This is a genomic window from Bacillus sp. HU-1818, assembly GCF_022695965.1.
GTDB lineage: Bacteria > Bacillota > Bacilli > Bacillales > Bacillaceae > Bacillus > Bacillus atrophaeus.
In genome coordinates this window covers 1-57671 of sequence record NZ_JAAPBE010000008.1, presented here as the reverse complement: position 1 = coordinate 57671, position 57671 = coordinate 1, and the positions used below count along the sequence as shown (strand labels likewise).

At 43.0% G+C, this 57671-nt stretch carries 56 protein-coding genes and 1 riboswitch (1 of these 57 running past the window's edge); of the genes, 36 read left to right on the top strand and 20 right to left on the bottom strand.

Annotated elements, in window-relative coordinates; all coding sequences use genetic code 11:
* The 5 genes in view from glgB to glgP are tightly spaced (at most 23 nt apart) and all read left to right on the top strand, a layout consistent with a single transcriptional unit that may run on beyond the window.
* Positions 1–1210: the 3' portion of a 1,4-alpha-glucan branching enzyme gene (glgB, locus tag GXP75_RS20605; protein ID WP_242557751.1), read on the top strand. The gene continues 671 nt to the left of window position 1, outside the view; the window shows 1210 of its 1881 coding nt (coding positions 672–1881); the start codon falls outside the window, past its left edge; the stop codon is at positions 1208–1210.
* Positions 1210–2349, top strand: a complete 1140-nt coding sequence (locus tag GXP75_RS20600; protein WP_242557750.1) for a glucose-1-phosphate adenylyltransferase — start codon at positions 1210–1212, stop codon at positions 2347–2349. The genes glgB and GXP75_RS20600 overlap by 1 nt, the downstream gene beginning before the upstream one ends.
* 23 nt (positions 2350–2372) lie before the next feature.
* Positions 2373–3404, top strand: a complete 1032-nt coding sequence (gene glgD, locus GXP75_RS20595; protein WP_214914123.1) for a glucose-1-phosphate adenylyltransferase subunit GlgD — start codon at positions 2373–2375, stop codon at positions 3402–3404.
* The gene (glgA, locus tag GXP75_RS20590; RefSeq protein WP_242557749.1) at positions 3401–4855 is read left to right on the top strand and encodes a glycogen synthase GlgA; all 1455 of its coding nucleotides are present in this window, start codon (positions 3401–3403) and stop codon (positions 4853–4855) included. Before glgD ends, glgA begins: the two co-directional genes overlap by 4 nt.
* The gene (gene glgP, locus GXP75_RS20585; protein ID WP_214914119.1) at positions 4842–7238 is read left to right on the top strand and encodes a glycogen phosphorylase GlgP; all 2397 of its coding nucleotides are present in this window, start codon (positions 4842–4844) and stop codon (positions 7236–7238) included. Before glgA ends, glgP begins: the two co-directional genes overlap by 14 nt.
* A gap of 31 nt (positions 7239–7269) precedes the next feature.
* Here the strand turns inward: glgP and GXP75_RS20580 are convergent, their stop codons facing one another.
* Positions 7270–7740, bottom strand: a complete 471-nt coding sequence (locus tag GXP75_RS20580) for a TspO/MBR family protein (protein ID WP_106046130.1) — start codon at positions 7738–7740, stop codon at positions 7270–7272.
* A gap of 92 nt (positions 7741–7832) precedes the next feature.
* Positions 7833–8894 (bottom strand): spore coat kinase CotI, encoded by a 1062-nt coding sequence (locus tag GXP75_RS20575; RefSeq protein WP_061571934.1) that lies wholly within the window; start codon positions 8892–8894, stop codon positions 7833–7835.
* A 197-nt stretch (positions 8895–9091) separates the two neighbouring features.
* Between GXP75_RS20575 and cotSA the strand changes: the two genes are divergently transcribed.
* The 3 genes from cotSA to GXP75_RS20560 are packed head-to-tail and all read left to right on the top strand — an operon-like array spanning position 9092 to position 11686.
* The gene (gene cotSA / locus GXP75_RS20570) at positions 9092–10225 is read left to right on the top strand and encodes a spore coat protein CotSA (RefSeq protein ID WP_242557748.1); all 1134 of its coding nucleotides are present in this window, start codon (positions 9092–9094) and stop codon (positions 10223–10225) included.
* A gap of 14 nt (positions 10226–10239) precedes the next feature.
* Positions 10240–11295 carry a spore coat putative kinase CotS gene (cotS, locus tag GXP75_RS20565; protein WP_242557747.1) on the top strand — a complete coding sequence of 352 codons (1056 nt, stop codon included), beginning with the start codon at positions 10240–10242 and terminating at the stop codon, positions 11293–11295.
* 1 nt (position 11296) lies between these two features.
* Positions 11297–11686, top strand: a complete 390-nt coding sequence (locus GXP75_RS20560; RefSeq protein ID WP_242557746.1) for a hypothetical protein — start codon at positions 11297–11299, stop codon at positions 11684–11686.
* Positions 11687–11766: 80 nt separating this feature from the next.
* Here the strand turns inward: GXP75_RS20560 and GXP75_RS20555 are convergent, their stop codons facing one another.
* The 4 genes from GXP75_RS20555 to GXP75_RS20540 all read right to left on the bottom strand — a co-directional run bounded on the left by GXP75_RS20555 (position 11767) and on the right by GXP75_RS20540 (position 16103).
* Positions 11767–12993: a glycosyltransferase family 4 protein gene (locus GXP75_RS20555; RefSeq protein ID WP_242557745.1), complete on the bottom strand. Its 1227-nt coding sequence runs from the start codon at positions 12991–12993 to the stop codon at positions 11767–11769.
* 6 nt (positions 12994–12999) lie between these two features.
* Positions 13000–13947, bottom strand: coding sequence for an NAD-dependent epimerase/dehydratase family protein (locus tag GXP75_RS20550; RefSeq protein ID WP_239814141.1), 948 nt, complete (start codon positions 13945–13947; stop codon positions 13000–13002).
* Positions 13944–15230: a UDP-glucose dehydrogenase family protein gene (locus GXP75_RS20545; protein WP_242557744.1), complete on the bottom strand. Its 1287-nt coding sequence runs from the start codon at positions 15228–15230 to the stop codon at positions 13944–13946. The genes GXP75_RS20550 and GXP75_RS20545 overlap by 4 nt, the downstream gene beginning before the upstream one ends.
* Before the next feature lie 153 nt (positions 15231–15383).
* A complete protein-coding gene (locus tag GXP75_RS20540; protein ID WP_003324912.1) occupies positions 15384–16103 on the bottom strand; it encodes a yteA family sporulation protein in 720 nt (239 codons plus the stop codon).
* A gap of 290 nt (positions 16104–16393) precedes the next feature.
* Between GXP75_RS20540 and GXP75_RS20535 the strand changes: the two genes are divergently transcribed.
* From GXP75_RS20535 to GXP75_RS20490, 10 genes are all read left to right on the top strand, one after another.
* Positions 16394–17809 (top strand): isochorismate synthase, encoded by a 1416-nt coding sequence (locus tag GXP75_RS20535; RefSeq protein ID WP_242557743.1) that lies wholly within the window; start codon positions 16394–16396, stop codon positions 17807–17809.
* Positions 17806–19545: a 2-succinyl-5-enolpyruvyl-6-hydroxy-3-cyclohexene-1-carboxylic-acid synthase gene (gene menD / locus GXP75_RS20530; protein ID WP_242557742.1), complete on the top strand. Its 1740-nt coding sequence runs from the start codon at positions 17806–17808 to the stop codon at positions 19543–19545. The genes GXP75_RS20535 and menD overlap by 4 nt, the downstream gene beginning before the upstream one ends.
* Complete coding sequence (gene menH, locus GXP75_RS20525; protein WP_242557741.1) at positions 19533–20363, top strand: 2-succinyl-6-hydroxy-2,4-cyclohexadiene-1-carboxylate synthase; 831 nt, start codon at positions 19533–19535, stop codon at positions 20361–20363. Before menD ends, menH begins: the two co-directional genes overlap by 13 nt.
* Positions 20364–20440: 77 nt before the next feature.
* Entirely contained in the window at positions 20441–21259 is an 819-nt protein-coding gene (gene menB / locus GXP75_RS20520; RefSeq protein WP_003324916.1) for a 1,4-dihydroxy-2-naphthoyl-CoA synthase, read from the top strand.
* An 85-nt stretch (positions 21260–21344) separates the two neighbouring features.
* Entirely contained in the window at positions 21345–22805 is a 1461-nt protein-coding gene (locus GXP75_RS20515) for an o-succinylbenzoate--CoA ligase (RefSeq protein WP_242557740.1), read from the top strand.
* Complete coding sequence (gene menC, locus GXP75_RS20510) at positions 22802–23917, top strand: o-succinylbenzoate synthase (protein ID WP_242557739.1); 1116 nt, start codon at positions 22802–22804, stop codon at positions 23915–23917. The genes GXP75_RS20515 and menC overlap by 4 nt, the downstream gene beginning before the upstream one ends.
* Positions 23918–24206: 289 nt before the next feature.
* Entirely contained in the window at positions 24207–25133 is a 927-nt protein-coding gene (locus GXP75_RS20505) for a metal ABC transporter solute-binding protein, Zn/Mn family (protein WP_242557738.1), read from the top strand.
* An 18-nt stretch (positions 25134–25151) separates the two neighbouring features.
* Entirely contained in the window at positions 25152–25904 is a 753-nt protein-coding gene (locus GXP75_RS20500) for a metal ABC transporter ATP-binding protein (RefSeq protein ID WP_003324923.1), read from the top strand.
* On the top strand, positions 25901–27223 hold the full coding sequence (locus GXP75_RS20495; protein ID WP_313897128.1) for a metal ABC transporter permease: 1323 nt from the start codon (positions 25901–25903) through the stop codon (positions 27221–27223). The genes GXP75_RS20500 and GXP75_RS20495 overlap by 4 nt, the downstream gene beginning before the upstream one ends.
* On the top strand, positions 27213–28091 hold the full coding sequence (locus tag GXP75_RS20490; RefSeq protein ID WP_003324926.1) for a metal ABC transporter permease: 879 nt from the start codon (positions 27213–27215) through the stop codon (positions 28089–28091). Before GXP75_RS20495 ends, GXP75_RS20490 begins: the two co-directional genes overlap by 11 nt.
* Before the next feature lie 329 nt (positions 28092–28420).
* On the opposite strand, the gene GXP75_RS20485 is transcribed toward GXP75_RS20490, so the two are convergent.
* The 3 genes from GXP75_RS20485 to GXP75_RS20475 are packed head-to-tail and all read right to left on the bottom strand — an operon-like array spanning position 28421 to position 31037.
* Positions 28421–28579 (bottom strand): DUF1540 domain-containing protein, encoded by a 159-nt coding sequence (locus GXP75_RS20485; RefSeq protein ID WP_003324931.1) that lies wholly within the window; start codon positions 28577–28579, stop codon positions 28421–28423.
* Between the two features lie 54 nt (positions 28580–28633).
* A complete protein-coding gene (locus tag GXP75_RS20480; RefSeq protein ID WP_214914144.1) occupies positions 28634–29674 on the bottom strand; it encodes a cytochrome d ubiquinol oxidase subunit II in 1041 nt (346 codons plus the stop codon).
* Between the two features lie 31 nt (positions 29675–29705).
* Positions 29706–31037: a cytochrome ubiquinol oxidase subunit I gene (locus tag GXP75_RS20475; RefSeq protein ID WP_061571917.1), complete on the bottom strand. Its 1332-nt coding sequence runs from the start codon at positions 31035–31037 to the stop codon at positions 29706–29708.
* Between the two features lie 217 nt (positions 31038–31254).
* On the opposite strand from GXP75_RS20475, the gene GXP75_RS20470 reads away from it, so the two are divergent.
* Entirely contained in the window at positions 31255–31503 is a 249-nt protein-coding gene (locus tag GXP75_RS20470; protein WP_003324934.1) for a type B 50S ribosomal protein L31, read from the top strand.
* Positions 31504–31573: 70 nt separating this feature from the next.
* On the opposite strand, the gene GXP75_RS20465 is transcribed toward GXP75_RS20470, so the two are convergent.
* Positions 31574–32761 carry a GTP-binding protein gene (locus GXP75_RS20465; protein WP_242557737.1) on the bottom strand — a complete coding sequence of 396 codons (1188 nt, stop codon included), beginning with the start codon at positions 32759–32761 and terminating at the stop codon, positions 31574–31576.
* Positions 32762–32887: 126 nt separating this feature from the next.
* Here GXP75_RS20465 and GXP75_RS20460 point away from each other — a divergent pair, with 126 nt between their 5' ends.
* Positions 32888–33457, top strand: a complete 570-nt coding sequence (locus GXP75_RS20460; RefSeq protein WP_150224896.1) for a beta-class carbonic anhydrase — start codon at positions 32888–32890, stop codon at positions 33455–33457.
* Here GXP75_RS20460 and yidD read toward each other — a convergent pair.
* The gene (gene yidD / locus GXP75_RS20455; protein ID WP_242557736.1) at positions 33454–33681 is read right to left on the bottom strand and encodes a membrane protein insertion efficiency factor YidD; all 228 of its coding nucleotides are present in this window, start codon (positions 33679–33681) and stop codon (positions 33454–33456) included. The two genes, GXP75_RS20460 and yidD, sit on opposite strands and share 4 nt — an antisense overlap.
* A 125-nt stretch (positions 33682–33806) precedes the next feature.
* Here yidD and GXP75_RS20450 point away from each other — a divergent pair, with 125 nt between their 5' ends.
* Positions 33807–34280 (top strand): S-ribosylhomocysteine lyase, encoded by a 474-nt coding sequence (locus tag GXP75_RS20450; protein WP_003324940.1) that lies wholly within the window; start codon positions 33807–33809, stop codon positions 34278–34280.
* Between the two features lie 127 nt (positions 34281–34407).
* Positions 34408–34860 carry a FixH family protein gene (locus GXP75_RS20445; RefSeq protein WP_214914063.1) on the top strand — a complete coding sequence of 151 codons (453 nt, stop codon included), beginning with the start codon at positions 34408–34410 and terminating at the stop codon, positions 34858–34860.
* On the opposite strand, the gene ytzI is transcribed toward GXP75_RS20445, so the two are convergent.
* On the bottom strand, positions 34854–35006 hold the full coding sequence (ytzI, locus tag GXP75_RS20440; RefSeq protein ID WP_150224894.1) for a YtzI protein: 153 nt from the start codon (positions 35004–35006) through the stop codon (positions 34854–34856). The genes GXP75_RS20445 and ytzI overlap by 7 nt on opposite strands.
* Before the next feature lie 125 nt (positions 35007–35131).
* Here ytzI and GXP75_RS20435 point away from each other — a divergent pair, with 125 nt between their 5' ends.
* The 4 genes from GXP75_RS20435 (at position 35132) to ytkD (ending at position 37093) form a co-directional block, all read left to right on the top strand.
* The gene (locus tag GXP75_RS20435; RefSeq protein ID WP_242557735.1) at positions 35132–35569 is read left to right on the top strand and encodes a Dps family protein; all 438 of its coding nucleotides are present in this window, start codon (positions 35132–35134) and stop codon (positions 35567–35569) included.
* 159 nt (positions 35570–35728) lie between these two features.
* Entirely contained in the window at positions 35729–36133 is a 405-nt protein-coding gene (locus GXP75_RS20430; RefSeq protein WP_214914060.1) for a phage holin family protein, read from the top strand.
* 54 nt (positions 36134–36187) lie between these two features.
* Complete coding sequence (locus GXP75_RS20425; RefSeq protein ID WP_003324945.1) at positions 36188–36493, top strand: hypothetical protein; 306 nt, start codon at positions 36188–36190, stop codon at positions 36491–36493.
* Between the two features lie 123 nt (positions 36494–36616).
* Entirely contained in the window at positions 36617–37093 is a 477-nt protein-coding gene (gene ytkD, locus GXP75_RS20420; RefSeq protein WP_214914054.1) for an RNA deprotection pyrophosphohydrolase, read from the top strand.
* A gap of 35 nt (positions 37094–37128) precedes the next feature.
* On the opposite strand, the gene GXP75_RS20415 is transcribed toward ytkD, so the two are convergent.
* Genes GXP75_RS20415 through GXP75_RS20405 form a run of 3 tightly spaced genes read right to left on the bottom strand, consistent with a single transcriptional unit; the run spans position 37129 to position 39724 of the window.
* Positions 37129–37950, bottom strand: coding sequence for an ABC transporter permease (locus GXP75_RS20415; protein WP_063637128.1), 822 nt, complete (start codon positions 37948–37950; stop codon positions 37129–37131).
* Positions 37925–38707, bottom strand: a complete 783-nt coding sequence (locus GXP75_RS20410; protein WP_214914049.1) for an ABC transporter ATP-binding protein — start codon at positions 38705–38707, stop codon at positions 37925–37927. Before GXP75_RS20410 ends, GXP75_RS20415 begins: the two co-directional genes overlap by 26 nt.
* A 12-nt stretch (positions 38708–38719) precedes the next feature.
* A complete protein-coding gene (locus GXP75_RS20405) occupies positions 38720–39724 on the bottom strand; it encodes an ABC transporter substrate-binding protein (protein ID WP_214914046.1) in 1005 nt (334 codons plus the stop codon).
* Positions 39725–39899: 175 nt separating this feature from the next.
* Between GXP75_RS20405 and GXP75_RS20400 the strand changes: the two genes are divergently transcribed.
* Entirely contained in the window at positions 39900–40673 is a 774-nt protein-coding gene (locus tag GXP75_RS20400) for an alpha/beta hydrolase family protein (protein ID WP_242557734.1), read from the top strand.
* Positions 40674–40728: 55 nt separating this feature from the next.
* Positions 40729–40971, top strand: coding sequence for a DUF2584 domain-containing protein (locus GXP75_RS20395; protein ID WP_003324952.1), 243 nt, complete (start codon positions 40729–40731; stop codon positions 40969–40971).
* Positions 40972–41020: 49 nt separating this feature from the next.
* Here the strand turns inward: GXP75_RS20395 and pckA are convergent, their stop codons facing one another.
* Positions 41021–42604 carry a phosphoenolpyruvate carboxykinase (ATP) gene (gene pckA / locus GXP75_RS20390; protein WP_061571906.1) on the bottom strand — a complete coding sequence of 528 codons (1584 nt, stop codon included), beginning with the start codon at positions 42602–42604 and terminating at the stop codon, positions 41021–41023.
* 194 nt (positions 42605–42798) lie between these two features.
* Positions 42799–42937: riboswitch (SAM riboswitch) on the top strand.
* Positions 42938–43108: 171 nt separating this feature from the next.
* Between pckA and metK the strand changes: the two genes are divergently transcribed.
* The 3 genes from metK (at position 43109) to alaP (ending at position 48046) form a co-directional block, all read left to right on the top strand.
* Positions 43109–44311, top strand: coding sequence for a methionine adenosyltransferase (metK, locus tag GXP75_RS20385; RefSeq protein ID WP_242557733.1), 1203 nt, complete (start codon positions 43109–43111; stop codon positions 44309–44311).
* 147 nt (positions 44312–44458) lie between these two features.
* Complete coding sequence (gene asnB, locus GXP75_RS20380; protein WP_242557732.1) at positions 44459–46360, top strand: asparagine synthase (glutamine-hydrolyzing); 1902 nt, start codon at positions 44459–44461, stop codon at positions 46358–46360.
* 279 nt (positions 46361–46639) lie between these two features.
* Positions 46640–48046, top strand: a complete 1407-nt coding sequence (gene alaP, locus GXP75_RS20375; RefSeq protein ID WP_003324956.1) for an alanine permease AlaP — start codon at positions 46640–46642, stop codon at positions 48044–48046.
* A gap of 419 nt (positions 48047–48465) precedes the next feature.
* Here alaP and GXP75_RS20370 read toward each other — a convergent pair whose 3' ends face one another.
* On the bottom strand, positions 48466–48981 hold the full coding sequence (locus tag GXP75_RS20370; protein WP_003324958.1) for a gamma carbonic anhydrase: 516 nt from the start codon (positions 48979–48981) through the stop codon (positions 48466–48468).
* 48 nt (positions 48982–49029) lie between these two features.
* Here GXP75_RS20370 and GXP75_RS20365 point away from each other — a divergent pair, with 48 nt between their 5' ends.
* Both GXP75_RS20365 and GXP75_RS20360 read left to right on the top strand, forming a co-directional pair.
* A complete protein-coding gene (locus GXP75_RS20365; protein ID WP_003324959.1) occupies positions 49030–49809 on the top strand; it encodes an alpha/beta hydrolase in 780 nt (259 codons plus the stop codon).
* 21 nt (positions 49810–49830) lie between these two features.
* Positions 49831–50910 (top strand): tetraprenyl-beta-curcumene synthase family protein, encoded by a 1080-nt coding sequence (locus GXP75_RS20360; RefSeq protein WP_242557731.1) that lies wholly within the window; start codon positions 49831–49833, stop codon positions 50908–50910.
* Positions 50911–50927: 17 nt separating this feature from the next.
* Here the strand turns inward: GXP75_RS20360 and mnmM are convergent, their stop codons facing one another.
* From mnmM to GXP75_RS20345, 3 genes are all read right to left on the bottom strand, one after another.
* Entirely contained in the window at positions 50928–51512 is a 585-nt protein-coding gene (gene mnmM, locus GXP75_RS20355; RefSeq protein WP_242557730.1) for a tRNA 5-(aminomethyl)-2-thiouridylate-methyltransferase MnmM, read from the bottom strand.
* Complete coding sequence (gene mnmL / locus GXP75_RS20350) at positions 51509–52477, bottom strand: tRNA modification radical SAM protein MnmL/YtqA (protein ID WP_242557729.1); 969 nt, start codon at positions 52475–52477, stop codon at positions 51509–51511. Before mnmL ends, mnmM begins: the two co-directional genes overlap by 4 nt.
* A gap of 87 nt (positions 52478–52564) precedes the next feature.
* On the bottom strand, positions 52565–54220 hold the full coding sequence (locus GXP75_RS20345) for an MFS transporter (RefSeq protein WP_242557728.1): 1656 nt from the start codon (positions 54218–54220) through the stop codon (positions 52565–52567).
* Between the two features lie 242 nt (positions 54221–54462).
* On the opposite strand from GXP75_RS20345, the gene GXP75_RS20340 reads away from it, so the two are divergent.
* The 3 genes from GXP75_RS20340 to GXP75_RS20330 all read left to right on the top strand — a co-directional run.
* The gene (locus GXP75_RS20340) at positions 54463–54987 is read left to right on the top strand and encodes a thioesterase II family protein (protein WP_242557727.1); all 525 of its coding nucleotides are present in this window, start codon (positions 54463–54465) and stop codon (positions 54985–54987) included.
* A 195-nt stretch (positions 54988–55182) separates the two neighbouring features.
* On the top strand, positions 55183–56151 hold the full coding sequence (locus GXP75_RS21530) for a SagB/ThcOx family dehydrogenase (protein ID WP_242557726.1): 969 nt from the start codon (positions 55183–55185) through the stop codon (positions 56149–56151).
* Positions 56152–56165: 14 nt separating this feature from the next.
* Positions 56166–57671 (top strand): condensation domain-containing protein (locus GXP75_RS20330; protein ID WP_242557725.1); only part of this gene is annotated, 1506 nt, incomplete at its 3' end.

Genomic DNA, 57671 nt, shown 5'->3' with positions numbered 1-57671 from the left:
TTTTATAGACCAATGCCACCAGCAACATATAGGCGTGATTCTGGATTGGGTGCCAGGCCACTTTTGTAAGGATTCACATGGACTCTATATGTTTGACGGAAAACCGGTTTATGAATATCAAGAAGCGCATGACAGAGAGAACTGGATTTGGGGCACCGCTAATTTTGATTTAGGGAAATCTGAAGTTCATAGTTTTTTAATATCTAATGCGTTGTACTGGGCGGAAATCTATCATATAGATGGATTCAGGGTCGATGCTGTGGCGAACCTGCTGTATTGGCCAAATCAGGAGGAGCGTCATGAAAACCCATATGCCATAGGATTTTTAAAAAAGCTGAATCAAAAGATGAATGAGGCTTATCCGCATGTGTTGATGATTGCGGAGGATTCTACAGATTGGCCTGATGTGACACGTCCTGTGCAGGAGGGGGGACTTGGCTTTCATTTTAAATGGAACATGGGATGGATGAACGATATATTGAAATATATGGAGGCGCCGCCTGGCCAAAGAAAAAGCCTGCATCAGCATGTTTCGTTTTCTTTGCTTTACGCCTTCAGTGAGCATTATATTTTACCGTTTTCTCATGATGAAGTGGTTTACGGAAAGAAATCTCTTCTAAACAAAATGCCCGGTGATTATTGGCAAAAATTTGCCCAATATCGGCTGCTTCTCGGTTATTTCACAGCCCATCCCGGAAAAAAGCTATTATTTATGGGCGGTGAATTTGCCCAATTCGATGAATGGAAAGATACAGAGCAGCTAGATTGGTTTTTAGACACCTTCCCCATGCATCAAAAAGCCAGAGTATTTACCCAAGATCTTCTTCGTTTTTATCAAAAAAGTAAAATCCTTTACGAAAATGACCATCGCGGCTCATCTTTTGAATGGATTGATGTTCATAATGATGAACAATCAATCTTTTCTTTTATTCGGTACGGCAAACGGAGTGGCGAGGCACTTATAATTGTTTGTAATTTTACCCCTGAGGCCTATCATCAGTTTGATGTGGGCGTTCCTTTTTATACCGATTACGTCGAAGTATTGAACAGTGACAATAAGAGGTACGGAGGTTCCGGCCAAATCAATGCAAAGTCCTTACAGTCGAGGAAAGGAACCCTGCATCAGAAGCCTTGTTATGTAACAATGACCGTCCCCCCTTACGGTATTTCTATCATGCGGGCCGTAAAAAGAAGAGGAGAGATCAAGTGATGAAAAAACAATGTGTGGCTATGCTCCTCGCCGGCGGGAAAGGCAGCCGTCTGCATTCTTTGACAAAAAGTATGGCAAAGCCGGCTGTTTCATTTGGCGGAAAATACAGGATTATTGATTTCACATTAAGCAATTGCTCTAATTCAGGAATTGATACGGTCGGCATTTTAACACAATATCAGCCGCTTGAGCTGAATTCATATATAGGCATCGGCAGCGCCTGGGACCTTGACAGGCATAATGGAGGGGTAACAGTTTTGCCGCCTTACGCTGAATCATCTGAAGTCAAATGGTACAAAGGGACGGCAAGCGCGATTTATGAAAATCTAAATTATCTCAATCAGTATGATCCGGAGTATGTGCTGATTTTATCAGGTGATCACATTTATAAGATGGATTACGGGAAAATGCTCGATTTTCATATTAAAAAGAACGCGGATGCCACGATTTCTGTTATTGAGGTGGGGTGGGATGAAGCCAGCCGCTTTGGCATTATGAAGACAAATGGGGCAGGGGACATTACCCACTTTGATGAAAAGCCGAAGATTCCTAAAAGCAATCTTGCTTCGATGGGAATCTATATTTTTAATTGGCAGCTATTGAAAAGTTATTTGGAAATTGATGACTGCAACAAGTATTCAAGCCATGATTTTGGAAAGGATATCATACCTCTTTTACTTGAAGACGAAAGAAAGCTCTCCGCCTATCCGTTTAAAGGGTACTGGAAGGATGTCGGGACTGTTCAGAGTCTGTGGGAGGCCAATATGGATTTATTAACTGGAGAATCAGATTTAAAGCTGTTTGATCGAGATTGGAAAATCTATTCTGTTAATCCTAATCAGCCTCCTCAATATATCTCGTCAGAAGCGTGTGTACATGAGTCGCTGGTTAATGAAGGGTGCGCCGTTTATGGAGATGTTTCTCATTCCGTCCTTTTTCAAGGCGTAACGGTCGGGAGGCATTCACAAATTAAAAGGTCGGTCATTATGCCGGATGTGACGATCGGCGAGCATGTCATTATCGAGAATGCCATTGTGCCTAGAGGCTTTAGTCTGCCGGATGGGGCAGTGATTAGATCAGATAATAATGGGGAGGCGCTGCTCGTTACAGAACAATTTGTTGAAAGGGAATTGATTTAAAGCTGAAGAGGGGGCAACGGCAGTTGATAAATAACCAAATGTTGGGTGTTATAGATGAAACCACATATAAGCATTCTCTTCAGGATTTAGCCGCGCAAAGATCGCTGGGCGCCATTCCTTTTGCGGGGAGGTACCGATTGATTGATTTTATGCTGTCTAATATGGTGAATGCGGACATTAGGAGTGTAGCGATATTTCCAAAGTATCGCTATCGTTCTCTGATGGATCACCTTGGAGCCGGCAAAGAATGGGATTTGCACCGAAAAAAAGACGGTTTGTTCTTTTTTCCGTCGCCTCATCTGCATCATGAGTACGATGAATTCGGCTCATTTCGGCAGTTTTCCGATCATCTTGATTATTTTCATCGGAGCTCGCAGCAGTATGCCGTCATTACAAACAGCCATACCGTTTGTAACATCCAATTTAAATATGTGCTGAAAAGGCATCAGGAGGCGGGCTGTGATATTACAGAGGTATATCAGGACGGACAATCGCTGCAGATCTATCTCATGTCTTCTAAGCTCTTGAAAGACCTTATTTACGGGCATGCCGAAAAAGGTTATAAAACGATTCAGGAAGCTGTGGAAAAAGAGTCTTCAACATTGACGGTCTGCCCTTATGAATATTCCGGGTACGCCGCGGTTATTGATTCGGTGGAAAAGTATTATCTTCATAGCATGCAGCTCATTCAGCCGAGTTTTTGGCAGCAGGTCTTTTTGCCGCAGCTGCCGATCTATACGAAGGTGAAGGATGAGCCTCCGACCAAGTACGGAAAACACAGCGCTGTCAGAAACTCTCTCGTTGCCAACGGCTGCGTTCTTGAAGGCGAGGTCGAGAATTGTATTCTGTTTCGGGCGGTTCATGTCCGTAAAGGAACGAAGCTGAAAAACTGCATTATTATGCAAAAAACACAAATAGGTGAAGATTGTGTATTGGAGCAGGTTATTTCTGATAAAGACGTGAGAATCGGAAACGCGACTGAAGCTGCTGGAACAATTGAACAGCCACTCGTCTTAAAAAAAGGTCTTGTGCAAGGAGAGCTGATGAATTCTTGAAGGTGCTATTTGCTGTTTCAGAATGTACACCATTTGTAAAATCAGGAGGTCTTGCTGATGTGGCCGGAGCGCTGCCGAAAGAGCTGACGCGTCTCGGAAACGATATAGCTGTCATGCTGCCCAAATACAGCCAAATTCCAAGCAAGTGGAAAAACAATATGAAAAAAATAGCCGAATGCACGGTGGCCGTGGGCTGGCGGCAGCAATATTGCGGCATTGAACATCTCATTGAAGATGATGTGAATTATTACTTTATTGACAATGAATATTACTTTAAAAGAGACGGCTTGTACGGCCATTTTGACGATGGCGAACGATTTGCTTTTTTCTCAAGGGCCGTTCTGGAGGCAGCCTTCGTTTTGAAATTTCAGGCAGATATTGTCCACACACATGATTGGCATACTGCCATGGTCAACTATCTGCTGAAGGAGGAATATCGAAGTGATCGTTTTTATGAACAGATGAAAAGTGTGTTCACAATCCATAATCTTCAATTTCAAGGCATGTTTCCGCCAGAGGCCACACATGATTTGCTCGGCCTTGATATGGAGCATTTTCATTATGAGAGATTAGAATGCAATGGATTTGTTAATTTTATGAAAGCGGGGATTATCGCAGCTGACCATATCACAACAGTCAGCCCGACATACAGAAATGAAATCCTGACGCCTTATTACGGTGAGCGGCTTGAGCGTGTTTTGCAATATAGAGAAGCTGATTTGACCGGGATTCTCAATGGAATTGATGAGGTATTTTATCAGCCGAAGCATGACCCGTATATTGAAGTGCATTACGACTCAGAGCGTATATCAGGAAAGGGAATAAATAAAACAAAGCTTAGGCAGAGAATGGGGCTTCCTGAAACGGAGAACGTTCCTTTAATCAGCATGGTGACGAGGCTTACGAAGCAAAAGGGGCTTGACCTTGTTCGCCGGATTTTGCATGAAGTGCTTGAAGAACACGATGTTCAGTTCATAGTGCTTGGGACTGGAGAACGGGAATTTGAGGATTATTTCCGGTATGCAGAGTTTGCTTTTCATGACAAATGCCGGGCGTATATCGGATTTGATGAGGCGCTCGCCCATCATATTTATGCAGGCTCAGATATGTTCCTCATGCCGTCTAAGTTTGAGCCGTGCGGTTTAGGGCAGTTGATCGCGCTGCAGTATGGGACTATTCCGATTGTCAGAGAAACAGGAGGGCTGCATGACACCGTCAGTTCATACCGTGAGGAAGAGAATAAGGGAAACGGCTTTACTTTCTCAGCCTTTAATGCCCATGATTTGAAATTTACGATAAGCAGAGCGATTTCTTTTTATCATCAAAAGGATGAATGGAAGAGCATCATGAAAAACGCAATGAATGCAGATTACAGCTGGAGCAGGTCAGCGAAACAATACCAGCGCATTTTCGAGCTTTTGACAAGGAGTGGACGGGATGTTCTCGAGTAAAGAACGCTTTGCGGCCTTATTTTTGCAGCGTCTTGAAATGACGTGCGGAAAAAGTTTTAAAGATTCGACCAAGCTGGATCAATATAAGACACTGGGCATTATGGTCAGAGAATATATCAGTTCTAACTGGATACAGACAAATGAAAAGAGCAGGTCAAACTCCGGGAAACAAACGTATTATCTTTCGATTGAATTTCTTCTCGGCCAGCTTCTTGACCAAAACTTAATTAATCTTGGCGTGCGGGATGTGACGGAGGCGGGGCTGAAAGAGATCGGCATCAGCTTGCAGGAGGTGCTCGATATAGAGACGGACGCCGGGCTGGGAAATGGCGGGCTGGGAAGGCTTGCTGCCTGTTTTTTGGATTCACTTGCGTCATTAAATTTGCCGGGGCACGGAATGGGAATCCGTTATAAGCATGGTTTGTTTGAACAAAAGATCGTTGACGGGCATCAGGTGGAGCTGCCAGAGCAATGGCTGAAAAACGGAAATGTGTGGGAAGTGAGAAATGCTGATCAATCAGTTGATGTGCCGTTTTGGGGGCACGTGAATGTATCTGAGCAGAATGGGCGTCTGACTTTTCGCCATGAGCATGCCACGCTGATTACCGCTGTGCCGTACGATATTCCGGTTATCGGCTATGACACCGGCACCGTTAACACCTTAAGGCTTTGGAATGCCGAGCCTTACATCCATCATCATGAAACGGATATTTTGTCATATAAGCGGGAAACGGAAGCTGTCTCTGAGTTTTTATATCCTGATGACACACATGATGAAGGGAAAATATTACGGCTTAAACAGCAATATTTTTTAGTGTGCGCGAGCGTCAAAAGCATTGTGAACAGCTACCGGAAAACGCATAAATCACTATACGGCCTTCATAAAAAGGTGAGCATTCATATTAATGATACACATCCCGCTCTGGCCGTTCCCGAGCTGATGCGCATTTTGCTTGATGAGGAAAAAATGAGCTGGGAAGAAGCCTGGCACATTACGGTACATACGATTTCTTATACGAATCATACAACGCTATCGGAAGCGCTTGAAAAATGGCCGATTCATTTGTTTAAGCCTCTTCTTCCGCGTATGTATATGATTATAGAAGAGATCAATGAGCGATTTTGCCATTCTGTATGGGAGCAGTATCCGGGGGATTGGAAAAGGATAGAGAATGCTGCGATTATCGCCCACGGCGTTGTGAAAATGGCCCACCTGGCAATTGTGGGCAGTTACAGCGTAAATGGCGTTGCGAAGATTCACTCGGATATTTTGAAGGAAAGAGAAATGAAAGGCTTCCACATTCTGTTTCCGAAAAAGTTTAATAACAAAACAAATGGGATTACACACAGAAGGTGGCTGTTAAAAGCAAATCCGGATTTATCGGCAATGATTTCGGATTCTATCGGAGAAAGATGGATTAAGCAGCCGGAAGCTTTAATCGATTTGAAATCATTTGCCTATGATGCGGCCTTTATTGAGCAATTTCAATTGATTAAAGAAAAGAAAAAACAAGAGCTTGCCGATATCATTTTTGGCACGTCAGGGGTGGTTGTGAATCCCGAAAGCATTTTTGATGTCCAGGTGAAACGGCTCCACGCGTATAAACGGCAGCTATTAAATGTTCTTCATATTATGTATCTGTATAACAGGCTGAAAGAGGATTCAGGCTTTTCAATCCATCCTCAAACCTTTATATTCGGCGCGAAGGCTTCACCAAGCTACTATTATGCAAAGAAAATCATTAAGCTGATTCATTCTGTCGCGGATAAAGTCAATTATGATCCGGCAATCCGCGGCCTAATCAAGGTCGTTTTTTTAGAAAATTACAGAGTGTCTCTGGCTGAACGGATATTTCCGGCGTCAGATGTAAGTGAACAAATTTCCACGGCAAGCAAGGAAGCCTCCGGCACTGGAAATATGAAATTTATGATGAATGGCGCGCTGACGATCGGGACGCATGACGGCGCAAATATTGAAATACTCGAAAGGGTGGGGCCGGATTGTATTTACACGTTCGGCCTTAAGGCGGACGAAGTGCTGTCTTATTATGAAAATGGCGGATACAGATCGAGAGAATACTATCAGCACGACCGAAGGATCAGGCAGGTAGCCGATCAGCTGATTAATGGTTTTTTTGAAGGAGAAGCTGATGAATTTGAATCTATTTATGATTCGCTTTTGCCTCATAATGATGAGTATTTTGTGTTAAAAGACTTTTCTTCTTACTTAGATGCACAGGAAAGGATTCAATCTGATTATCGCGATCGTGGCAAGTGGTATGAACGGTCTATTGTAAATATAGCCCATTCCGGATATTTTTCTAGCGATCGGACCATCCGGGAGTATGCGGATGATATTTGGGGAATTAAACCGATGGAATAAAGCCGCTTGATAAAGCGGCTTTTTTTAGTGGTTACAGATTCATTGAGTAAATGGTAAAAGATAAATATGTCGCAAAGGCGCTCCATAAAAAATAAGGGAGAAGAAGGTATGATGCGGCCTTGTTGAGCTTATTTGCGATAACGATCACTATCAGCGCGGTTACCGCCACAAGCAGACAATCAATGGATGCGGCAAGCATACTTTTTTGGGAAAACTGAAAATAACTGAATGCTTGATTCAATATGTAATTGATGAATAGTACAATCCAAAAGCCTTTCGCCTGTCTGAATGAATATACGGCAAAAATAATAGCTGCGGCAAGAGAAATCAAGGCAAACAGAACCGCCCAAATGATTCCGATGGCAGATCCGCTTGGCGTCCATTCAGGCTTATGAAGCGCATCGTACCAATCCCGGTCAACGGGAAATAAAAAGCCCGCTGCCGAAAACAGGGCGTATGTAAGAATGAAAACGAGAACTGCACCTATTGTTGTTTTTTTCACTTTGTCTCCTCCATTTGTATTTTTTTACATAATCTATCATTCCTCAAATGTAGAAGGACCAAACCCCCGATGAGCGGGGGACTGTGAACATTTTAGATCAATGGATGTAAAGCCGCCGCTTTTACCCGTTCATATTCAAACGCTGACTCTAATTCTTCTCGCGGTAACGCCGATTTTCTTACATATTTTTCGCGGATTACATCATAAAGTTCATAAGGAAACAGCATATCAATAAACATAACTTTTTTCTGTTCGTCTGTTAAAGGCGCTGCGGTTTCATATGCATTGAGCATGACGTAAAAGGTTTTTTCATCCCAAACTCCGGTCGTGTCCAAAAGCGGAATGATCATTTTTCTGAGATCACGGATGGGCAGGTCGAAGGAGACGGTATCTAAGTCAATGACCCAGATTTGATCATTTTCTCCAAGAAGCGTATTTCCTGTTCCATAATCCTGATGACATAAGTTAGGCTGATGTTTCAATTGTTCGGTCCAAGATACGTAAGAAGACTGTAAAAGACGGTCTAACACACCCTTCCCATCTTGGATAAAGTGATCAATTTCCTGTAGATATAATTGGGAAAACGGATCGTCCTTTTCAGCCTGAGCCATCAGTTTCCATGTTTCCATTTGTTTGCATCTTTTAATATAGTGGTTCGGCCAGCGTCCAAGCTTTGTGAAAACAGGCACGCCGTTGGGAGGCTGATAGCCGACAGAAGCAGTGTGGAATTCTGCGAGCCCTTTCATAATAAATTCTAAATCTTTCTCAACGGTCAGTTCAAAAGGCCTTCCCTCAATCCAGTCATAAACCACAAATAAAAAAGCCCCGTGCTTTGTATATAGGTTTCCGTTTTTAGCCGTCAGGATAGCGGGAACCTTCATGCCTTTCTTTGCTAAATAATCTTGGGCGAAAATGGAGAACAGCGCCTTCTTTTCTGGTCTGTGGATTCTTTTTAAGCATACGGCGCCCGAGTTTGTATGGATTTTCCAAACAAGAGCCATTTGATTTCCTTGAATGACTTCGATTTTTTCCGCTTGCAGGTCCCACCCCTGAAGAACGTTTTCAGCAAGTGAGGTCAGTTTTTTCTCGTCTTCAATAGATAGAGGAAGTTCTGTTGATTTCCCCTCCTCAGTGACTTCATGGTTTTCTGCCATTTAAGGACACATCCTTACCTGTTTTACTTCTATAGTATGAATAACCAGAAAAAATGATTTAGTTATATGACTATATTTTTTAAAACCCATAGTTGTTTACCCCTTTTTTTATTTGGGGCAGTCCATTCCGCACAAGTTGGTCATTAAGCCGTATCATGTTTCTAACTAAATAAAACATGTAAGAATGGAGGCTACGTATGAAAATAGCACTGATCGCCACAGAGAAGCTTCCTGTTCCTTCGGTAAGAGGCGGCGCCATACAGATCTACCTGGAAGCGGTTGCTCCGCTTATCGCAAAAAAACATTCAGTTACGGTTTTTTCGATTAAAGATCCCAGCCTGCCGGAAACAGAGACTGCCGATGGGGTTCATTATGTACATTTAGATGAAGATCATTATGCAGAATCAGTAGGAAAAAAACTTAGAAAAGGGAATTTCGATCTTGTTCATGTTTGTAATCGCCCAAGCTGGGTGACTTATTTAAAGAAGCAGGCTCCGGATGCAGTCTTTGTGCTGAGCGTTCATAATGAAATGTTTGCCTATGAAAAAATCAGCGAGCGGGAAGGGAATGAATGCATTGATGCGGTCGCCCAAATTGTAACAGTGAGTGATTATATCGGCCAAACGATTACAAGCCGTTTCCCGTCAGCCCGCTCTAAAACAAAAACGCTATATTCCGGTGTTGATTTAAAGACATATCATCCCCGTTGGACAAAAAAGGGACAGCAGGCGAGAGAAGATATGCGGAACGAATTGGGGCTTCAAGGAAAGAAAATTGTGTTATTTGTGGGCAGGCTCAGCAAAGTGAAAGGCCCCCATATTTTATTGCATGCTTTGCCGCAGATCATTGAGCAGCATCCGGATGTCATGATGGTGTTTATCGGTTCAAAATGGTTTGGGGACAATGATTTGAATAACTATGTTAAACACCTTCATACATTAGGCGCGATGCAAAAGGATCATGTGACATTTATTCAATTTGTAAAGCCTAAGGACATTCCCCGTTTGTATACAATGTCTGACGTATTTGTCTGCTCTTCGCAGTGGCAGGAGCCTTTAGCCAGGGTGCATTATGAAGCAATGGCCGCAGGGCTGCCTATCATTACGAGTAATAGAGGCGGCAACCCTGAGGTCATTGAAGAAGGGAAAAACGGCTACGTCATCCGGGAGTTTGACAAACCCGGTCACTATGCTGATTTGATTAATTCTCTCCTCAGCAGTTCATCAAAAAGAGAGAAGCTCGGCACATACAGCCGGACGGTTGCAGAAAACAAATTCGGATGGAGCAGAGTAGCGGAGAATCTCCTCAGTGTCTATGAAAAAAACAGATAGAAGGGGTGAACAATTTGTACCAAAAAGAGCATGAAGAAAAGCTGATACACGATGTCCTGGCCTATTATCCGTTTCAGGTTGAGCAAGTCGCGCTGAAATCAAACAAAAGCGGACGCAAAATTTGGGAAATCGAAACCGACAAAGGCCCGAAACTGTTAAAGGAAGCGCAAATAAAGCCTGAACGTATGCTGTTTATTACTCAGGCACACGCTCACTTACAGGAGAAGGGGCTGCCGATCGCTCCCCTTCATAAAACAATAAACGGGGGAAGCTGTTTAGGAGTGGACCACATTTCTTACAGCCTTTATGATAAAGTACCGGGAAAAGAAATGATCTATTACAATACAGAGCAAATGAAAAAAATCATGGCGTTCGCAGGCCGCTTCCATCATGCGGCCAAGGGATATGTTTGCGCGGATGAAAGCAAGAAAAGAAGCAGGCTTGGCAAATGGAATAAATTATACCGGTGGAAGCTGCAGGAGTTAGAAGGAAATATGCAGATTGCATCCTCTTATCCAGATGATACGTTTTCTCAAACCTTTTTATTGCATGCCGATAAAATGCTGGCGAGAGGTAAAGAAGCTCTCCGCATGTTAGACGCCTCTGACTACGAGGAATGGACAAAAGAAACGCTCAAAAACGGCGGATTCTGTTTTCAGGATTTTACCTTGGCGCGTTTAACGGAAGTCGACGGCGAACCTTTTCTGAAGGAGCTGCACTCCATCACATACGATTTGCCTTCAAGAGATTTACGGATACTGCTCAATAAATTGATGGTGAAGCTATCGGTTTGGGATACCGAACTCATGGTATCGCTTCTTCGATCCTATGACGCGGTTTATCCTCTCACAGAAAAACAATATGAGATCCTATGGATTGACTTAGCGTTTCCTCATTTATTTTGTGCGATTGCCCATAAATACTATTTAAAGCAGAAGAAATCATGGTCTGATGAAAAATACAATTGGGCATTGCAGAATATGATTTCTGTCGAGCATTCAAAGGAAGATTTTTTACAGCAGCTTCCGGCACTCTTTAAAGACATCAAATCACAGCAGGGAGTGAGCTGATATGAGAAATAAACGAGATGCTGCCTCCATTTCCAAGCTGGATTTAGACTCATTTGTATTTACACCGCCGGGGTCTATGGGATGGCAGTCACATGAATCGGAAACTGGTTCAGAAGATGATGCTTCAGAGGAACGTTTTTCTATGGCCGGCAGATTAAAAGAGTTTCCAAGCGCGGGTGCTCCGCCCCATTCAGGCAAGAAAAAGTCTTCAAAAAAATCGGGAAACCAAGCTTCAGAGCCTCATCAGAAAGGTTCAGCTCCGCCCCGCAAAGAGAAGAAGAGAAAGGCTCCTAAAAACAAATCCCGAGATAAAAGAACAGTTGTCACTCACCTTCCGGGTAAGGGCATTGTGTCTCCATGGATTTCCAGCATCGTCAAAGGGGAAAGATAATCAAGTAAGCGGTGAGGCATAAACGGCATTTATGCCTTTTTTTAATGTGAAGAGCCCGCATCTGAAGATACGGGCACCTCCTATTTTGATTTTGACGCAGTGAAAACCTGTTTTGAAAAGTTTACATCTAGGTTTTGATTCAGCAGGGGAGGCAGATACTGTTCATTTAATGGTTGCAGGACGGATTGATAAACAGCATCGAGCCTTTTAGCGGCGTGGAGAAAGGTGAACGAGGCTTCAACCCGGTTTCGGCCGTTTCTAGCTATTTTTTTCGATAAATTCATATCCGTGAAAACCTTGTCAACCGCTTTTGCGAACGATGAAGGTTTATCATAGTTTTCAATCACAAGCCCGTTCACTTCATGTTTAACCACTTCACCGTTTCCGCCGCGATTGGTCGTGATTAAAGGCGTCCCGGCGGCCATCGATTCGTAATTCACCCTCGCGAGCGGTTCATTCCATTGGGAACTGCATACAAATACATCCGCCATTAAAAAGAGGTTTGGAATTTCATTAGCGGGAATAAAATTGGTGAAGAGGACGTGTTCTTTATAAGGTTTCGCGAGTTTTCGCAAAAACGCCACGTATTGATTCACTCCGTCGTCACTAAACCATTTCCCCCCAGCTATGACCAAAACGGCGTTTTTATGCTTCTGCAAGATGCGTTTCATGCTATGGATTAAAAGATGAGGTCCTTTAGTCGGACTTAACCTGCCTGCGAATAATATGACCTTTTTATCTTCTAATTCGTATTTTTTGCGGTATTCCTCCCTGATTCTTGCCCCTTTTATCGTCCACACCGGCGGATAGGAAGGGAGATCAACACCGGAGTATACGACTTTTATTTTTTCCTTGGCTTCCGGAAACCGTTCGATGACAGTTTGCTTAATAAATGTACTGACGGTTGTGATCATGGACACATGTTTGACCACCTCTTTGCCCTGAGCGAAAGTCAGTTTTTTTTCGGAGAACATCTCATTATGCAAGCTGAGCACGATTCGGCTGTTCGGTGCGGCCTTTTTGTATAAAGGAACATTTAAAGGCCGGTTGAACACATGAATCAGATCAAATGATGACTTTCTCAGCTCATTTGCGACGGCCTCGCGATAATGGTTTTTTGGAAGATGAATATAGCGTACGCCATTTTTCGTTTCTTGTTGCGGGAGATCGGGATCTTCTATGGAGAAAATGGTCAGTTCATATCTGCTGCTGAAATAAGGTGCCACCCCGTCGATCATCATTTGGATCGCTCCTCCGCGTATAGCCGGGGCCGGCAGTTTTTCTGTGCAAATAAAAGCAAGTTTCAAAACAATTCACCTCGCATAAACGGACTGGAGGTATGCGAATTCTTTCGCCAATCCGTCTTTCAATGATATGGCGGGAGCGTAATTCAAGGCTTGTTTTGCTTTTGAGATATCAGCCCATGTTTGGCTCGGCTCACCGGATACTCTGTCTGAAAATGTCAAGCGGATTTTTGTTCCGGAAATCTCTTCAAGCAGGGATATAACTTCCAGCACTGATGCCCGTTCGGTTCCGCCGATATTGAGCGTTTCTCCAATGAGGTTCTGCCGCTGAAGAACGGCCGCCGTGCCTTTTACACAGTCTTCGATAAATGTGAAATCCCTGATCTGCCGACCGTCTCCGTAGATCGTGAGCGGTTTTTGGTCAAGGTGCTGTTTGATGAAGCGGTGAAACGCCATGTCAGGCCGTTGTCTCGGACCATATACTGTGAAAAAACGGAGTGTGATTACAGGCAGGTTAAAGCTTTTTTGATAGACGCGGCAAAGTTTTTCCCCGGTCAGTTTTGTCACGCCATATGGAGATAAGGGGTGCAGCTCGGCATCCTCGCTTACTTTGCCAAGTTTTTCGCCGTAAACTGAAGAGGTGGAGGCGAAAATAAATGCTTTTAAAGGTTGTTGTTTACAGGCTTCCAGCAGTCTTTGCAAAGCCAGGATATTGTGATGCACATAAGGGTGGAATTGATCGCCCCAGCTTGTGCGAACGCCGGGTATCGCGGCTAAGTGATAGACTGCATCAATGTCTGCCAGCAGGTGAGAAAGATCTGCTGTTAACAGATTTTCCTTAACAAATGTAAAGCGTTTTTCTTTTAATACTGTTTCAATGTTTTTCAGTTTTAACCAAAAAGGAGTCGGGCCGATCATATCATCGACACCTTTAACCGTATTGTCTTCATCCTTTAGCAGCTCTTCACAAAGGTGGGAGCCGATAAAGCCGGCCGCTCCTGTCACTAGAATTTTCATCGAAGGCCAACTCCCGCACAGATTAATCCACAAGCACTCAGCAGCTCTTTATTTAACACATTCCGCCCATCTATAATCAGACGGCCCTTCATTTTTTCAGCCGCTTCGGTCCAATTAAGTGTCAAAAACTCGGGCCAATCTGTCGCCAAAAATAAAAAATCGCTCTCTGATATCGCGTCCATGGCTTGGCTATGCTGGGTCACCTTGTTTTGCAGCGAGGGGGGGATTTCTGCTTCCGGGTCATATGCATGAACGTCACATCCAAGCTGTGTCAGTCTTTCCATCAGCCGGACGGCTTGGGAGTTTCTGATGTCATCGGTGTTCGGTTTGAAGGAGATCCCCAGCACCGCGGCTTTTTTATGATGAAGCGTTTCAAAATGCTCCTTGATTTTTTCTACATAAAGATCTAATTGCGTATCGTTAACGAGCTGGACGGCGCGCAGCAAGTCTGTATCAACCCTTTTTTCAGCCGCTGCAAATTGAAGGGCCCGTAAATCCTTTGGAAAGCATGATCCTCCGTAGCCGATGCCTGCCTGTAAAAAGTCTTTGCCGATTCTGGGGTCCAATCCGATGGCTCGGGAAATGTCTGACACATCAGTCTCATATGCCTCACAAATTCGCGCCATTTCATTAATAAAAGAAATTTTAGCAGCCAAAAAGTAGTTGCTGGCATACTTTATCAGCTCTGCTCCGGTTAAGCTTGTAATGATATATGGCGTGTCTATGTGTTTGTAAATCGATTGCACGATGCCGACAGACACTTCATCTCCTTTTTTTACGCCGATGACGGTTTTATCCGGGTGCAGCATGTCGTACAGCGCGTTTCCTTCTCTCAAGAATTCAGGATTGGAGACAACGGCAAACATGGATTGAGAAACACCGGCGGCAATCAGGTCTTCTTCTATTTGTTCATTTGTCCCTGGGGGAACGGTGCTTTTTGTGATGATGGTTTTATACGATCGGATGGATTGGCTGATATCTGTCAGGACGGAGTCAAGAGCCGTGACATCCACTGCACCGTTTGAAAGAGAAGGTGTTCCGACAGCAATAAAAATAACCGGACATTCGGCTATGCTTTCTTTTACGCGGGAGGTAAACGTTAGATTTTTGGAACTTTTCACTGCATCGGAGAGCCCAGGTTCGTAGAAGGGAATGTCCCCGTTATTCAGCCGTTCAATTTTATAAGTATCTTTGTCTGTGCAAATGATTTGATGTCCGATTGAGGCTAATGCCGCTGATAAGGTTAAGCCGACATATCCGGCGCCAACCACGCAAATTTTCATCGCCTGAGCTCCTTTACAAGATGACTGGTCATATATAGTATCCTATTAAAAAAGAGCTGTTTCGTGATTCGGTTTTCCGCCTATATAAGGATTGGAGAAAATAATGGCTGGTTAGAGAGGAGGAAAAATATAAAACCCCCGGCGCAGCGGGGGTTAATCAGCGTGCAGATCACCAAATGTTGTCATGATACCCTCTTCATCAAGTTCTTCTTCATAGCGTTCATGAGCTCTGCTTGGATACACTGTTATTTCTTTACCTGTTATATCTGTCGCGATAAAGTTTTCATATGATTCTGTATTGCCGATATTTTCCTCAGCGTTCATCGTCATATCATCATAGCTGAGTGGCGGATTTTCCATGTCTTGCGGGGTTTGTGAGTTCCCGTATTTTTCGACGTCTTGATATGCATCCTCACTGTCGTAGGGCGCTCTTATTTCTTCATCGCTGTCAAACTCGAATTGCCCGAATGGTGTTTCTTCTTCGATGGGCCGGTCTTTAGAAACTGTATCTTGTGAAGAATATTCAGCAAGTGTTGTGGCGGTCGGAAGCGCCTCAAGACGTTCAAACGGAATTTCCTTTCCGCTGGCTTCACAGATTCCGTAGGTGCCGTTTTCTATTGCTTGTAAAGAATGTTCAATGTCCCGAAGATGCTCTCTTTCATGTAAATCAAGGGCAATGTCTTTTTCCCGTTCGTAAAGCTCTGTCGCTTGATCGCCGGGGTGGTTGTCATATGCTGAGAGCTCGCCCCATGAATCATACGGAAATGCAGAATTCAATTGAAAATGGTCATTGTCTTTGAATCGGTTTAAAATATCCTGTTTTGTCTGTTCGAGTTCTTTTTTCAGGTGCTGCAGCTGTTCATTTGTAAGCAAATTGATCGCCTCGTTTCTCTATGGTGCTACCTTTAGTATGAACGATTTTTGCGAGAACTTTCACGGGAAAGAGGAGGAGAAATATGGTGGATTTTCCTTTCGAAAGAAGCCGATATAATTATTGCTAAGCAAGGGTGAAGAAATTTCAGGTTTGTTTCTTTTTCATTTGAGCAATTAGGTTTATAATAAGTAAGGCAGGTATTTTGGACTGCGCGATCTGTGTTGTTGACACAATGAAATCACAGGTGTATTGTATTAAAAGCATTTTACGGATTTTGGAGGAATGTCTCATGGTGACAACAGTGCAGCGTACTTTCCGAGAGGAAGTTCCTTTTGCATTACATAAAGCCAAACAAGTCAACCATGCTGTCTTATTAAGCTATTCGAGACGAATTGAGTCTCTGGACCCTCTATCATTTTTCAATTACGGAGCAAAAAAATATAAGGGTAAACGATTTTTTTGGTCAGAACCAGATAGTGAACTGACAATAGTCGGTCTTGGCAAAGAAGCTGTTTTCCGGACGGATGAAAAAGACGATGAGCGGTATCACGTGGTTTTTGAAGAATGGGAGCGCTTTAAAAAGACGGCTTTTCATATTCATGATGAAGAAAATCTGCAGCAGGCAGCGGTAGGGCCTGTTTTATTCGGAGGTTTTTCCTTCGATCCTCTGGAAACAAGAGGGGATGAGTGGGATCATTTTTCTGAAGGCAATTTCTTTGTTCCGTCGCTTATGCTGACGAAAACGGATGACGGCCAATTTTTGACGGTAAATCAATGGGTCAGCCAAAACGAGCAGGCGGAAGATGTATTGGCAAGCTTAGAATCGTTTGCGGACAATATCGAGGTTTCTTCTTTAGATGAAGAGGCGCAGGCAAATATTACGCAGACTGAGGAACTTGACCGTGAAGATTGGATCAAAGCGGTTAAAACCGCAACAGACGAAATTAAAGAGGGCCAGTATGACAAGGTAGTGCTTGCCCGCGAAGTGAAGCTGACGTTCGACGGGTCTGTCCGAGTTCACAGCGTGCTTCGCAAATTGCTGAAGGATCAAAAAACGAGTTATATTTTCGCTGTAGAAGAAGGAAACAAAAGCTTTGTCGGAGCGTCACCTGAAAGGCTGATTAAGAAAGAAGGAACACGTGTGATGTCTTCTTGTCTGGCAGGCTCAATCAAACGCGGAGCTGATCCGGAAGAGGACCGCGAAATGGAGCTTGAATTGTTAAACGATGAGAAGAACTTATTAGAGCATGATATCGTGGTCAATATGATTCATGATGCTTTTTTATCAAGCTGTGAAACCGTAGAAAAACCAGATGGTCCTGAATTGTATAAGACGAAAAACGTTCAGCATTTATATACGCCGATTGTCGGACAGCTTAATCATTCGGATTCCATGTTTGACTTAATTAAAAAACTTCATCCTACTCCGGCTTTGGGCGGAGCGCCTCGGGAAAAAGCCGTGGAAGTCATAAGAGAACTCGAGCCGATGTCCCGAGGCTGGTATGCGTCCCCGGTGGGCTGGATTGACAGCCAGGATAACGGCGAATTTGCAGTTGCCATCCGGTCGGGCCTTATTGCAGACAGCCAAGCCCGTTTATTTGCGGGATGCGGCATTGTCGCTGACTCAGATCCGCAAGCAGAGTATGAAGAAACACAAATCAAATTAAAGCCGATGATCTCTGCTTTAGGAGGTGACAGGCATTGACAGTGAATCCGATCACACATTATATTGGAAGTTTTATTGATGAATTTGCCTTGTCAGGGGTAACGGACGCTGTCATTTGTCCTGGTTCAAGATCAACTCCTTTGGCGATTCTGGCTGCTGCCCATCCGGATATTCATGTTCATGTCCAGATTGACGAAAGATCCGCCGCATTTTTCGCCCTGGGGCTGGCAAAAGCGCAGCAGCGGCCCGTGATGCTTATTTGTACATCAGGCACTGCAGCTGCTAATTTTTATCCTGCTGTGATTGAAGCCCATTATTCGAGGGTTCCGATTATTGTGTTGACTGCTGATCGGCCGCACGAACTGCGCGAGGTGGGAGCACCGCAGGCGATTGATCAGCACTTCTTATTCGGTAACTTTGTTAAGTTTTTCACAGACTCGGCTCTGCCAGAAAATGATCCCCATATGCTCCGTTATATTCGGACGCTGGCAAGCCGAGCAGCAGGGGAAGCCGGCAAGCGGCCGATGGGTCCGGTTCATGTGAATGTGCCGCTGCGAGAGCCGCTTATGCCAGATCTCTCTGATCATCCGTTTGAGAGAAAACGAACGGGAAGCCATGTGTCTGTTAAAACGGGGACACACTCAGTTGACAGTGATTCTTTGTCTGATATCAAGGCCATTCTGGCTGATGCTGAAAAAGGGATGATCGTCTGCGGGGAAATACACGGAGAAACTGAAAAAGGGCATATTCTTGCCCTTTCTGATGCGTTGCAGTATCCGATTTTAGCCGATCCGCTGTCTAACCTGCGAACAGGCGCTCATGACAAGTCCATGGTGATCGACGCCTATGATTCGTTCTTAAAGGACGACGAGCTGAAAGCCGTTTTGCGGCCGGACGTTGTGATCCGTTTTGGGCCGATGCCCGTTTCAAAGCCGCTATTTTTATGGCTGAAGGAAGATTCGGATATTCAGCAGATTATAATAGATGAGGACGGCGGCTGGAGAGACCCGACGCATACGAGTGCTTACATGATTCACAGCAATGCTGCCGCGTTTGCCGACGCCTTATTGTCGGACGGGTTTGAAAACAGACCGGCTGAATGGCTGGAGAAATGGCAATTTGTCAATCAACGGTTCCGATATCATCTTCAGTCCGTAAGCAGTGAGGAAATCTCATTTGAAGGAAATCTGTACAGACAGCTTCAGCATCTCATTCCGGAAAACAGCTCGCTGTTTGTCGGAAACAGTATGCCGATTCGTGACGTGGATACGTTTTTTGAAAAACAAGACCGCCAGTTCCGAATTTACGCGAATCGCGGCGCTAATGGGATAGATGGTGTCGTGTCTTCAGCTATGGGCGTTTGTGAAGGAACAAAGGCGCCGGTAACGCTTGTGATTGGAGATTTGTCTTTTTATCATGATTTAAACGGTCTTTTAGCCGGGAAGAAACTTGGAATCCCGCTTACCGTCATTCTTGTTAACAATGACGGCGGAGGAATTTTCTCTTTTCTGCCGCAGTCATCTGAACAAACGCATTTTGAAGATTTGTTCGGCACACCGACGGGCCTTGACTTTAAGCATGCCGCCGCTCTCTATGGAGGGACGTATTCATGTCCGGAGTCATGGGAAGAATTCCGCCAATCATACGCGCCTCAAGCAGATGAGCCCGGGCTTCATATTATAGAAATCAAAACGGATCGCCAGTCAAGGGTGCAGCTCCATCGTGATTTGCTGAATTCGGTTGTGCAGGAAGTGAAAAAAGAATGGGAACTCTAAAGATTACGGTCTCAGACGGCGTTTGTTACGCTGTGAGCGATCACAATCCAAATGCTTCTGAGGCTGTCGTTTGTCTGCACGGATTCACCGGCAGTAAAGATTCCTGGACGTTTCTGGATGCAATGTTTACTGAATCACGTTTGGTGAAGATTGATTGTTTAGGGCATGGGGAAACAGACGCGCCTATCGATGGGCGCAGATATAGCACGAGCCGGCAAGTTTCTGATCTTGCCGAGATTTTTAACCAATTAAAACTTCACAAAGTGAAACTTATTGGTTACTCTATGGGAGGCAGGCTTGCTTATTCTTTTGCCATAACATTCCCTGAACGTGTGACGGCGCTTGTACTGGAAAGCACCACGCCTGGTTTGAGAACACTTGAGGAACGGAAAGCCAGAATCATAAAGGATCGAAAACTTGCTGATTCTATATTAAGAGATGGTATTGTGTCTTTCGTTGATTATTGGGAAAGCATTCCTCTTTTTTCCTCCCAGCGTTTGCTTGATGAAAACAAACGGGAGGTTATACGAAGAGGACGTCTGCAAAATTGTCCCATTGGTCTTGCCAACAGTTTAACGGGAATGGGAACCGGTTCCCAGCCCTCGTGGTGGGACAAATTAGGGCAAATAACCGCTCCGGTTCTTCTCATTTGCGGAGAATGGGACGAAAAATTTTGCAGCATCAATAAAAAGGTGCATGAACGGCTTTCTTCCAGTAAAATTAAGATTGTCAAACAGGCCGGGCATACGGTTCATGTGGAACAGCCGCGTTTTTTTGGTAAAATAGTAAGTGAATTTTTATTGTCTGAGAAAGCATAATATATTGTGCTTTCTTAACGTAAAAAAGTGAGCCTGATATTGCCGGGCTCATATGTAAAATAGAGGAGGTCATTATAATGGCTGCAGAATGGAAAAGCGAACGGAAATATGATGAAATTTTGTATGAAACGTATAACGGCATTGCCAAAATAACAATTAATCGACCAGAGGTACATAATGCGTTTACCCCTAAAACGGTGTCCGAAATGATCGACGCGTTTGCTTACGCGAGAGATGACTCAAATATCGGTGTCATTGTCCTTGCAGGTGCGGGAGACAAAGCATTTTGTTCAGGCGGAGATCAGAAAGTGCGCGGCCATGGAGGCTACGTCGGTGACGACCAAATCCCGCGACTTAACGTTCTGGACCTACAGCGTTTAATCCGGGTAATCCCTAAACCTGTCGTAGCCATGGTTTCTGGCTATGCAATCGGCGGAGGCCATGTGCTCCATATTGTCTGTGATTTAACAATCGCCGCTGATAACGCGATCTTCGGACAAACAGGCCCTAAAGTGGGAAGCTTTGATGCAGGTTATGGGTCAGGCTACTTGGCGCGTATCGTCGGACACAAAAAAGCGCGTGAAATTTGGTACCTATGCCGTCAATACAACGCACAGGACGCTTTGGAAATGGGGCTTGTCAACACGGTTGTTCCTTTGGAAAAGCTTGAAGAAGAAACGATTAAATGGTGTGAAGAAATGCTTGAGAAAAGCCCGACCGCTCTCCGTTTTCTCAAGGCTGCGTTTAACGCGGATACAGACGGACTTGCCGGAATCCAGCAGTTTGCAGGGGACGCCACTCTTCTTTACTACACAACAGATGAAGCAAAAGAAGGCCGTGACTCCTTTAAGGAAAAACGCGATCCTGATTTCGGACAGTTCCCTCGTTTTCCGTGATCAAACGTACTTGAAACAGCTTGAGCCATTGCGGTCCAAGCTGTTTTCTTTTAGAATACAGTAATTTTACCTCGGAGATGATGATATGCTGACAGAACAGCCCAACTGGCTCATTCAAAGGGCGCAGCTAACACCTGAGAGAATCGCTCTCATCTATGGAGGCAAAAGCCTCACATTTGCAGAACTATATGCCGCCTCGAAAAAAATGGCCGCGCAGCTTTCCTCGTGTTCTTTACATAAAGGAGACACAGCTGCCATTTTGCTGGGGAACAGAGCCGAAATGGTGTACGCCGTTCACGCCTGCTTTCTGCTAGGCGTCAAAGTTGTACTCTTAAATACAAAACTATCCAAACATGAAAGGCTGTTTCAGGTAAAGGATTCCGCGGCCCAGCTTTTACTGACGGATTCAAACTTCCGGAAACAGGATTATGAGCATATAATCAAGACGGTTGACGTCGATGAGCTGGCTGCAGTGGAAACAGAAGACATTGAGGTTGAATTTTATATGCAAATGGACGATACGGCAACGCTCATGTATACCTCGGGAACGACGGGCAGGCCGAAGGGAGTGCAGCAAACATTCGGAAACCATTATTCCAGTGCGGTGTCCTCAGCTCTTAATTTAGGTGTAACCGAACGGGATCGCTGGCTTATCGCATTGCCGCTGTTTCATATCAGCGGGCTGTCGGCTTTGTTTAAATCTGTGATATACGGGATGGCCGTTGTCCTTCATGAAAGGTTTTCTGTGAGTGATGTGCTGGATTCGATCAGCCGGCATCAGGTGACAATCATATCGGCAGTGCAGACAATGGTATCGAGCCTTTTGACGGAAACGGATCGCTGTCCTGATTCGATCAGATGTATTCTGCTTGGAGGAGGCCCCGCTCCGCTGTCTTTGCTTGAAGAATGCCGTCAGAAGGGATTTCCGGTTTTTCAATCGTATGGCTTAACGGAAACGTGTTCGCAGATTGTCACCCTTTCACCTGAATTCAGTATGGATAAGCTCGGATCAGCCGGTAAGCCGTTGTTTTCATGTGAAATCAGAATTGAAAAAGACGGTGAAACGTGTGAGCCGCTTGAACATGGAGAAATTATGGTTAAAGGGCCGAATGTCATGAAAAGTTATTTTAACCGAGAAAGTGCAAATGAAGCTTCTTTTCATAATGGGTGGTTTAAAACCGGCGATCTCGGTTATTTGGATGATGAAGGTTTTTTATATGTGTTGGACAGACGTTCTGATTTAATCATTTCAGGGGGGGAAAATATTTATCCTGCAGAAGTGGAGTCCGCGCTGCTCGCCCATCCTTCTGTAGCCGAAGCGGGTGTATCAGGAGCCGAGGACCCCAAATGGGGAAAGGTGCCGCATGCCTATCTTGTTTTGCGTAATCCGGTCAGTGCAGAAGCGCTGGCTTCGTTTTGCAGAGAACGTTTGGCTAAATATAAAATACCGGCAAAATTTTTTGTACTGGATCAGCTGCCGCGAAATGCCTCAAACAAACTTTTGAGACATCAGCTGAAGGATGCATGTAAAGGAGAGCTGTTATGATTCAGATTGAAAAAATCACGCTTTATCATGTAAGTATGAAATTGAAAAAGCCATTCAAGACAAGTATAGAAACGCTTCAAGAACGTAAATTTTTAATTGTTGAGGCGATTGATCAGTCCGGTGTTGTCGGCTGGGGAGAAGTGTCCGCGTTCTCCTCTCCGTGGTACACTGAGGAAACGATTCAAACCTGCTTACATATGCTGAAGGATTTCTTTATTCCTAATGTAGTCGGCCGCGAGTTTACCCACCCCTCTGACGTGCCGAACAGCTTGGAGCGGTTTAAAGGAAACCGGATGGCAAAAGCCGGACTGGAATCCGCTGTATGGGACATCTACGCGAAACGCAAGGGCATCACGCTTGCTGAAGCGCTCGGCGGTTCAAGAGGAAAAATTCCCGCAGGCGTGGTTGTCGGTCTTGCGCCGCTGGATGATATGCTGCGTGATATCGAACAATATATAAAAGAAGGTTATCAAAGGATTAAAATTAAAATTCAGCCGGGGAATGATATCGAGCTATTAAAAGCGATTCGCAGCCGATTCCCTCAAGTACCGCTGATGGCTGACGCAAACTCTTCCTATCAGCTGAAGGACATCAGCCGAATTAAAGAGCTTGATGATTTTCATTTAATGATGATTGAACAGCCTCTCCAGGCTGATGACATAGTCGACCACCGCCACTTGCAAAAGCATCTTAAAACGGCTATTTGCCTTGACGAAAGCATCTGTTCGGCTGATGATGCAAGACGGGCTATTGAACTGGGAAGCTGCAAGATTATCAATATAAAGCCGTCCCGGGTCGGCGGATTGACTGAAGCACTCAAGATTCATGATTTATGCAAAGAACACCATATGCCAGTCTGGTGCGGCGGTATGCTTGAAACAGGCATTTCCAGAGCGCAGAATGTGGCGCTTGCTTCATTGCCTCAATTTACGATACCGGGGGATATCTCATCCTCATCCAGGTATTGGGAGGAAGATATCGTGACACCGGACATCCGCATTGATAAAGGCTTTATATCTGTGCCGGAGAAGCCGGGTTTAGGCGTTGAGGTGAATCAAGAAATTATGAGAAAATACGTGACAAAAATGGATGTTTTTACGAGAAACAGCTGAGATAATTGCTTTTTAGCAATTTGTGAAGATCTTAAACTTGCTGCTATAGTAAAACCGTTAGATAAAACATCCCCTTCTCGTTTGAACCGGCTGATTTCAGCCGGTTTTTTTTTATGAAAACAGCTTGACAAAAATGGAGATACGCGATAATTTTGCACTAAGGAAACTTTTTGTCACATGAGAACAAAAAGTGTTTTTAGCTAATTAAATGTCACATGTCTAAAAAAAGAATACATAGAATAGGAGTATATTCTTATTTTTTAGCATGCATTCGGGGAGGGAAAATGGAATGAAAAAAAGCGCATTATTTATGGCAGTCATTATGGTTAGTTTTGCATTAACGGCTTGCGGTTCAAAGTCTTCCGGCGGGAGCGGCGATGACAAGCTTAAAGTGACGGCCACAACGGCCCAAATAGCGGATGCGGCGGAAAAAATCGGCGGCAGACACACCGAGGTCAACTCATTGATGGGACCTGGCGTTGATCCTCATTTGTATAAAGCCTCCCAAGGCGATACAAAAAAATTAACCGACGCTGATATTGTGTTGTACAGCGGTTTGCATTTAGAAGGGAAAATGGAGAATATACTTAAAAAAATCGGTGAGCAAAAACCGACTGCTCCCGTTGCTGAGGCTATTCCTGAGGAGAAGCTGATAACGACAGAAGAAGACCAAGATACGTATGACCCGCACGTTTGGTTCAGTATTCCGTTATGGCTGTACGCTATTGATGAAGTAGAAAAACAATTAAGGGAAGCAAAACCGGAATACGCCGATGAGTTTAAAAAGAATGCAGAGAAGTACAAAGAAAATTTGAAAAATTTAGATAAAAAAGCGCGGGATCAAATTGAGAGCATTCCCAAGAAAAGCCGGGTGCTAGTCACTGCTCATGATGCTTTTGCGTATTTTGGGAAGGAGTATGGGTTTGAGGTGAGAGGACTGCAAGGGCTCAGCACCGATTCGGATTACGGATTAAAGGATGTACAAGAGCTGGTTGATGTACTGGCGGATAAAAATATTAAAGCTGTTTTTGTTGAAAGCAGCATTTCTGAAAAGTCAATAAACGCAGTCGTCGAGGGGTCTAAAGAGAAGGGACACAATGTGTCAATCGGCGGCCAGCTATATTCTGATGCAATGGGAGCAAAGGGGACAGAGGAAGGAACATATGAAGGAATGTTTACACATAATATTGATACAATTGTCAATTCACTTAAATAAGCAGAGAGGGGGAAGAAAATGTACCCTGTTGACATTGAAAACGTAACCGTCGCTTATCATAAAAAGCCTGTATTGCAGGACATCTCGATGCAGGTGCCGGAAGGAAAATTGATCGGTATCATCGGACCGAACGGAGCGGGAAAATCTACTTTAATCAAAGCGATCCTGGGACTCATCCCCCGCGCGTCCGGCGACGTCTCGATTTACGGAAAAACATACAGCAAGCAGCGGAAAAAAATCGGATACGTTCCCCAAAGAGGATCTGTTGATTGGGATTTTCCAACAAACGCACTTGATGTCGTCTTAATGGGGAGATATGGCCATATCGGCTGGCTGAAAAGGCCGAAAAAATCGGATGTCGGGTTAGCTAGGATCTGTTTGGACAAAGTCGGCATGCTGGACTATGCCGACAGACAAATCAGCCAGCTATCAGGCGGACAGCAGCAGCGGGTCTTTCTTGCCAGAGCATTGTGCCAAGATGCCGATATCTATTTTATGGATGAGCCGTTTGTCGGCGTTGATGCGGCAACGGAACGGGCAATTATCACCCTGTTGACTGAATTAAAGCAAAAGGGGAAGACCGTTCTTGTCGTTCATCATGATTTGCAGACGGCTGAAGATTATTTTGACTGGATTTTGCTGCTTAATCTCAGGAAAATTGCGTTCGGGCCAACGGAACAAGTGTTTACCATAGATAATTTGCAAAAAGCCTATGGAGGAAGGCTCGCCTTTCTCAAAGATAAAGTCATGGTTGAAGGGAGTCAGGGGTGAGTGTATTGATAGAAAATGTGTGGCTTCAGCTTCAGCACCCGAATACTCAGTGGGTTTTGGCGGGAACTTTGCTTCTTGGAATCGCAAGCGGCGTTCTCGGAAGCTTCGTTCTTTTGAGAAAACAGAGTCTGATTGGTGATGCGATGGCTCATTCGGCTTTGCCGGGCGTTTGTATTGCTTTTCTCTTAACCGGACAGAAATCACTGCTGTTTTTTTTGATCGGTGCTGCGGTTTTCGGTTTACTCGGGACATGGTGTATTCAGCAGATTACCGGGCATTCGAAAATTAAAGAGGATTCCGCTATCGGTATCGTTCTGTCTGTCTTTTTTGGTGTCGGCATCATGCTTCTGACTTATATTCAGCAACTCGGTTCCGGCAATCAAAGCGGTCTTGATTCATTTTTGTTCGGCCAGGCAGCATCTTTGGTCAGACAGGATATTGTCATTATTGCAGTCATTTCAGCCGTTTTATTACTGGTTTGTGCGGTCTTTTTTAAAGAATTCAAAATCATAACATTTGATATGGCGTTTGCCAAAGGGCTGGGAATGCCGGTTCAGTTCCTAAACGGGCTTCTCGTTCTGCTTATCGTATGTGCTGTTGTAATCGGACTGCAGACGGTGGGTGTGATTATGATGGCGGCCATGCTGATCACACCCGCGGTTGCTGCGAGATATTGGACAGAAAACCTGACGGCGATGGCCGTAATAGCCGGTCTGATCGGCGGAATCAGCGGTGCTTCGGGAACCTTGCTGAGCACGACGATGAATGGCATGGCAACAGGGCCTCTGATTATTCTTACTGCCACCTGTGTATTTTTGCTCTCTCTATTATTTGCACCGAGACGCGGGTTAGCCGCAAAGGCGGTCAGGCTGCTTAAACTGAGAAGAAAAACGGGTTATGAACAGGTTCTGCTGACAATATATGAGCTGAACGAAAAAACAAAGGAAGCCGATATCACAGAAGGAAGCGTGAGAAAGAAAAGGCCTATCAGTTCTGCATTATGTAAAAGGTCTTTAAGACTGCTGGAGAAAGAGGGATATATTCTTCGATCAGAACATGATACATGGAAAGTGACGCGTTCAGGACTTGAAAAAGGGTATAGACTGGCGCTTGCATATCGTATGTACGAGATATATTTAATGCATGAAATGGAGCTGTCGAGTGTGGATGCGGGCGGAATAGATGATTTTAAGCCAGAGCGTTTATCGGATGAAATGAAAGAAAGGCTCGTCAGCCTCTTGAAGCTGCATGGAAGAATGCCCGCACTCCGTCCGCATCATCGGGAAATAGAGAAAGGACAGATGATCAATGAGCTTTGAGGCGTGGATTATTGTAACGGGGATATTAGTCGGTGTCAGCTGCGCATTAATCGGCACCTTTCTTGTACTGAGAAAAATGGCAATGCTTGCAGACGCGATCAGCCATACTGTATTGCTCGGCATAGTGGGAGCTTTTCTCGTCACCCGCAGTCTTGACGGTATTTCTATGTTTATCGGTGCTGCGGCGGTCGGGCTTTTAACGGCGTTTTTTGTTCAGCTGCTGCATAGCAAAGGCGTCCAGTCTGATGCTGCCATCGGTGTGGTCTTTACTTCATTATTTGCGGTGGGTGTGATTTTATTATCTGTCTACGGAGGAAATGTACATCTTGATGTCGAGCATTCATTAATGGGAGAGATCGCTTTTGTGCCTTGGAATACGGTGTCCTTGTTCGGAACCGATATCGGCCCAAAAGCATTCTGGATGCTGGCGTCTGTGCTGATCATTAATTTGCTGCTTATTATACTGTGCTACAAGGAGTTCAAAATTTCTTCTTTTGATCCTGAAATGGCGCTGGCACTTGGCATTCCGGTTCTGTTTATCCATTACGTACAAATGGGAATGCTGTCGCTTACGACTGTCGCTTCCTTCGATTCTGTCGGTGCTATATTGGTGGTTGCGATGCTGATTGTCCCGCCGGCAGCTGCCTATCTGTTGACCGATCGGCTGCTGCATATGCTGATCATAAGCGCAGCGATTGGCGCACTCTCCGCCGTTTCAGGCTATTACTTCGCTACATGGCTGAATGTTTCCATTTCCGGGGCCATGGCTGCTATGACAGGCGTATTTTTCTTAACGGCCTTTTTGTTTTCTCCTGCAAATGGCTTCATTTCAAAGCGGCTGACAGGGCGAAAAGTGAAAACAAGCTGAGGGACGCTTATCAGGAGCTCTCAGCTTATTTTCAAAAGTCATAGTGCCCATTCGGCTGCATTCCATCTGCTGCTTGTGTTAATGAAGAATGTTTTTCCTTACGAATTTCCCCGATTGTGACAAATCGGATTATGACCAGCCTCCGGTTTTGCTTGCACCCGGTGCTAAAGTGGCAGAGGATACCTTAAACTTCCTGCCGATGGTTCGTCTGATGCGTATATTGTACCGGGACATGTTCAATTCCCGGCGAGTGGCCGAAATCATCAAAGAGGCTTTGAGTTCATACTCAAGCCTCTTTGATTAATTGGGAGCAGCTTTTTCAGCAATAATTAATGCTTATGAGGTTTAAATGTTTTACAATCTGTTTCTTCGCTATTTTCAGCAGTTTCTCCTGTATGGCTGACGACATAAATAGCATCGGCCGTACATTTATTTCCTTCGTCCCAATATGAACAGTTATTGACTTCGCATAAAATTTTTTGATCCATGCCATCACCCTCCTAGATAAAGGTACGTTATTAGTATAGCCATCCTGTGTGGCGCTATTCCTCTTGGCGGATGTACCGTTTATCCTTCATAAACAATTTCCAGAAGAAATAGAATCCCGGAAATAAGATAATAAAGGCGACAATGTAAGTCATAAACAAAGCTCTGAAGGTTGCGGGCTCTGTAAAACCTGACATGATGGTAATATCCGGATAAATCATATAAGGGAGATGGGCCCGTCCGTACGCGTAGCTCGCCAAGAAATATTGAATGGCAATCGCCACCACCGCGATTCTTGGTTTTCCAAGGTTTTTGCCGAAGCGTTTGTTAGGCAAAAAGAGGGCGATGCCGGCAATAATAAATGTGACCACCGAGGCAATAAGCCAGGTCAAATCCTTCATCATACCGGTATAAAGCCAATTTGCTTCATTACGCAAGGTAAGTAAAATAAACAGGGCCATTATGAGTGACAGCGGCCCGGTAATCAAGGCGCTTCTTCTGTAAATGCGAAATGCGTGCTCTTCCTCCGCCACGTTTGAAAAATCCGCCAGAAGCAGCGAGGAGAGAAACAACGTGGTTAAAATCGCAAATCCAATAAATGAATAAGCATTAGGGCTTGTAAAGATGCTGGCCATGTTTAAATGATAAATGCCGTTCGTTTTTTCAATAAATCCTCCATGTGTCACCGGCAGGACAAGAATTAAAACTGCGGGGATAATAAACCCAGAGATGCCGGAAATGTATCTCATGATTTTACGTTCCTTCGCCGTATTTGAAAAAACGAGAAATCCGCTTCGAATCGCCAAAAGCAGTAAAATAATGCTGCCCGGAATCAATAAAACCGTACCAAGCACAAAGGTGGCCCCCGGAAAGAAACTAAACAGCGCGACGACAATGGCGACAATAAAAACGTTTGTGACTTCCCAAGTCGGCGATAAATATCGGTTGGCGATGCCGGTCGCTTTTGTTTGTTCTTTATTCAAATAGATCATGGACCAAAAGCCGGCCCCAAAATCCATTGTCGCCATAACGGCATATATAAACACGAATCCCCATACAATTGAAATTGCGATCAGAGCATCTGATGAAATGTCCATTTGCATCAATATAACTTCCTTCCATTAGTAATTAAGACTCTGCCGCTTTTAAGTCCTCATCAACGGGATGCTTGCGGAAATAATAAAGCAGCACATAAACGACAGCTGCTCCAAGCACGGCGTAGACAAAAGTAAAGAGCATAAATAATACGCCGATTGAGCCTGTTGTCGTGACCACATCCGAGGTTTTCAAAAGGTGATAGATTACCCACGGCTGTCTTCCCGTACAGGCGAAAATCCAGCCGAATTCAATTCCGATCAAACTGAGCGGCCCCGCCGTTACGAAAATGACCAGCAGCCACGTCGGAAAGCGGTCTTTTTTCAATACTTTTCTCCATAGTAAGCCGACGATGGAATAGAGGATAAGCACCATAGCTATTCCGACCATCCCGTTAAATAATGTGTGAATGAATAAGGGAGGCCATTCATCTTTTGGAAAAGCATTTAAGCCTTTTACCACGGTGTCAAAGCTGTTTGCCGCTAAAAAGCTTAAGGCCCAGGGAACTTCAATGGCCCATTTTACCTTTTCTTCATTTGCATCCGTAAAGCCGCCGATCGCTAACGGCGCATGCGACCTGGTTTCAAACAGCCCTTCCGCTCCCGCCAGTTTTTCCGGCTGATATTTATAAAGCATTTGAGCTGATTCATGGCCGTTCAGAGACGTAACCACAGAAAAGATTCCGCCGATGATCAAAGCGAGCAGAAGCGCCTTGCGGTGAAAACGGTAGACTTGTTCATTTTTTCTTGTTCGGATCATTTTGTAGGCGGCAATAGAAGCAACAATAAAAGCCCCGGTCATAAAAGCAGTCAAAACGACATGGGTTGCGGTGACGAAAAAGCTAGGGTTAAAAAATGCCGCCCATGGATCAACATCTGTAATCTGTCCGTTTACAATTTTAAAACCGGCAGGCGTCCCTTCAAACGCATGCACATTTGTAATCAGAACAGCTGAAGCCGCCGCTCCGATTAAAACAAACACGACGGCGGTAATCCGCATCGCAGGGGTTAAACGGTCCGCAGCGTACACATAAATGGACATAAACAATGCTTCTATGAAAAAAGCATAAATTTCGATCTGAAACGGAAGCGACATCACTCTTCCGATAACCTCCATAAAGCCGGGCCATAACAAAGCCAGCTGTGTTCCTGCGATGGTTCCGGTCGGGATGGCCACCCCCAGCAGAACAGCCTGCGCCTTTGTCCATCTTTTTGCCATAATTGCGTAATGATCATCCTTTGTTTTTTGGTAAATCAATTCCGCCATTAAAATCATGAGCGGCAAGCCGACACCCAGCGTTGCGAAAATGATATGAAAGCCCATTGTCGTGCCAAATAGACTTCTAGCCAAAACCAAATCATCCACCTGAATAAACCACCTTTCTTGTAGACGTTCTAATGTAATGTGGTTTTATTATTTGCTTCCACGATTAGATTATTCTTCCTATTGTTGAAAAACATCAGTTTATGATGCATGAAAATAGGGGAATTATATAGTAGCGGATCAGGCACACTGATTGACAAAGCACATGATAGGTTGTAGAATAAAGCGTAATAATTACGATTTAGAAAGGGAGTTTATGATGAAAAAAGGAATTCATCCAGAGAGTCATCAAGTCATTTTCCAAGACGTTAACAGCGGATACCGCTTTTTAAGCCATTCAACTAAAAAATCGGAAGAGACCGCGGAGTGGGAAGACGGAAACACATATCCGGTTATCAAAGTGGAAGTAAGTTCAGATACGCACCCATTCTACACAGGCCGTCAAAAGTTTAATGAAAAAGGCGGAAGGGTCGAGCAGTTCAACAAAAGATACAATATGGGGAAATAGGACAAGCCGCAGGGTTTGTCTTTTTTTCTGCACAAAAAACCACTTACAATCCTTTGTAAGTGGCTCTCTGTTATTGAGAAATAATAAACTCGGGCAGCGGGTCTTCAAACAGAGGCCAGTCGGCCGTCATTTCTTCATCTGTGAGCAAACACGTGTCGAGTGAGGCGGTGATATCGGCTCGGTCCATTTGAATTCCGATAAAAACAAGCTCTGTCTTACGATCTCCATATCGCTCATCCCAGTTTTCGAGCAGTTCGGGATCATCCTGAAATGCTTCTTGGCGTTCCTCTTCAGAATAAGCGGCTATCCAATCTCCGGCTCCTTGTATCATAAGAGATGTTCCGGCCTGAGAAAGCAGTCCCGCTGTATCGTTTCTGCTCGCAAGCCAGAAAAATCCCTTAGCGCGGACGATATCTGTCGGCCATTTTTCCAGCCAGTTCATCAGACGGACGGGGTGGAAAGGTTTTTGTCTCCGATACACAAAAGAAGTGATTCCGTATTCTTCAGTTTCCGGCGTATGTTCTTCATTTAGTTCTTTTATCCAGCCTGCGGACTGGCTTGATTTTTCAAAATCAAAGCGAAACGTATTCAGCAGCAGATCAGGTGAAATTCGCCCATAGGATACAGGGTGTATGGTACTGTCTGCATTCAGTTTCTTCAGAACGGCGGTCAGCTGATCAACTTCCTGCTGGCTGAGCAAGTCAATTTTGTTCAATAAAATGACATCGGCAAACTCGATTTGATCAATTAGCAGGTCAGCAATCTCACGCTCATCCCCGGGGGCTGCCCCTTGTTTTCTGTCCAGCAAACTTTCACCTGAAGAGAAATCCTTCCAAAATCTATGGCCGTCAACAACTGTCACCATTGTATCCAATCTGCAAAGGGAAGTCACATCCGCTCCCAGCTCTTCGTTCTTATAAGTGAATGTCTGAGCGACGGGGATCGGTTCACTGATGCCGGATGATTCAATAAGTATATAATTAATTCCGCCGGCTTCCGCCAATTTTTTGACTTCAAGCAAAAGGTCGTCCCGAAGTGTGCAGCAAATACAGCCGTTTTGCATCTCGACCAGTTTTTCCTCGGTTCGTTTCACATGTGTTTTTTTTATAAGAGCACTGTCGATATTGATCTCGCTCATATCGTTCACAATCAGAGCAATCTTCAAACCGTGGGCTTCATTCAGCAAATGGCTCAGAAGAGTTGTTTTCCCCGCTCCTAAATAACCGCTCAAAACAGTAACAGGAATCCGTTTGTCCATAATAATCCTCCTGTGTTAAATAAGAATAATTACGATTTATTCTTTTTAAATGGTACAACACAGATGACGAAAATACAAGTTGTATGATATATTGATGAATAAAAAGATTAAGAAAGGAATCACCACATGAGTCTTCTTAATGACATTTTAGAATATAATCAAACTTTCATTGAACGTAAGGATTATGAAAAATATCAAACATCTAAGTTTCCAGATAAAAAAGTAGCCATTTTATCCTGCATGGATACCCGTCTAGTCGAATTGCTGCCGCATGCGATGAATATGCGTAACGGTGATGTGAAAATTATTAAAAGTGCGGGCGCTCTCGTCTCCCATCCTTTTGGAAGTATAATGAGAAGCCTTTTGGTTGCGGTCTATGAGCTGAACGCTGACGAGGTCTGCGTTATCGGTCATCATGATTGCGGCATGAGCAAAATTAACAGTGAGAATATGCTGAATAAGATTGTGGAAAGAGGAATTCCTGAAGAACGGATTCAAATGCTAAAGCATTCAGGGGTTGATTTTGACCAATGGCTGAAGAGTTTTGATTCTGTAGAAGAAAGCGTCACAGACAGTGTGAATGTGATTAAACACCATCCGCTTTTTCCTGACAATGTCCCTGTCCACGGCCTTGTGATCGAGCCTGAGACCGGAAAGCTTGATCTTGTGATCGACGGCTATAAAGAAATGAACTAGTGCTTGCGTTTTTTTTCGGGGACGGGGTCGACACCTCCCGGATGAAGCGGATGACATTTTAAGATCCGCTTCAGCGTCAGCCATCCTCCTTTTAGAGCGCCGTGCGTTTTGATCGCTTCAATTCCGTATTGTGAACAAGTCGGATAGAAGCGGCAGGACGGGGGCATCAGCGGGGATATGAATTTTTGGTAACATCTGATTAGACCAATGAAGATGGTTTTCATTTTTCTCAACAACCTTTCTGTTGCTAGTATAAAAAAAAATGCAGAAAATGAAAAGCTTTCTCCATAATTCTGATTGGGAAAGTATGTTATAATGAATGTACACTAGAAAAAGGGAGAGTGCCATTATGCCTTCAGTAGAAAGTTTTGAACTTGACCATAATGCGGTTGTAGCTCCATATGTAAGACATTGCGGCGTGCATAAAGTGGGAACGGACGGCGTTGTGAATAAATTTGATATTCGCTTTTGCCAGCCGAACAAACAGGCGATGAAGCCTGATACCATTCACACACTTGAACACTTGCTCGCTTTTACGATTCGGACGCACTCTGAGAAATATGATCATTTTGATATTATTGATATTTCGCCGATGGGTTGCCAGACGGGCTATTATCTTGTCGTCAGCGGTGAACCGACTGCTGAGGAAATCGTTGATTTGCTTGACGCGACTTTGAAGGAAGCGGTTGAGATTACAGAAATCCCTGCGGCAAACGAGAAGCAGTGCGGCCAGGCGAAGCTGCACGATTTAGAAGGCGCAAAACGCCTCATGCGCTTCTGGCTGTCACAGGATAAAGAAGACCTATTAAAAGTATTTGGATAAAAACAAAAGACCTTTTTGCCTGCTGCAAAAAGGTCTTTTTTATATGTTTTGAAACATTCACAATTTAACGTGTGATTTAGTGTAAGCGTTTGCTAAAATAAGGTAAACGATGAAAAAGGGTGATGGGATGAAAAAACTAATATTTGCAGGATTGTGCAGCGGTGTTTTTTTGCTTTCTTCTTGCGGAAATGCCAAGGATGAAGCTAGTTCGAGTGATGTCCCAAAGGCTTTGGAAGTAAAGCTTACCGGACCGGAGGAAGTCCAGCCTAACGAGAAAGCGGCTTACCAAGCAGCGGTCGTTTATGGTGATGAGCCGGTCACAGACGCAGATGAAGTCGAGTTTGAAGTATGGAAGGAAGGTGACAAAAGCAGCAGCAGTCAATTTAAAGCAAGCAAGAAAGAAAAAGGAGTATACCGCTTTGAAACTGATTTTAAAGATGACGGTTTGTATATCGTTCAATCCCACGTGACGGCTAAACAGCAGCATAGCATGCCGACCATTCAAGTGCGCGTCGGGGATGCCGAAACCGATAGCGGTTCCTCCGGCAAAGATACAGATGAGCATTCACATCATCACTGACGTTTTGATTGATGAGGCAGCTTAGGATTTTCGTCTTCAGGAGAATCAACGGTATGTTTAAAATCATAGGCTTTCACCGTCGTCCATATGGATAAAAACAATACGGCAAGCACGATCAGAAACCCCGCGCTCATGAGCAGCAGCATGAAAAAAACCTCCTTTTTCACAATTGTAACATAGTGGAAGAAAATATGGCAGGCGGCTAAAAAAGTAGGTTTTAGCGTACGATAAAAGGGGTATATCAATACTAAACACAAGGAGGACGATAAAAATGTCAGACAAACTAATTCGAGCAGTCAATAAACAAGTAGCCAACTGGACAGTCATGTATGTGAAACTACATAATTATCATTGGTATGTAAAAGGGAAGGATTTCTTCACACTGCATGAAAAATTCGAAGAGCTTTATAACGAAACCGCTACCTACATTGATGATTTAGCAGAGCGTCTGCTTGCGTTAAACGGCAAACCAATTGCAACAATGAGAGAATCGCTGGAAACAGCCTCTGTGAAAGAAGCAGATGGAAATGAAACGGCGGAACAAATGGTGCAAAGCGTATATGATGATTTTACCGTTATTGCTGAAGAGCTTAAAAGCGGCATGGATTTAGCAGACGAAGTCGGTGACGAAACGACGGGAGATATGCTGCTTGCAATCCATCAAAACATTGAAAAGCATAATTGGATGTTAAAAGCATATTTAGGATAATCACCACATGTAAGCCGGACGCTTTAAAGCGTGTCCGGCTTTTGATTTGCCTTTTAAAATTGGGCGAGAACCAGTCCAATTTTCTGTAAAATCCAGTCCGTTCCTCCTTTTTCTCATAGAATATGGTAAGGCCGTTTCTGTGAAAGGATGTTGGGACAAATGGATAGAGACTTTGGCATCTTTTCGTTTTTTGCTGTCAGTGTATCAGCAGCGGGGTTTTTCTTCGGCGGTTTTCAATATTCATTTTTGATTTTGCTTTCTTTAATGGCGATAGAATTTATCAGTACGACCTTAAAGGAATCCATTCTGCGCAAACTGGCGTTAAGAAATGTTTTTGCTCGGCTTGTCAAAAAAATAGTCACGCTCTCTCTTATCTCTGTTTGCCATTTTTTTGATCAGCTTATGAAAACAGAGGGGTCGATGCGTGACTTGGCCATTATGTTTTATATTTTATACGAATCTGTGCAAATCGTGATTACGGCAAGTTCTCTCGGGGTTCCGGTCCCGCAGATGCTGATTGACCTTTTGGACACATTAAAAAATAAATTCCGCCGCAAACCGTAACTTTTGCCTGTCGGCTGGTCATAATAAAGCAATAATGGACAAAGGGTGATCAGTGTGACAACAAAAAGATATTATATCTCATTACAGGACGGGCTGATTTCTCAGAATTCGGACGCATCACCGTGGCAGTTTGCTATTATGGCGGATGAAGATGACGTCTTAGCTTTACGTGAATATTTTGATCAGCTTTATCTCTCAGATCGGAATAGTTTTCTTCGGGCGCATGTGCCTTTTGTTGAGTATCATTATGACTCGCAGAATGATCAGGCAGACCGCATTCGCAAAGAACTGTACGAGCTGATTTACAAACTGGGTGATGATCCCACGCGTTCTTTTATAAGCGAAAACGGTCTGATATGAAAAACTGAGAAATGTTCCCTGCAACACGCCTAACCGGCTGATTTTTTGATAAAAAGCTTCCGAAGAAACGTAACTATGGTATGATGTAGGGAAGATAGCACGGTGCGGATTAGAGGGATAAATATGTACGAGTTTAAAGACTATTATCAAAATACTGTTCAGCTTTCATTTGAGGATCAGCCTTTTTCAGACAGCCCGAAGCATGTCTGGGTCATCTGTCGTTACGGTGACCGATGGTTATTGACAGAGCATGAGGACCGGGGATATGAGTTTCCGGGCGGAAAAGTAGAACCTATGGAGCGCGCGGAAGAGGCGGCGGTTCGTGAAGTGAAAGAGGAAACCGGAGCATCAGTGAAAAAACTTCACTATGTAGGGCAGTATAAAGTGCTTGGGAAAGAAAAAGTTATCGTGAAAAACATCTATTTTGCGGATATTGAGAAGCTTGAAAAACAAACCAGCTATTTTGAAACAAAAGGTCCGGTTTTGTTCAATGAGCTTCCGGAACATCTTCCGCGAAATAAAAAATTCAGTTTCATTATGAAGGATTTAGTGCTTCCGATCAGTCTGAAAAAACTGCGGGAAGACGGATTCATTGATTGAAAAAGACCCGGCGCCGCAGGCCGGGTCTTCTTTTTTTAGCGGTGATCGCTTCGTCCCTTCGTCCATTTCTTTTCTAACAGCTCTACCCCTTGGTACATAAGCGTCGCGAATATCGCGATGATAAACAGGCTTAAGAATACAAGCGTGAAGTTGAACACCTGAAATCCATAAATAATCATATAGCCCAATCCTTTAGCTGAAACAAGGAACTCCCCGACGATGACACCAACCCATGATAAACCGACATTCACCTTCAGTGTTGAGATAATAGCAGGAGATGATGCCGGCAGGATCACTTCTTTAAAAATGACACGTTTTTTGGCGCCGAATGTATTCATCACTTTCAAATAGTTTTCGTCTACTTCCTGAAAAGCTGTGTAGACCACAATGGCAGTTATAATGACACTGATCACTGCTCCCATCGCAATGATGCTGATAAAGCTGGGACCGAGGGCAACGATGAGGATCGGGCCAAGCGCTACTTTTGGCATCGCATTTAAAACGACAAGATAGGGATCTAAAATCTGCGCCAATTTATTCGACCACCACAATAATGCAGCAAGGCATGTGCCGAGAAACGTACCAAGCAAAAAGCCGAGTACGGTTTCAAATAAGGTGACTCCGATATGTTCTCCTAAAGAACCATCCGCTATTTTTTCTATAAACAAGCTCCACACCGCAGACGGAGAGCTGAAGATCAATGGATCAATCCAGCCTGCTTTGCTGGAAATCTCCCAAGATGAAAAAAAGACGAGAAAGATGGCTAATTGAAAGGTATGCACCTTCCATTTCTCTCTTTTATGTTTTTTCTGAAATTGCTGATGGAGCACTTCAATACTCTCTTTGCTGCTTTTCAAGGGAATTCAGCTCCTTCCATATGGTCTGAAACAGCGGTTGGAAGGAAGGGTCCTGCCTCGCGTCAAACGGGGGCATTGCTGCCAGCTCTTTAGGAACGGTGAAAATTTGATGAATGGTGCCGGGCTGATTAGAAAAGAGAAAGATGGTATCGCTCATCGCGATGGCTTCACCGATGTCATGAGTGACGAGAATCGCTGTTTTTTGATACTCCTTCAACGTGCGGAATACAAGGTTTTCCAAACTCAGCTTCGTTTGAAAATCAAGTGCAGAAAATGGTTCATCGAGGAGCAGCAGACTGGGATTCGGAGCCAGCGTTCTGGCTAACGCCGCGCGCTGGCGCATACCGCCTGACAGTTCTTTGGGATATTTCTTTTCAACGTCATACAGTCCGAATTCTGGCAGAAGACTGAGCGCTTCCGCCCTTTTTTCGTCAGTCAGTGTTTTCGCGATTTTTAATCCGAGGAGCACATTATCTTCAATTGATTTCCAAGGAAATAAATAATCTTGCTGCAGCATGTAGCCGATGTTGTGTTCTTTTTGGTTAGGTTCTTGCCCTTCTATCAAAACCTGGCCTTCCGCCGGTGATATGATACCGGCGATAATGGAAAGGAGGGTCGTTTTTCCGCAGCCGCTCGGTCCGAGAAATGAGATGAAATCACCCTTCTCGGCATCAAAATGAATATCCTTTACCGCTGTGGTTTTTTCCTTTAAAGAGAAATAAGTATGAGTCACATGGTCAACATGTAAGAAAGACATGAATGGCGCCTCCTATTTTTCTGAGGTGACTTTTTTCGCAATTTTTGTATCTACAAGCTGGCTGTATGGAATATGCTTCGGCAGTTCTCCTGCTTGATCCATAATCATTTGAAGCTGCTCCCATTCCTTTTCATGAAGGAGAGGGTCTGTAGAAAATGAGTTCTGCTTTTTATAGCGATCAATAGACGCTTCGATGATCTCCGGCTCTGTATCGTCAAATTCGCTTTGAATGGCTTCTGCGATTTCCTTTGACGAATGCTTTTCCACCCACTGCTGCGCTTTATATACGGCGCGAGTGAATTTTTCCGCTGTTTCTTCATGTTCGGTCAGGTAGCTTTTTTTTGCCATAAATGTTGTATAAGGGACCCTGCCTGATTCTTCACCGAATGAAGCAACGATATGTCCGATGCCTTCTTTTTCAAAAAGGGAAGCGGTCGGTTCAAATAACTGGACATAATCACCCGTTCCGGAGGCGAATGCATTTGCGATATTCGCAAAGTCAATGTTCTGAATGAGGTCAACGTCTTTCTGCGGATCAATATTGTGTTTATTGAGAACAAATTCGCCCGCCATCTGAGGCATCCCGCCTTTCCGCTGTCCGAGGAAGGTTTTTCCTTTAACCATATCCCAGTCAAAGTTTTCAATATCTTCTCTCGCTACGAGAAAGGTGCCGTCAGTCTGAGTCAGCTGGGCAAAATTAATAACCGGGTCTTTGGCTCCTTGAGATTCCACATAAATGGATGTTTCAGACCCGACAAGCGCAATATCAGATCCGTTGGAAAGAAGTGATGTCATCGTTTTATCGCCGCCCCAGGTTGTGTTTACCTCGATATCCAGTCCTTCTTCTTTAAAAAAACTTTTTGAAACTGCAACATACAAAGGTGCATAAAAAATCGAATGGGTGACTTCAGCCACTTTGACCTTTGTCAGTTTTGCTTCTTGCTTGCAGGCTGACAGGGCAAAGATGAGAAAAGCGCCGCACACAATGGCACAGCCTGTTTTGATCCATTTGTTCACCAGTGTTAACCTCCTTTATTCGAGCATCATATCAATATACTTTTTCGCTTTACATATCGTATGATAGGTATAAAAATGTGTGAATGCCCAGTGCACTCTCATAGTAAAAAGATCATTTATTTTTAAAGTACTGGAAAGAATAAAGAAACAAATATGATCGAAGGAGGCAGCAGATTTGCTAGTTGAGAAAAAAAGATTCCCGTCTCCTAATCAGCATGTGCGTTTATATACAGTCAGCTATCTTTCAGACGGATTAAAAGTGAAGGGATTGCTGGCGGAACCTGCGGCGCCCGGGATGTATGACGGTTTTTTATATTTGCGGGGCGGAATCAAAAATGTCGGCATGGTCAGACCAGGGCGGATCATCCAGTTTGCTTCACAGGGATTTGTGGTATTTGCGCCTTTTTACAGAGGGAACCAGGGCGGAGAGGGCAACGAGGATTTTGCCGGAGAGGACAGGGAGGATGCCTTTTCTGCTTTTCGTCTGCTTCAAGAACATCCGAAAGTAAAGGCGGACAGAGTCCATATTTTCGGATTTTCACGCGGGGGGATCATGGGTATACTGACTGCGATTGAAATGGGGAAAAGTGCCGCTTCTTTTGTGACATGGGGAGGCGTCAGTGATATGTTCCTGACCTATGAGGAGCGGAAAGATCTGCGCAGAATGATGAAGCGGGTAATCGGGGGCACGCCGAAAAAAGTGCCGGAGGAATATGAACGGAGGTCGCCGTTTGACAAAATAAACCGCATTCAGGCGCCAGTGCTTTTGATCCATGGGGAAAAAGATCAAAACGTGTCCATTCAGCATTCCTACTTATTGGAGGACAAATTAAAACATCTGCATAAGCCGGTGGAAACATGGTACTTCAGCGGGTTTACGCACTATTTTCCCCCGCGGCAAAACAGATGTATCGTACGGGAACTCACACAATGGATGAAGAACCAGTGAGCGGACGGATTATGATATGATGGAAGAGAAAAAGAGAACGAAAGGGGTTTTCAATTTGGGAATGCCTGTTGAATTTAATACAATGATTGTAACGAAGGGTAAAGAAGAACGGATAGAGGAGAATATATTCCGGCTTGAGAAAGAGGGGTACCGCATTTATCCTCTCGATATTCCGATGGATGTACGGAAGACCAAGTTTGGCGAGAAATCGGGAACGGCTGAAGTGCAAAAGCTTGAGTGGTCAAACGGCCGGACAGGCATTACATACAAACTGACTTCTCTGCACTCCACAAATTAAAGAAAAGGCCAAGAGCGAAACAAGCTCTTGGCCTTTTGAAAAGCAATCTTTACAGGAGCGGACCGCCAGCTTCGGCAATCGCGCCTGTATGTGAGAATTTCTTGAAGTTTTCTTTGAATTCATTAGCCAGGTAAACTGCTTTTTCTCTGTACTCTTCTTTGTTTTTCCATGTTTTTTCCGGCTGAAGGACGTCATCAGGAACGCCTGGCACATGAACCGGACTATGAAGACCAAAGACAGTATCCGTCTTCATCTCTGCATTCTCCAATTCGCCTTCAATTGCGGCTCTGACCATTGCACGTGTGTAAGAAAGCTTCATGCGTTCTCCGACACCGTAACCTCCGCCAGTCCAGCCCGTGTTGACAAGGTAAACCTGCACGCCGTGTTCATCAATCTTCTTCCCGAGCATTTCAGCGTATATATGGGCAGGCAGCGGCAAGAATGGTGAGCCAAAGCATGTGGAAAACGTGGTCTCTGGTGAAGTGACGCCCCGTTCGGTTCCGGCCAGCTTACTTGTATAGCCGCTTAAGAAATGATACATCGCCTGTTCCTTTGTCAGTTTGCTGATTGGCGGGAGTACGCCGAATGCGTCGGCCGTCAGAAAAACAATGGCAGACGGGTGCCCGGCAATGCTTGGTGACACGATGTTGTCAATCATATCAATCGGGTAAGCGGCACGAGTGTTTTCCGTATAAAAAGAATCATCGTAGTTCGCCTCACGGGTCTGATCATCTATGACGACATTTTCAAGTACTGATCCGAAACGAATCGCGTTGAAAATCTGGGGTTCCTTCTCTTCGCTTAAATGAATACACTTGGCGTAGCAGCCGCCTTCTATATTAAAGACGCCCGTATGGGACCAGCCGTGCTCATCATCGCCGATCAGCTTGCGGTCTGAACTTGCGGATAATGTTGTTTTTCCGGTGCCTGACAGACCGAAGAAAAGAGCGACGTCTCCTTCCCGGCCCACGTTGGCTGAACAATGCATCGGCAATATATTCCGTTCAGGCAGAAGGTAATTCATAATAGAGAAAATGGACTTTTTCATTTCACCGGCATATTCTGTCCCGCCGATTAGAATGGTTCGTTTTTCAAATGAAACGATGATAAATGTTTCAGAATGTGTGCCGTCCGTTTCAGGGTCTGCTTTAAAATGAGGCGCGGAAAGAATGGTGAACGGCTGTTCAGCGGTTTTTTTATCATTTGTTTCCGGTCTGATAAAAAGCTGTCTGGCAAATAAATTGTGCCATGCAAATTCATTTACGACAGTAATCGGCAGCCTGTATTTTTCATCTGCGCCTGCAAAACCTTCGAAGACGAACAATTCGTCTCTTTCTTTTAGGTAGCTGACGACCTTTGTGTACAGCCGGTCAAATGCTTCTTCTGATATCGGCTGGTTCACAGAACCCCAATCAATCTTATCCTTCGTGCTTTGTTCCTGTACGATGAATTTATCCTTAGGAGAACGTCCGGTATAAGCGCCGGTTGTGGCTCTCACGGCGCCTGTCGATGTTAATGTGCCTTCGTTTCGGGCGATTACTTTTTCTGTGAGCTGCGGAACGGATAAATTATGCTGCACGTTCGGACTTGTTAATAAGAGCTGCAAATCGGCGGTTAAATCAACTGAGTTCATAGAAACCTTCCTTTATCTTTTATTGTGTCTTGCCATTTGTAAAATAGTATAACACATTAATACCAATAGTCTATACTATTTGTTGTTTTTTTGTGTGTGTTTTTGAAACGCACTTTTGAAATAAAGTCTGCTAATTCCTGATTCTTGTTGACACCGTAAACACTTATAAGATAAGATATTTTATTGAGCGGATACTCTTATCCCGAGCTGGCGGAGGGACAGGCCCAATGAAGCCCAGCAACCGGTTTCTCTTTAAAAAGCATGTGGAAACACATGTGGGACAACCAAGGTGCTAACCTGTTGCAAGGTTATTTATTCCTTGAGCGATAAGAGTGAAAGGCACACACAACCAACCCTTTCCTCAAGTGGAAAAGGTTTTTTTATTTCATAAATATGCCAATTAACATTCTCTAATATAAAGTATGACATTGTATAAGAGGGAGCGAGTTCCGTATCATATATAAAAGGCCTATCGGGAGGTCTTTTACCAGGAGGAAGCAAATCATGAGTGAAAATCGTCGTTTATTTACATCAGAATCTGTTACGGAAGGGCATCCGGATAAAATCTGTGACCAGATTTCGGACAGCATTTTAGATGAAATTTTAAAACATGACCCTAATGCGCGTGTTGCTTGTGAAACGTCCGTTACAACAGGTTTAGTGCTTGTCAGCGGAGAGATCACAACATCCACGTATGTTGATATCCCAAAAACGGTGCGTGAAACGATCAAAGAAATCGGTTATACGCGCGCGAAATACGGATTTGACGCTGAAACGTGTGCTGTTTTAACGTCTATTGACGAGCAGTCCGCCGACATCGCGATGGGTGTGGATCAGGCGCTTGAAGCCCGTGAAGGCACAATGAGCGATGCTGAAATCGAAGCGATCGGCGCAGGAGACCAAGGATTAATGTTCGGTTATGCGTGCAACGAGACTAAAGAGCTTATGCCGCTTCCGATTTCATTGGCGCATAAATTAGCGCGCCGCTTGAGCGAAGTACGCAAAGAGGATATTCTTCCTTACCTTCGTCCGGACGGAAAAACTCAAGTAACTGTGGAATATGATGAAAGCAATAAGCCGGTCCGTATTGACGCGATTGTTATTTCAACACAGCACCACCCTGAAATTACGCTTGAGCAAATTCAGCGCAATCTCAAGGAGCACGTTATTAATCCTGTCGTTCCTGAGGAATTAATTGATGAAGAAACAAAATACTTCATTAACCCGACAGGGCGTTTTGTAATCGGCGGACCTCAAGGAGATGCCGGTCTTACAGGACGTAAAATCATCGTTGACACGTACGGCGGCTATGCACGCCACGGCGGCGGCGCGTTCTCAGGTAAGGACGCAACGAAGGTAGACCGTTCAGCGGCATACGCAGCTAGATATGTAGCGAAAAACATTGTGGCAGCGGGTCTTGCGGATTCTTGCGAAGTACAGCTTGCTTACGCTATCGGTGTTGCGCAGCCGGTTTCCATATCCATTAATACGTTTGATTCAGGAAAAGCTTCTGAAGAAAAGCTGATTGAAGTTGTACGCAATAACTTTGATCTGCGCCCAGCCGGCATTATCAAAATGCTTGATCTGCGCCGTCCGATCTATAAACAAACGGCTGCTTACGGTCACTTCGGACGTCTTGATGTTGACCTTCCATGGGAGCGTACAGATAAGGCTGACCAGCTTCGCAAAGAGGCTTTAGCAGAATAATTATATAGCCGCTTACTTATAAGCGGCTTTCCCTTTTTTTCAATAGGCCCGGGTTTATTTTTTTACATAACAGTGAAACGATTTAATATCCGGTGCGTCTATAAAGAGGGATTTCATCATGAAAATAATAATTATGGAGGCAATAATATGTGTGGATTTGTTGGAGTTTTTAACAAGCATCCATTAACTCAAACCGCAGATCAAGAAGAACTTATCAAACAGATGAATCAGATGATCGTTCACCGCGGTCCTGATAGTGATGGGTATTACCATGATGAGCATGTTGGATTCGGATTCAGACGGCTCAGCATTATTGATGTAGAAAACGGCGGGCAGCCTTTATCATATGAAGATGAAACATATTGGATTATCTTTAACGGAGAAATCTATAACTATATTGAACTGAGAGAAGAGCTTGAATCAAAAGGATATCAATTCAACACAGATTCAGACACAGAGGTCCTTCTTGCGACATACCGTCATTATAAAGAAGAAGCCGCTTCAAAATTGCGCGGAATGTTTTCTTTTCTGATTTGGAATAAAAATGATCATGTCTTGTACGGAGCAAGAGACCCATTTGGCATTAAGCCGTTATATTACACAACGATTAATGATCAGGTTTATTTTGCCTCAGAGAGAAAAAGCTTAATGGCTGCTGAAAGCCATATTCAGTTGGATACTGAGGCACTTCAGCAGTACATGTCCTTCCAATTTGTTCCTGAACCTGGCACGCTGGACGTAAATGTGAAAAAGGTAGAGCCTGGACAGCAGTTTACGATTCGCCCGGAAGGCGATATCACCTTTAAAACGTATTTCAAAGCGCATTTCAAGCCTGTTCAATCTTCAGATGAAGATAAGCTTGTCAAGGAAGTAAGAGACGCGATTTTTGATTCTGTTAAGGTTCATATGAGAAGTGACGTGCCAGTCGGTTCTTTCCTTTCAGGAGGGATTGATTCCTCCTTTATTGTATCCGTTGCTAAAGAATTTCATCCGAACTTAAAAACATTTTCTGTCGGATTTGAACAGCAGGGGTTCAGTGAGGTTGATGTTGCGAAGGAAACGGCAGCTGCACTTGGCATAGAAAACTTCAGCACCGTTATTTCTCCGGAAGAATATATGAACGAACTGCCGAAAATTGTCTGGCATTTTGATGATCCGCTTGCTGATCCGGCTGCGATTCCATTGTATTTCGTCGCAAAAGAAGCGAAAAAACAAGTAACAGTCGCATTATCGGGCGAAGGGGCTGACGAACTGTTCGGCGGATACAATATTTACCGCGAACCGCTTTCTCTTAAACCGTTTGAACGCATCCCGTCCGGTCTGAAAAAGATGCTTCTGTATGTAGCTTCTGTCATGCCCGAAGGAATGCGAGGCAAAAGCCTGCTGATCAGAGGATGTACACCGCTTCAGGATCGCTATATCGGAAACGCGAAAATCTTTGAAGAACCTGTGAAAAAACAGCTTCTCAAACATTATAATCCGGAGCTTTCTTACCGTGATGTGACGAAGCCGTACTTTACAGAAAGCAGCTCATACAGTGACATTAACAAGATGCAGTATGTGGACATTCATACATGGATGCGCGGCGATATTCTGTTAAAAGCGGATAAAATGACAATGGCCAATTCATTAGAACTGCGTGTGCCGTTCTTGGACAAGGTCGTATTCGATGTGGCTTCAAAAATTCCGGATGAATTAAAAACGAAAAACGGCACAACGAAATATCTGCTTCGCAAAGCGGCAGAGGGCGTTGTTCCTGATCACGTGCTGAACCGCAAAAAGCTCGGTTTCCCAGTACCGATCCGCCATTGGCTGAAAAATGAAATGAATGAGTGGATCCGAAATATTATTCAGGAAAGTGAAACAGACGCTTATATTAAAAAGGATTATGTCCTTCAGCTTCTTGAAGACCATTGTGCGGATAAAGCGGATAACAGCCGTAAAATCTGGACAGTGCTGATCTTCATGATCTGGCACAGCATTAATGTTGAAAAACGATTAGTGCCTGAAGAACTGAACCATCAGCCCAAAGAAGTTATTTTTGTATAATTAAAAGGCTTCCGATTCGTCGGAAGCCTTTTTGTTATACCTGCTGTACTCTGCATCCATCCGACTTCCTCTTAGTCCTTGTATTCCGCTATGCTTTACATAAAGTGTTAAAAAATATTCACAAAACGTTTATAATAGAGTTAATTGAATGACTAATAGATTAGATAGGTCTAGCCATTTTTGACTGTTTTCGGAGGAAAGGCCGGACGAATCCCACTATGATACGCAGCAAAAGAAGCGTTACTAGATTAAAATCGAATAGTGTTAGGGGAGAGGGTTATGCAAAGAAAGGCGCAAGAAAAACAATTGCATCGGGGATTAGAACAAAGACATATATCCTTGATGTCATTAGGGGCAGCGATTGGGGTAGGTTTATTCCTTGGTTCTGCTTCCGCTATTAAGTTAGCCGGACCCGGGATTTTGGTAGCTTATGCCTGCAGCGGTCTTGTTATGTTTTTTATTATGAGGGCACTTGGCGAAATGGCGATTCAAAAGCCGGTGGCAGGTTCTTTCAGCAGATACGCACGTGACTATTTGGGCCCTCTTGCGGGATATTTGACCGGCTGGAATTATTGGTTTTTATGGGTGGTAACGTGTATGGCCGAAATTACAGCAGTCGGTATCTATATGAAATATTGGTATCCGGATGTTCCAAGCTGGATATGGGCACTGGCAGCGCTGATGATAATGACGGCTGTCAACTTCCTAGCCGTAAAAGCATATGGAGAGTTAGAATTTTGGTTTGCCCTTATTAAAATTGTAGCTATCTTATCGATGATTGTTGTTGGTTTATTAATGATTATCGCCGGAGTCGGGAACGGAGGAGTCGCGACAGGCATCAGCAATCTGTGGAACAATGGCGGGTTTTTCCCAAACGGCATAAAAGGGGTTTTGCTGTCACTCCAAATGGTGATGTTCGCTTATTTAGGAATTGAAATGATTGGTGTGACTGCCGGAGAGGTGAAAAATCCGGAAAAATCGTTAGCAAAAGCGATTGATACAGTATTTTGGCGGATCCTTATTTTTTATGTTGGCGCTTTATTCGTCATTATGTCTATTTATCCTTGGCAGGAAATCGGTTCACAAGGAAGCCCGTTTGTTCTTACTTTTGAAAAAGTCGGCATCCCTTCGGCCGCGGGCATCATTAACTTTGTTGTTTTGACGGCAGCCTTGTCTTCTTGCAACAGCGGGATTTTCAGCACGGGGCGCATGCTCTTTAACCTGGCGGAACAAAATGAAGCGCCGAAAGCTTATGGAACTTTGACAAAAGGCGGGGTTCCGGGTAAGGCCGTTTTGGCTTCCGCAGGTGCGTTATTAATCGGCGTTGTGTTAAATTATGTCGTGCCCGCAAAGGTATTTACATGGGTCACGAGCATAGCCACATTCGGAGCGATTTGGACATGGGGAATCATTTTACTGTCTCAGCTTAAGTATCGTAAAAATTTACAGCCGAGTGAACAAAAACGCCTAAAGTACAAAATGCCGTTATATCCGTTCACTTCATATGTATCATTAGCTTTTTTGGCGTTCGTCATTATTCTTATGGCTTATAACCCGGACACCAGAGTAGCTGTTATTATCGGTCCGATCTGGTTTTTGATTTTGGTTGCAGTGTATTTCAAAAAAGGATTTCATAAAAAAAACGCTGTGAAAACGTCGTCGGGAGAACAGCAGATTAGTCAATAGTGGAAGCGTTTTAATCGCAATGAATGCATAAAGCAGTGAACAGCCGCAGTTTTTTATGCTTAAAAGGTTTTCGATTCGTCGAAAGCCTTTTTTATATGAACGTTAAAATCATCTGTAAAAAACGGTGAGGCGCACTTGTGGATGAATTAATAGAAATCAGGTAACAGGAAAGAATAAGGTACAAGGGATATTGAACGAAAATAGCCTAAGGGGAACGGAAAGTTTCTGAAGCAAACAGGTAAGCGGCTCCCCTAAGGCTGGGATACTGAACACAACCTTATACAATGATAGCCTTAATGACTGTTGTAAGATCAGATTGTTAAGGATTTACTTAAAAAACCCCAAAACTCAGCGCGGGTTTGGGGTTTCAATGGTTTTTACTTATATAATGTTTCGAAAAATGTTAAAGTAAAACAAAGTCATTTTTGCTGAAGGGTTTTATAGTACTGGCCTTTGGCTACATATTCTGACCGGATTCTTTCCATGTCTTCTCTGTCTTCGTCTGTTAAAGGGCGAATGACTTTAGCCGGGCGTCCGAACGCGAGATGACCCGGCGGAATGGTTTTGCCCGGCGGGACGAGGCTGCCCGCTCCGATAAATGCGCCTTCACCGATTTCAGCACCGTCAAGAATAATGGAACCCATGCCGATTAAGGCATTCTTTCTGATAATTGCGCTGTGTAATGTAACCTGATGGCCGATTGTGGCGTCATCTTCTATAAGCAGCGGGCGGTTTGGGCTTTGGTGAAGGCAGCTTAAGTCTTGGATATTCACGCGTTTTCCGATCCGAGTCGGCGCTACGTCTCCCCGAATGACCGCAGAGAACCATATGCCAGATTGTTCTCCGATTACAACGTCACCGGTGATTGTCGCGTTATCCGCAATAAAAGCAGTAGGGTGAATATCCGGCTTATATTGCATATAAGGGTAGATCATGAATCTCATCCTTCTTTCTCTATTTAAATTTCGTATGAGGTGAACTGCATGTGGACCTGGAAAGCAGACAGACCTGTGGGTTCAATTGTTATCATCCACGGGGCAAGCGAATACCACGGACGATATAAATGGTTAATAGAAATGTGGAGATCTTCAGGCTATAACGTTGTGATGGGCGATTTGCCGGGGCAGGGAACAACCACCCGGGCGAGAGGTCATATTCGCTCATTTCAAGAATACATTGATGAAGTAGATAAATGGATAGATACAGCCAGAACCTTTGAATTGCCTGTTTTCCTTCTCGGTCACAGTATGGGCGGGTTAATTTCAATTGAATGGTTTAAACAGCAGAGAAATCCCCGCATTACGGCACTTATTTTATCATCACCCTGTCTTGGTCTGCAAATTAAAGTAAACAAAGTGCTTGATATCGCATCGAGAGGGCTGAATGTCATCGCGCCGTCGTTTAAGGTAGACTCGGGTTTGTCGCTTGATATGGCCACACGTAATCAGTCTGTAATAGAGGCTGATCAAAATGATTCTTTATACGTCACAAAAGTGTCTGTCAGATGGTACAGGGAGCTGTTAAAAACGTTTGAGTCCGCCATGGTGCCGACTGATGCTTTTCTGAAGGTGCCGCTTCTCGTCATGCAGGCAGGAGACGACAGGCTTGTGGACAAAAGTAAGGTAATCAAATGGTTTTCAGGAGTAGCGTCCCACAATAAGTCATACAGAGAATGGGAAGGCCTCTATCATGAAATATTCAATGAACCAGAAAGAGAAGCTGTTTTCAAAGCAGCAAGAGCATTTACCGATCAGTATATTTGAAAACATTTGGGGGTGCATGTGTTGACAGTACCGGAACATCCTTTTGGCCTTATGACAAAAGTATATCGAGATATTTTTCCGCTCGTACATCAGGAAATGAAAATATGGCAGGAGAAATCTGAATCGATCCGAAATAGTGAATTAAAAGCACAGGCAATGGCAAGTATTAGGGATAAAACATTTCACTGTGAAGGCGGCGGCATTTTGGCTTTATTATCGGGTGATGAAAAGCAAAAATGCGTGGAATTTATTATTGCGTACCAGACAATCAGCGATTATTTGGACAATTTGTGCGACCGAAGCACCTCGCTTGATCCGGATGATTTTCGAATGCTGCATGCCTCCATGCTTGACGCTTTAACAGTCGGGGCAGAGCTGCAAAATTATTATCAATTCAGGAATGAGCAAGATGACAGCGGATATTTGCATGATCTGGTCAAAACATGCCAGCGTGTCCTCGGTTCAATTGAACATTACGACATCATTAAACCCTATCTTTTAGAGCTGTGCGGCTATTATTGCGATCTGCAAGTGCATAAACATGTCGTGGAACATGAACGTGTCCCGAGGCTTGAAAATTGGTTTACTCAATTTGAAGCGGATCTTCCTGAGATGGAGTGGTATGAATTCTCGGCTTGCGCCGGGTCAACGTTAGGTATTTTTTGTCTGGTTGCGTATTCGTTTCAGCCGGATTTTAATGAAGACACCGCGAAAAAAATACGCAGCAGTTATTTTCCGTACATACAGGGGCTTCATATTCTCCTTGATTATTTAATTGATCAGGAGGAGGATCTGCTTGGAGGGGATTTGAATTTTTGCACGTATTATGAGTCTCACGAAGAAATGATGAAAAGGCTGGAGCATTTTATTGAAAAGGCAGACGAGCATTTGCGGGGCATTCCGCATGAGAGCTTTCATCGTCTGATTAACCGTGGGCTGCTTGGTGTCTATTTGTCCGATGATAAAGTAGCGGAACAAAAGGAAATGGGCAGGCTCGCGAAAAAGCTGATTAAAGCAAGCGGTAAAACATCATTTTTCTTCTACATCAACGGAAGAGCCTACCGTAAATTTCAAAAAATGCCTTGGATGAGAAGCTCATAAATAGAAAAAAGCTCAAATCACTTGCTGATTTGAGCTTTTTTTTCAATAGCGATAATAAATGGCGGATCATTTTGCTGGTTTAAATATCCATATGATAAAACTCGCGCTGTTTGCTGATCAATGTTTCGGCAGTAAGCCAGCACATCCTCTTTTTCTGCCTTGCCTTCAGGGTGCCCGTGATAGACAACAAGCACAATAAGCCCATCTTCTTTCATCATAGCCAAAAGCTGTTCGATGGCTTTGATCGTTGAAGCGCCGTGTGTTGTCACGCTTTTGTCGCCGCCGGGAAGATACCCGAGGTTGAAAATGGCTGCCGCTATCCGGCCGTCCGCTTCTGGAGGAAGGGATTCAGCAATTTTATCATGGCTTTTATGGAACAATGTGACACGTGGTCCGTATTCTTCGCCCAGCCGCTCTCTTGTGGCAGCCAGCGCAGATTCTTGAATGTCAAACGCGTAGACATGACCGTTTTCACCGACAAGTTTTGCTAAAAAAAGGGTGTCGTGTCCGTTCCCCATAGTTGCGTCAACCACGAAGCTTCCTTTATCCGCAGCCATTTGCAGCAGCTCTTTGCTGTAGGGGAGAATTTTTTTTAACATCATAATGCCGATTCCTCCCCGAGCCTCTGAAAGAATTTCCCTTGATAGCTTCCGCGTTTTATAAGCTCGTTATTGATTGCGCCCAGTACTTCCCACTTGTTTACGCTCCACATGGGGCCGACCATCAGTTCAATCGGTCCGTCACCGGTAATGCGGTGGACAATCATTTCCGGGGGAATGATTTCTAGTTGATCGCATACAAGCTGAACATACTCATCCTGCGTGAGGAATTCCAGTTTGCCTTTTTCATATTGCTTTACCATTGGCGTTCCTTTTAACAGATGTAAAAGATGGATTTTGATGCCCTGCACGTCCAAATCGGCGACTGCCTTTGCCGTTTCCATCATCATGTCCCGGTCCTCGAGCGGAAGTCCGTTAATAATATGTGAGCAAATGCGTATGCCGTGTTTTCTTAATTTATGAACACCTTCCGCGTAGCAGTTAAAATCGTGTGCGCGGTTAATCAGCAGGGCCGTCCGCTCATGGACCGTCTGAAGCCCAAGCTCCACCCATAGGTAGGTGCGTTCGTTCAGTTCAGCCAAATACTCAACGACATCATCAGGAAGGCAATCCGGTCGTGTTGCGATTGATATGCCGACCACCCCGTCAAGCGCGAGCACCGATTCAAATTTCTCGCGAAGCACTTCAACCGGGGCATGTGTGTTTGTGAAGGCTTGGAAATAAGCGATATATTTGCCGTCCTTCCATTTTTCATGCATGCGCTCTTTAATATCATTAAATTGAGTGATTAAGTCGTCTGCGCGGTTTCCTGCAAAGTCACCTGAGCCGGCCGCGCTGCAAAATGTGCAGCCGCCGTGTGCGACTGTGCCGTCCCTGTTCGGACAGTCAAACCCGCCATCCAAAGCAACTTTAAATACCTTATGGCCAAAATGCTCCCGTAAATGATAATTCAATGTATGATACCGTTTTTCCGTGTTTGTATAGGGAAAAGGGTTGTTTTGAATCACGATGAATGTGTCCTCCTTGCGTACAATTGCATTCTAAAATTGTAGCACGAAAGGAGATACGGAACAAACTAATCCAATACGTAAATGTTATAAGGAACTAGTTTTTGTTTGTTTCACCCTTAGTTTTCTTGGAGATATATCACTGAAAAGAGAAAAAATAATTCCAATTATGAGAATGATGCTTCCGATCTTAAACGTAAAGTTGAAGCTGTCGCTAATTTTCTCGTTATAAAGTTCTGCTATTTTATTCTGAAGAATTATGATTTGCTCTTTTTGCTTCTTAAAACTTTCTTTTACTTTATCTTTGTACTGTTTGGGTGTTTTAGAGAGAAGTTCTTCTTCTTTTTGATTTAGTTCTTTAATTGTTTTTTCCTGGTCAAATGTTTCTGATTCATGCAAACGTGCTATGATTTCTGTTTTAGCAATATCATCAAATGCCGTATTATCTTCTACAATTTTTACAGCTTCTTTTGTAGCGGAATCTACATGATGATTGATGCTTGTTGTTAGGACACTAGTAAGAATAGCAATCCCAACTGCTTGCCCCACAGTCCTCATCATATTTAAAATCCCTGACGCAATACCAATTTTTTCTGTCGGAACTAATCTGATTCCTGAACCCATAGCCGGTCCAATGATAAGACCTAAAGCTAAGCCGGATATACAAAGAAGAACAATTACTAGTGAAATAGGACTGTCGTATCTTATATAACCATATAAGTAAGTAGTTATTGTTAACCCCATCATACCTAAACTGGAAAATAAAGAGCCTCCTAGTTTATCCGATAACTTTCCAGATAGAACAGAGGTAAACATAGAAGATAATGCTAAAACAGATACAATTAGACCTGCTTCTAGTTCTGTTTTTCCCATTAGATTAGTAAGCAGTAAAGTTATGATAAGAGTTCCGCTAGTTAAACCTAGTCCCTGCATAAATAGTGTTAATGAACTAAAAGTGAATGTCTTTACCTTTAGCATTGATAAAGGGACCATTGGATATTTTATTTTAGATTCAATATAGAAGAAGAATATTAGTAATAACATTGATACACTCATAAAAACAAGAAATGTTGGAGATGTCCATCCTAAATCTGATACTTTAGCAAAACCAAATGTTAAACAAAATAGAGCTCCAGATAAAATGAACATACCGATATAATCAACCTTTTTATTGGATGAATTATCATAGCTTTCAGTTATGAAAATGGCAGCAAAAATTATGGCGATAAGTCCTAGAGGAATGTTGATGAAAAATATAGATTGCCAATTAAAGTTTTCAGTTAACAATCCACCAAGAACGGGGCCTAATGTCGCAGCAAGTCCTGAAAAAGCTCCCCAAATACCAATAATCATTCCTTTTTTTTCGTCAGGAACTATTTCCAAAGCAATTGGCATTGTAACTGGCACAATAAAAGCAGCTGATAAGCCTTGAATTACTCGTACAGTAATTAGTATTTCAATAGATCCACTTATACACGCCAGAAAAGATGTGAAAATAAAAAGGCCTAATCCAAATATAAATGCTTTTTTTCTTCCGAAATGATCAGCTAGTTTAGATGCACCAACTAACATAACAGCAAATGCCAAGGTATAGCCTGTAGCAACCCAAGCCACTTGAGATAGTGTGCAGGAAAAATCAGTTAACATTTCAGGTAGTGCGATGTTTACTATTGTTGTATCCATTACAGAAATAAATGTACCTAAAAGTAAAGCACTTAAAATTATAATTTTCCTAAAAGTCATATAGTAAATCCCCCTTGTAGATATCAATCTAAAATGTAATTTGGCAATCATCTAAAAACATAGTAAGTTAAAACAGTAATATTTGTCAATGAATTGTTTATAGTCCTTTTTTATTTTTTGGGTGATAGTTCTTTAATAACGGTGAATTTAGTATAGACTTTACACAAAAAATTCCTTAAAATAGATTATAATTCCTTTTTCCTGTTATTATTCTAATGTTTTATCTTTAAAGGAGGTAATATATGACGACTTCAATCAAATTGTTTTGTATTCCGCATGCTGGAGGAATGTCTAGTATTTATAATGAGTGGAAACCCATTGCAGGTCTAAATGTGGAGTTATTCCCTATTGAATTGGCAGGTAGGGGAACTAGGTTTTTAGATGAACATTACAAGACTTTTGATCAAGCTGTTGATGATGTTGTATCTAAAATATTAAATCATAATAAAACCAATCAAAAATTTGCAGTTTTTGGACATAGTATGGGTGCTTATATTGCATATGAGGTAGTACAGATATTAAACAAACTAAATGAGAATAGATTAGTTCACTTATTTGTTTCAGGGAAAGGGGCGCCTAATCTAACAAAAAAGGAATTTATAAGTGATTGGATTGATGAGGAATTAATTAAAAAAATCGTAGAATTAGGTGGTCTACATAACAAATTAGGAAATAACTGGGAATTGCTTGATTTATTTATTCCAGTAATAAGAAATGATTACAGAATAATAGAGACATATAACCTTAATATAAAAAATAAATGTTGAAACTAAAATTACAGTTATCTCAGGTAAATATGATGAATCAACTTCTATGCAAGAGATACTAGGATGGAAAGAGTATTCACATAAAGAAGTTGATATCTTCCAAATTGATTGAGGACATTTTTTTATAAACCAAAACGCTAAGGAAGTTATAAAAATCATAAAAGAAAAGCTTTTATTAAAGAAAGGAGACTCTTTGTGAATAAATATTTTTGGGCACCAAATATACAATGGAGACAAGAGGATAACGAGATAATAATTGGAGAATTAAAGTTTAAAGGTAAAGTAATTGATTTCTTCCCTGAAATATATTTTGAATTTCAAAAAGGGATTTTTTTGAATGAACTGGCCATTATTTTTCAAGATTTTAATATAAAAATTTTAAAAATGTTTGTACGTGATTTAATTCGTAATAGAGTTTTGATAGACAGTACGAGTACACCTAATGAGTTATTTAAAGCTCAAAATCAATTTGTATACAATGATTTTGAAGAGGGTTATTTTTTAAAAAATGAAAATATTAATGAATATAGAAATAACCAATTGAACAGATTCTCCTTAATGGAATTTAAAGAAACAATTCCATTAAATCATTTTGAAGAAATACCCTCTTTTATAAGAGCAAGAAAGAGTACTAGAGATTTCGATTCCTCAAAAACTATGAGTTTTTCAACATTCAGTAACATTTTAGGGGTGTTCCAACAAACAAATATTAAAGGAAATATACAATATTTTTATCCAAGTGCTGGGGGACTTTATCCAGTCAATATATATCTATATATTAAAAAAAATAAAGTTGAGAATATTGAAGAAGGACTTTACTTATATAAACCTTCTGATAATTCTATTAATTTAGTTGGGAAAGTAGACTTTAGCAAGGTTAATTTCCATTATTTTATGAATGACGGAGTATTCAAACAATCAACTTTTACAGTTTTTTATACGTTGGATAACGATGCGATTATACCCAAATACGGCGGAAATGGTTATTATTATGGACTACTAGAGGCGGGTGTAATGACTTCTCTTCTTTCATATATAACGGAGTTTTTCAAAGTTGGATCTTGCTCTATTGGCGATATAAAATTTGATGAATTGAAGGAATATTTTAAATTTAAAAGAAACGAAGTTTTCTTGCATACAGTCGAAGTTGGTATGAAAAAATAAGGAGAAATTTAAAAATGATAGAGACAAACATCATAAGTATTAAAGATATAAGTAATTTTGTTTTAGATAAAATTTATAAAGAAACTAAAAATAACACTGTTAATTTATCCTCTCAAATTTACGATTTTCATATTTCATCCTTAGGGATACTAAGGATTTTAGGGGAAATAGAAGATACTTATGGAATAAACTTAGAGATTTATGACTTTGTGGAAAGTGAAAGTTTGTCTTCTTTTTGTAAGCTCATTTTTCATAAAGTCAATGATCTAGAAGAAGAACAAGAAAAAGATAATTACTTTTTAGTTCGAGATAACGAAAATGAAGAATTTGATTTGACAAACGTACAAATGGCTTATCTATCAGGAAGAGAAACTGAGTTTGAATTAGGCAATACTTCAACTCACGCTTATATTGAGCTTGAATGTGAGTTAGATATCATGAAATTACAGTATTCTTTAAACAAAGTCATAGAGCGTCAAAGTATGCTTCGAGCCGTTATAAAGCCTAATGGAAAACAAAAGATCCTTAAGAGTGTCCCATCATTTGAAATACATATTAAAGATATTAGTAAACTTAGTAGTTTAGAACAAAAGAACAAAATACTTTATGAACGGAACAATGCCTCACATAAAACATTTGATCCCTATGTTTGGCCCTTATTTGAATTTAAAGCTTTAAAGTTAGATAACAACAAATATCGTTTGTTCTTTGGTATAGATATGTTGATTGCAGATGGGGCAAGTATTCAGCTGTTATTTAAGGAAATATCAACTATATATAGTAGCAAAGAAAATTCCATAGAGCCATTAGAAATCAGTTATAAGGACTATTTGTTAGCTTATAAAAAGATCAAACAATCCAGCAAGTATCAAGAGGATAAAAGATTTTGGTTAAATAAAGTCGGAAATTTTCCAGACCCTCCTTTGTTACCTTTAAAAGAGAATTTGAGAAGTGTTGAAAAACCACGTTTTAAAAGATTAAAGAAAGTACTAGATGAAAAATCTTGGAGTGAATTGTTAAAAATTTGTTCTGATAATAATCTTAGACCAAGTATGTTATTCTTAATTATTTATTCTAAAGTATTAGTTAAATGGAGTAATAAAAATGATTTGGCTATTAACACAACTTTGTTTAATCGAAGAGCAATCCATAAGCAGGTAAATGAAATTATAGGTGATTTTACAGAAATTATGATATTTGATGTCTGTTTTGATTATAGTGAAAATTTTTGGAATGATGCCAAAAGAATACAAAGTGACTTTTTTGAATCTTTAGCTCACAATACTTTTGACGGAATAGAGTTTACAAGGGAATATTCTAAAATTAATAATTTGCCTAATGGCAAGGCAGTTTTTCCTGTTGTTTTTACTAGTATGTTATTCAATGAGGAATTGAATCATCTTAATTCATTTGGTTTGTTTAAGGATAGCATTAGTCAAACATCTCAAGTTTATTTAGATCACCAAGTTATACAACTAGGCGATGGAGTTATGCTTAGCTGGGATTATGTGTCAGAACTC

Bases quoted from the DNA above. Each gene is read 5' to 3' on its own strand.
- GXP75_RS20550 (WP_239814141.1), bottom strand. From the start codon at position 13,947: ATGAAAATTCTAGTGACAGGAGCGGCCGGCTTTATCGGCTCCCACCTT.
- menH (WP_242557741.1), top strand. From the start codon at position 19,533: ATGGGAACTCTAAAGATTACGGTCTCAGACGGCGTTTGTTACGCTGTG.
- pckA (WP_061571906.1), bottom strand. From the start codon at position 42,604: ATGAACTCAGTTGATTTAACCGCCGATTTGCAGCTCTTATTAACAAGT.
- GXP75_RS20575 (WP_061571934.1), bottom strand. From the start codon at position 8,894: ATGGCAGAAAACCATGAAGTCACTGAGGAGGGGAAATCAACAGAACTT.
- menB (WP_003324916.1), top strand. From the start codon at position 20,441: ATGGCTGCAGAATGGAAAAGCGAACGGAAATATGATGAAATTTTGTAT.
- cotSA (WP_242557748.1), top strand. From the start codon at position 9,092: ATGAAAATAGCACTGATCGCCACAGAGAAGCTTCCTGTTCCTTCGGTA.
- alaP (WP_003324956.1), top strand. From the start codon at position 46,640: ATGCAAAGAAAGGCGCAAGAAAAACAATTGCATCGGGGATTAGAACAA.
- ytkD (WP_214914054.1), top strand. From the start codon at position 36,617: ATGTACGAGTTTAAAGACTATTATCAAAATACTGTTCAGCTTTCATTT.
- GXP75_RS20465 (WP_242557737.1), bottom strand. From the start codon at position 32,761: ATGGACAAACGGATTCCTGTTACTGTTTTGAGCGGTTATTTAGGAGCG.
- GXP75_RS20340 (WP_242557727.1), top strand. From the start codon at position 54,463: ATGACGACTTCAATCAAATTGTTTTGTATTCCGCATGCTGGAGGAATG.
- GXP75_RS20410 (WP_214914049.1), bottom strand. From the start codon at position 38,707: ATGTCTTTCTTACATGTTGACCATGTGACTCATACTTATTTCTCTTTA.
- GXP75_RS20445 (WP_214914063.1), top strand. From the start codon at position 34,408: ATGAAAAAACTAATATTTGCAGGATTGTGCAGCGGTGTTTTTTTGCTT.
- metK (WP_242557733.1), top strand. From the start codon at position 43,109: ATGAGTGAAAATCGTCGTTTATTTACATCAGAATCTGTTACGGAAGGG.
- glgP (WP_214914119.1), top strand. From the start codon at position 4,842: ATGTTCTCGAGTAAAGAACGCTTTGCGGCCTTATTTTTGCAGCGTCTT.
- GXP75_RS20600 (WP_242557750.1), top strand. From the start codon at position 1,210: ATGAAAAAACAATGTGTGGCTATGCTCCTCGCCGGCGGGAAAGGCAGC.
- GXP75_RS20470 (WP_003324934.1), top strand. From the start codon at position 31,255: ATGAAAAAAGGAATTCATCCAGAGAGTCATCAAGTCATTTTCCAAGAC.
- GXP75_RS20435 (WP_242557735.1), top strand. From the start codon at position 35,132: ATGTCAGACAAACTAATTCGAGCAGTCAATAAACAAGTAGCCAACTGG.
- GXP75_RS20545 (WP_242557744.1), bottom strand. From the start codon at position 15,230: ATGAAAATTTGCGTGGTTGGCGCCGGATATGTCGGCTTAACCTTATCA.
- mnmM (WP_242557730.1), bottom strand. From the start codon at position 51,512: ATGATGTTAAAAAAAATTCTCCCCTACAGCAAAGAGCTGCTGCAAATG.
- GXP75_RS20500 (WP_003324923.1), top strand. From the start codon at position 25,152: ATGTACCCTGTTGACATTGAAAACGTAACCGTCGCTTATCATAAAAAG.
- GXP75_RS20515 (WP_242557740.1), top strand. From the start codon at position 21,345: ATGCTGACAGAACAGCCCAACTGGCTCATTCAAAGGGCGCAGCTAACA.
- GXP75_RS20460 (WP_150224896.1), top strand. From the start codon at position 32,888: ATGAGTCTTCTTAATGACATTTTAGAATATAATCAAACTTTCATTGAA.
- GXP75_RS20480 (WP_214914144.1), bottom strand. From the start codon at position 29,674: ATGGACATTTCATCAGATGCTCTGATCGCAATTTCAATTGTATGGGGA.
- GXP75_RS20535 (WP_242557743.1), top strand. From the start codon at position 16,394: ATGGTGACAACAGTGCAGCGTACTTTCCGAGAGGAAGTTCCTTTTGCA.
- GXP75_RS20370 (WP_003324958.1), bottom strand. From the start codon at position 48,981: ATGATCTACCCTTATATGCAATATAAGCCGGATATTCACCCTACTGCT.
- GXP75_RS20505 (WP_242557738.1), top strand. From the start codon at position 24,207: ATGAAAAAAAGCGCATTATTTATGGCAGTCATTATGGTTAGTTTTGCA.
- GXP75_RS20430 (WP_214914060.1), top strand. From the start codon at position 35,729: ATGGATAGAGACTTTGGCATCTTTTCGTTTTTTGCTGTCAGTGTATCA.
- GXP75_RS20560 (WP_242557746.1), top strand. From the start codon at position 11,297: ATGAGAAATAAACGAGATGCTGCCTCCATTTCCAAGCTGGATTTAGAC.
- GXP75_RS20485 (WP_003324931.1), bottom strand. From the start codon at position 28,579: ATGGATCAAAAAATTTTATGCGAAGTCAATAACTGTTCATATTGGGAC.
- menC (WP_242557739.1), top strand. From the start codon at position 22,802: ATGATTCAGATTGAAAAAATCACGCTTTATCATGTAAGTATGAAATTG.
- GXP75_RS20450 (WP_003324940.1), top strand. From the start codon at position 33,807: ATGCCTTCAGTAGAAAGTTTTGAACTTGACCATAATGCGGTTGTAGCT.
- ytzI (WP_150224894.1), bottom strand. From the start codon at position 35,006: ATGCTGCTGCTCATGAGCGCGGGGTTTCTGATCGTGCTTGCCGTATTG.
- GXP75_RS20345 (WP_242557728.1), bottom strand. From the start codon at position 54,220: ATGACTTTTAGGAAAATTATAATTTTAAGTGCTTTACTTTTAGGTACA.
- yidD (WP_242557736.1), bottom strand. From the start codon at position 33,681: ATGAAAACCATCTTCATTGGTCTAATCAGATGTTACCAAAAATTCATA.
- GXP75_RS20365 (WP_003324959.1), top strand. From the start codon at position 49,030: ATGTGGACCTGGAAAGCAGACAGACCTGTGGGTTCAATTGTTATCATC.
- asnB (WP_242557732.1), top strand. From the start codon at position 44,459: ATGTGTGGATTTGTTGGAGTTTTTAACAAGCATCCATTAACTCAAACC.
- GXP75_RS20490 (WP_003324926.1), top strand. From the start codon at position 27,213: ATGAGCTTTGAGGCGTGGATTATTGTAACGGGGATATTAGTCGGTGTC.